This is a genomic window from Rhizobium sp. 10PS4, from assembly GCF_032464805.1.
GTDB lineage: Bacteria > Pseudomonadota > Alphaproteobacteria > Rhizobiales > Rhizobiaceae > Rhizobium > Rhizobium laguerreae.
Window position 1 is genome coordinate 171,372 of sequence record NZ_JAWDIW010000015.1, and the last position, 41,492, is coordinate 212,863.

The window sequence follows — 41,492 nt, forward strand, 5'->3', positions numbered from 1 at the left end:
AGGCCGGCGGCTGCGGTGCGAATGACAGCAGGGCAGCCGCGATGACGATGGTGAAAATGAGGCTTGCCGTGCCGTCGGTAAGGGATCGCGCTGCGCCCTCGGCCAGGAGCGGCAGGGCCGCCAGCGCCCCGACACAGAGGAGGAGGGCAACCACGCCTTGCCAGGAGAAGGTCAGATGTCTCATGCCGGCCTCCCGCCCATGGCGCGGTCGACGATCTTCGCCGCAACGCCGACAATCGCAACCAGGATGCCCGCCAGCAGCGATCCGGCGACGAGGGCGGCCCAGATATCGATAGTCTGGCTGTAATAGGAGCCGGCCAGCAGCTTCGAACCGATGCCGGCGACGGCACCCGTCGGCAGCTCGCCGACGATGGCGCCGACGAGGCTGGCGGCGATCGCGACCTTCATCGACGTGAAGAGGAAAGGGATGGAGGCTGGAACGCGCAGCTTCCAGAAAGTCTGCATCGGACTGGCATAATAGGTGCGCATCAGGTCGAGATGCATGATTTCAGGCGAACGCAACCCCTTCACCATGCCGACGGCGACCGGAAAGAAGGAGAGGTAGGTGGAGATCAGCGCCTTGGAGACGAGGCGGGAGGCGTCGGAATCGAGGTTCAACAGATGCGCAACGGCATTGTCGCCGGTCAGTACGTTGTAGGAGATGATGACGATCATCGGCGCGATGGCAAGGATCGGTATGGTCTGGCTCGCCACCAGCCAGGGCATCAGCGAGCGATCCATGGCGCGGTTATGGACGATCAGCACGGCGAGAAGGATGCCGAGCAGCATGCCGAAGCCGAAGCCGAGCAGGGTGGAGGAGAGGGTTACCCAGCTGTGATAGACGAGGCTGCGGTTGCTCGAAAGGCTGCGCAGAAAGGTGTTCTCGTAGACGTTCTGCGCCACCTGATGCGGCGCCGGCAGGATCGGCTTCGGCTGCGCCAGCGTTTTGCCGATGAATTCGAGGGTCGTAGGTGTGGCGCCGGCGCGGCCGTCCATGTCGCGCTGGAACGGCGCGTTCATCAGGATGGCGGCGACATACCAGATGACGACGAGGGCCAGCAAGATGGTGGTGACCGGGACGATCTTGTCCTTGAAGGTGTCGGGTTTCATGCCAAAGGCTCCTTCAAGAATGGAGCAGCGTGTTTCTCGACGGTGAGAAACACGTAATCGGGTCCATCAAGTACTTGGGCATTGTCGAAGCGCAGCACTTTGAAACCCTCATTGCGCAGGAATGCATCCCTGGCAAGATCGTGGCGGCGGCCGTCGGCAGTCTCGTGGCTGTCACCGTCGACCTCGACGATCAGTCGTGCTGAAAGCCAGGCGAAATCGGCGATATAGGGGCCGATCGGCGTCTCGCGCCTAAACCGGGCGCCATAGGGCCTGAGATCGCGAAGCATATCCCACATGGCAGCTTCCGCCTTTGTCAGTTCACGGCGGAGGCATTTTGCCGTTTGGCGGGTTTTGAGGGTGATGTTTGAGTGTGGCATCTAGACCCCTCCCCAACCCCTCCCCACAAGGGGGAGGGACTTAACCGTCGAACCCGTGGGTGGCGGCAGCGCTCTCCCGCGACGTTCCATGGAGCATTCAGCGAGCGCCGCGTGTTTGCCCCTCCCCCTTGTGGGGAGGGGTTGGGGAGGGGTCTTGCCAAACAACACGCTCCCGCTCCTCATGCGTGGCCCGTCCTCAGCCCTTCGCGGACGCGATGGGCGATTTCCAGGAACTCCGGGGTTTCGCGGATGTCGAGCGGGCGCTCGGCCGGCAGGGTCGAGTCGATCACGTCGGTCACGCGGCCCGGGCGCGGAGACATCACCACGATCTTGGTCGAGAGGTAGACGGCTTCGGGGATGGAATGGGTGACGAAGCAGATCGTCTTATTGGTGCGGGTCCAGAGTTTCAGCAGCTCTTCGTTCAGATGGTCGCGGACGATCTCGTCCAGGGCGCCGAAGGGCTCATCCATCAGCAGCAGGTCGGCGTCGAAGGCGAGCGCACGGGCGATCGAGGCGCGCTGCTGCATGCCGCCGGAAAGCTGCCAGGGGAATTTCTTCTCGAAGCCCGAAAGACTGACCAGATCGAGCGCTTCGGCAATGCGCCGCGTCCGCTCGGCGCCGGAATAGCCCATGATCTCCAAGGGCAGGGCGATGTTGTTTTCGATGGTGCGCCAGGGATAGAGCGCTGGCGCCTGGAAGACATAGCCGTAGGCGCGGGCCTTGCGAGCCTCTTCCGGTGTCATGCCGTTGATCGAGATCTCGCCCGACGTGCTCTTCTCGAGATCGGCGATGACACGCAGGAAAGTGGTCTTGCCGCAGCCCGAGGGGCCGATGAATGAGACGAAATCGCCCTTGCGGACATCGAGATTGACATTGCTCAGTGCACTCACCGGGCCGTCATTCGCCTGGTAGGTGAGACAGAGATCCTTGGCGGATACGACGGAGGGTGCTTGCATCAATGCGACCAGTCTTGTTTTCGCCGCGGGAGCGCGGTTTGCGTGCTATCATTACCGCCGGTTTTATCGACGACACACTCCATGGAGGATGAGGATGGACGTGACATCAAAGCCCACCTGCCACATCGTTCGCCCCAATCATGCCTATGACGGCAAGCAGGGGCTCAGCTATTTCCAAGGGGTCGCGGCCGAGACGGTCGGCGCCAAGGGCATCTGCATGCACCTCCTGACGATCCCGCCGGGCGTACGCGCTAAGGCGCATCTGCACGAGGCGCACGAGACGGCGATCTACATGCTCTCCGGCGAGGCCCATACATGGTACGGAGACCGGCTCGAGCATCACGTCATCGTCCATGCCGGCGAACTTTTCTATATCCCGGCCGGCGTGCCGCACCTGCCGGCGAACCTCAGCAGCACGCCGTGCACGGCGATCATCGCCCGCACCGATCCGAACGAGCAGGAAAGCGTTGTGCTTCTGCCGGAGTTGGACGCTTTGGTACCGGCGTGAGGTCATTGGCATAGAGGCAGCGTTCCCCGGTTGATGGCCGTATCGTCATGCGCCATCGTCATACGCCGCTTGCCGGAATGCCGCTCCGCGTCACCTTGCGCGGCGCAGTGATATCCTTCCACTGGGAAAGCGCCTTGCTGACAGCCGTGACCGGCTCGCGCCTGACGAATTCGCCGTGGCCCTCGCGGGTCTTGATCGCACCTTCCTCGATCGCGACGACGCCGCGCGTCAGCGTATAGCGCGGCAGGCCGGTCACTTCCTTGCCTTCGAAGACGTTGTAGTCGATCGCCGACTGCTGGGCCTTGGACGAAATGGTCTTGGAACGTTGCGGGTCCCAGACGACGATGTCGGCATCGGCGCCGACAAGGATCGCGCCTTTCTTCGGATAGATGTTGAGTATCTTGGCGATATTGGTCGAGGTGACGGCGACGAATTCGTTCATCGTCAGCCGCCCGGTGTTGACGCCATGGGTCCAGAGCATCGGCATGCGGTCTTCGAGGCCGCCGGTGCCGTTCGGGATCTTGGTGAAGTCGCCGAGCCCGAAGCGCTTCTGCGCCGTGGTGAAGGCGCAATGGTCGGTGGCGACCACCTGCAGCGAACCGGAGGCAAGCCCTGCCCAAAGCGAGTCCTGATGCTGCTTGTTGCGGAATGGCGGCGACATCACCCGGCGGGCCGCGTGATCCCAGTCGGGATTGGAATATTCGCTTTCGTCGAGCGTCAGGTGCTGGATCAGCGGTTCGCCATAGACGCGCATGCCTTTGGCACGGGCGCGGCGGATCGCCTCGTGCGCCTGTTCGCAGGAGGTGTGGACGATATAGACCGGGCAGCCGGCCATGTCGGCGATCATGATGGCGCGGTTGGTGGCCTCACCTTCCACTTCGGCGGGCCGGGAATAAGCATGCGCCTCGGGGCCGTTATTGCCCTCGGCGAGCAGCTTTGCCGACATCGAGGCGACGACGTCGCCGTTTTCGGCGTGCACCAGCGGCAGGGCGCCGAGTTCGGCGCAGCGCTGGAAGGAGGCGAACATCTCATCATCGTCGACCATCAGCGCGCCCTTGTAGGCCATGAAGTGCTTGAAGGTGTTGATGCCCTTGTCGCGGACGATGGTCTCCATCTCCTTGAAGACCTGCTCGCTCCACCAGGTGACCGCCATGTGGAAGGAATAATCGCAGTTGGCGCGAGTCGATTTGTTGTCCCACATGGTCAGCGCCTCGAGCAGCGACTGGCCGGGGGCGGGCAGGGCGAAATCGACCACCATCGTCGTGCCGCCGGAAAGGGCGGCGCGCGTACCGCTCTCGAAATCGTCGGAAGAATAGGTGCCCATGAAGGGCATTTCGAGGTGGGTGTGCGGATCGATGCCGCCCGGCATGACATAACAGCCGGTGGCATCCAGCGTCTCGTCGCCCGAGAGGTTCGGACCAATCTCGATGATCTTGCCGCCGTCGATTTTCACGTCAGCCTTATAGGTCAGGTCGGCGGTGACGATGGTGCCGTTCTTGATGACTGTGGTCATGATCATTCCCCGTTCTTGTCTGTAGATTTGGCTGGCGAATAGAAGCCGAGCAGGTCTGAGCTGGCCTCGATCCGGCCCTGCAAAGCCGCCAGAATCGTTTCGAGAACTGAGCGGCGTTCGCGCGAGATTTCCCGATTCCAGAAGCGCAGGATGGAATAGCCATTCACATTGCGCCATTCAGTTCGGCGCTGATCGGACGCGCTATCGGCATGCTGGAAGCCGTCGACTTCGACGATCAGTCGTTGTTCACGACAGAGGAAATCGACGATGAATGGGCCGAGGGGAACTTGCCTTACAAACTTATAGCCGTTCAAGCGGCGGGCGCGCAGGTCGCTCCAGAGGTGGTATTCCTCTTCAGTTTCGTTGCGGCGAAGCGTTCTCGCCTGGTCGGTCTTGTTGGTGCGATGCTTCCGGATATCCTGCTTGATAATTTTCGTCGCGCCCGGAGCCCCCTCATCCGCCTTTCGGGCACCTTCTCCCCGAGGGGAGAAGGGGAAGACCGCGACGTCTACCGATCCCTTCTCCCCAGCGGGGAGAAGGTGGCCCGAAGGGTCGGATGAGGGGGCTCCGGGCGCGACATTAGTCATCACACCACGATCTCCGCCGTCTCGACCACCGCATGGAACAGCACATCGGCTCCCGCCATCGCCCATTCCTTTGAGATCTCTTCCGCCTCATTGTGCGAGAGGCCGCCGACGCATGGGCACATGACCATCGTTGCCGGCGCGACCTTGGCGGCCCAGCAGGCGTCGTGGCCGGCGCCGGAGATGATGTTCATGTGGCTGTAGCCGAGCCGCTCGGCGGCGTCGCGCACCGACGTGACCAGTTTCGGATCGAAGGTGATCGGCTCGAAATGGCCGATCGCCTCGATGGAACAGCCGACACCGAGTGCGTCGGTGATCTCAGGCGCCTTCGCCTCGATCTTTGCCCGCATGCGGTCGAGCTTCTCCTTGTCGGGAGAGCGGATGTCGACGGTGAAGACGACCTTGCCGGGTAGTACGTTACGGGAATTCGGAGAGAAGAAGACTTGGCCGACACCGCCGACGGCGCCTGGCTGTTCACCCATCGCCACGTCCTGGACCATTTCCAGAATGCGGGCCATGGCGAGACCGGCATTGACGCGCAGGTTCATCGGCGTCGAGCCGGTATGGGCTTCCTTGCCGGTCAGCGTGAATTCCAGCCACCAGAGGCCCTGGCAATGGGTGACGACGCCGATCTGCTTTTCCTCGGCTTCGAGGATCGGTCCCTGCTCGATGTGATATTCGAAATAGGCGTGCATCTTGCGGGCGCCGACCTCTTCGTCGCCAACCCAGCCGATGCGCTTCAGTTCGTCGCCGAACAGATTGCCCTCGGGGTCCCTGCGATTATAGGCAAAATCCAGGCTGTGCACGCCGGCGAAGACGCCTGACGCCAGCATCGCAGGGGCAAAACGCGCGCCTTCCTCGTTGGTCCAGTTGGTGACGACGATCGGATGTTTGGTCTTGATGCCGAGATCGTTCATGGTGCGCACGACTTCGAGGGCTGCGAGCACGCCGAGCACACCGTCATATTTGCCGCCGGTCGGCTGGGTGTCGAGATGCGAGCCGACATAGACCGGCAAGGCATCGGGATCGGTACCGGGGCGGGTGGCGAACATCGTGCCCATCCGGTCGACACCCATCGTCAAACCGGCATCGTCGCACCATTTTTTGAAAAGGCTGCGGCCTTGCGCATCGGCATCCGTCAGTGTCTGGCGGTTGTTGCCGCCGGCTATGCCGGGGCCGATTTTTGCCATGTCCATGAGACTGTCCCAGAGACGGTCGCCATTGACGCGCATGTTCTCGCCTGGTGCTGCCACCATTTTGTATGCCCTCACCTGTTTGCGGCAGTCATGCAAAGGGCATGCCCGCCTGTTCCCGTGGTCCTTTCCTGCGCTCCCTTATTGGTTTTGTCGAGCGCCGGAAAATCGTCAGTTGCCTTTGCTTTGCATCTGGCGGATAATTTGACCGATTGGTAAACATTACAACTTCCACCGCCGGGCTCAAGACGAAAATCACGAAAATTACCGATAAAAATACGGGCAGTTGCTCAAGAAAGCGGCGGGGAACGTTTCCGGTCTAAACTTGAGCGAAGAAGTTGAATTTCAAGGGGAAATAACAGCCTGTGACCATACCGAGAGCAGCGAAAACCCTGAGGCGGACGCGAATCCAGGAGGAGAAGGAAGAGCAGATCCTGGAAGCGGCCCTCGACGTGTTTTCGGCAAGCGGCTTTCGCGGCTCGACCATTGACCAGATCGCCGAAGTGGCGGGCATGTCGAAACCCAACCTGCTCTATTATTTCCGCACCAAGGAAGCCATGCACCGGGCGCTGATCGACCGGGTGCTCTACACCTGGCTGGAGCCGTTGCGGGCCTTCGACGCCGAAGGCAATCCGGAGGCGGAAATCCGCAGCTACATCCGCCGCAAGCTGGAGATGGCCCGCGATTTTCCGCGCGAGAGCCGGCTTTTCGCCAACGAGGTGCTGCAGGGCGCGCCGCATATCGAGGACGAGCTGAAGGGACCGCTGAAGGAATTGGTCGACGAGAAGGCGGAGGTCATCCGCGCCTGGGCGAAATCAGGCAAGATCGTCAAATGCGATCCCTATCACCTGATCTTCTCCATCTGGTCGACAACGCAGCATTACGCGGATTTCGACGTTCAGGTGCGTGCCGTGCTGGGGCAGGAACATTCGGGCGAAGGGCGCTTCGAGGATGCGGCGCGGTTTCTGGAACAGCTCTTCATCGGCGGCCTGCGACCGGATCCCCTGGAGGCGTGAGGGTTTACCCTCTTCTTGGAAGCGGCACCCGAGCAAGAATATCCGTCATGCCTTCCATCGTATAAGGCTTCTGTAGCACGGGCGCGTCCGAGTGGCTGTTGGCCTGGGCGATGCCCTCCCCATAGCCCGTGGCAAAAACGAAGGGCACGCCTTCGGCAGCCAGCCGGTCGGCAATTCCGAAACTCGTCTCATCGCCAAGATTGACATCGAGAAGCGCCAGATCGAAGGACTGGCCTGCCAGAATTTCCATCGCCTCAGTGACACTTGGCGCCGTAGCCACGTCGGCGCCCAGGCGGCGCAGGATGTCCTCGCCATCCATGGCGATGATCAGATTGTTTTCCACCAGCAGTACGTTCAGGCCGAAAAGCGGCTGATCGTCGGGATTGGTCTTGGGTTCGGTCGTTCCGAGCGGAGCCGGATTTGATCGTTCGCTCGTGGGGCCGACGACATGTCGCGCGGGGATGGAGAAATCGGCCTCGAGCCCATCCTTGGCGTAGCGGACCTCGGCTTTGCCGCCAAGGTCATAGGGGATCGAGCGGCGGATGATCGTCGAACCGAAGCCATGGCGTTTGGGTTCGACGACGGGTGGACCATTCTTTTCGCGCCAGCTAATGCGCAGATTGCCCTCGTCGTCGCGATGCCAGCCGAGTTGGACGGTGCCGCTGCCAATTCCGGAAAGGCTGCCATATTTGGCGCTATTGGTCATCAGCTCATGGAAAACAAGGGCGGCGGTGGAAAAGGCCTGCGGTTCCAGCAGCACATCCTCGCCGCTCATCTGGATGCGTTGCGCGTTTTTCCCGAGATAGGCGGCGGTCTCTGCGAGCAGCAATTGCCGAAGCGAAGCGGGCGCCCAGTGATCGCGGGTGATCTGGTCATGGGCGCGGGCGAGTGACTGGATGCGGCCCTCGAGCTGGCGAATGTAGTCGCCAAGGCCGACCGACGTTGCCTGCGACTGCCGGATAATGCCGGTGATGAGGCTCAATATGTTGCGGACGCGGTGGTTCAGCTCGGCAATCAGCAGTTCCTGGCGCTCGTTTGCCGTCTGGCGCGCCATGCTGACCTCGTCGGTGAGGCGCAACACCACTTCGATCAGTGTGACGCGGATGGTTTCGGCGACACGGCGCTCGGCGTCCGTGAAAGGAAGGGAGCGGCCGCGCACCAGTTCCGACCAGGCTTCGAAACTCTTGCGCGGCGTCAGCCTCGGGCCGTTCGGCCCGTATTCCACCGGCTTGTGTGGGTCGCCGCCCCAGCGGACGGTGCGCACCAATTCCTGACGGAAAAGCACGACATAATCGCGCGGCGAACGCGAGATCGGGATGGCGAGCATGCCTGCCACCGCATCGTCGACCTCAAGGTCCGGATAGGTTTCTGAGAGCCTGTCCACGGCATAGATTCGGCCGGCAGCGCTACGGTTGAGGTGGCGGACGAGGGCTGCGAAACTTCTCTCATTCGGCCCGATGCCGGCGAGTGCCAGCCGGCCGTTGATCCAGACGCCGATCCCGTCAGCAGGAATGGCATCGGCGAGCGCCTCAATCAGCCAGGCCGGATCGTCGAGCAGGCTCGCATTGTCTGCCACGGAGGTGAGAAGCCGGTCGGCGATGCGGCGCGCCTTGGTCTCGTAGTCGAGAGCCAGCCGCCGTTCGCGGCTTTCAAGACGCGACGCAAACATCTGACCGAAGAGTTCGGCAGTGGAGCGGCTTTGGGCCGAAGGCAGACGCGGGCCGTAATGATGGCAGGCAAATAGGCCCCAGAGCTTACCGTCCACGACGATCGATATGGAGAGCGAAGCGCCGACGCCCATGTTTTTCAGATATTCGATGTGGATCGGCGAAACAGAACGCAATACCGACATGGAGAGGTCGAGCGGCTGGCCGTGCTCGTCGCGTTGCGGCAGGATCGGGACGGGGACGGCGTCGACATCGGCAATGATGCGGAACAGGTTGCGCAGATAAAGCGCGCGCGCCTGCACCGGAATGTCGGAAGCCGGATAGTGCAGCCCGAGAAACGAGCCGATGCCGGCCCGGGCGGCTTCCGCCACCACTTCGCCGGAACCGCCTTCGTCGAAACGATAAACCATGACCCGATCGAAGCCAGTCAAGGCGCGCGCCTGTCTTGCACCTTCGCGGAAGAAAGCCTCCAGTGTTTCCGTGTGGTCGAGGCGGGACATCATGCTGCGCATGGAGAGCGAAGCGGCGTCGCGCCGGTCATCCTGGCAGCGCTCGCCTTCGATGATGACCTCACCTCCGTTCAGGTGCAGGGCAATGTCGAACCTGTTTTGATCGGGCATCAGGGCAATGCCGAAAATGCGCTCGGCGACGTCGGGACCGCGCAGCGTGGTAAGCTTGTTGCGGACGGCGTGGAGTGCTTCGGGTGTGATCAGCGAAACAACGGGACGGCCGATCGCGTCGGCCTGCGCAACATCGAGAAACTCCACCAGATTTGCGGAGGCGCGGGTGACAATCCAGTCTGAGGATATCGCCAGGAGAAAGCCGAAAGGTTGAACCGATCCAAGCTGGTGGATCGGTTCACGGTCGCAGTTGGTGAGATCGACAGGTTCGTGCGTGCCGCTCATGGCACGGTTTCCAGCGTGAGTTGCCCCGCTTTTAGGAAGAGATCGAAGACATTGCGAGCGGCCGTGACGGCAGCGCCGGGATCGTCCACCTTGCTCGCGTCAAGACGATCCATGAAGAGCCGCATGGCGCCCTTCGGGCCTTGGGGGGTCAGGTAGCTGCTGGGCAAATGATCAGGCACGGCCTTGGCGAGCAGCGCGCCGCCGAGCTTGGAGCCTTCCAGGACATAGGCAGCACCCCAGACCGCTGCTTCGCAATGCAAGGCGGGTTGAGGAAGGGGCGCGGGCAATCGATCGCCGAGTTCCCTAATGTCGGCAGCGAGCAGGTGAGCGCGCCTTCGTTCCGACCAGTTGGGCAGCAGGCGAGCGATCCCGGCTTCCTCAAGCGCATGTTCGACTGATGGTACGACCTGGGCATGCGCGCGCAGGAATGCCTTGTAATCCTGGGTGCGTGAGAGATTGAAACTGCCGAAGAGAGCGTCGACCGCGGCGTGGCAATCTGCAGTTTGTGCGCGGAGAGCGCTGCGAAGTGACATGCTGACCGTGTTCCGAGTGATATGGCGGTCGTCCACAACGGACGGTGAACTATCGGATATACTGCTGCATCGGGTGATTTCCAGGGAAACGTATAGGAATTACATGGGTTTCTCGTCGCTCGCAGACGCGTGGCGAGCGCTTCAGCCCATCATTGCCGGCAGTCCTGCGGCGAGCGTATCGATCGCGAGCCGCACCTTCGGCAGCATGACCGGAGAGCGCAGCCAAACGGCATGGGCATCGAAGACATTGGCCGGTTCCTGCTTCAACACCTGAATGAGCCGGCCTGCCAGCACCTCCTCGCGGACCAGCCAGCAGGGGAGCCAGGCAAGTCCGCGCCCGGCGACGGCCGCATCGGAAATCGAAGCAAGGTCGTCGAGCCGCAGCCGCGCCTTTGGCGGCATCCGCCGCCCGGGATCGGCTGCAGTCGGAAAGATCCAGCCCTTGTCATCATCGCCCCGCCTATAGACGATGCCCTCATGCCGGGGAATATCGAAGACGGTCTGCGGCGAACCATGTTTTTCCAGATAGGCGGGCGATGCGCAGACGGTCATGCGCTGGCGGGCGATCGCCCGGGCCATCAGATCCGGATTGTCCTTCAGCGGCCCGTTGCGGATGACAAGATCGAAGCCGTCCTCGAGCAGGTCGACGATACGGTCGTTGAAGGAAAGGTCGAGTTCGAGGTTCGGATGTTCATCGAGCAGGCGTGCGAGGACCGGCGCGATGCAATGGCGGCCGAAAAGCACCGGCATCGAGATGCGCAGGCGGCCGCGCACATCACGCCGGCCGGATTCCAGCATCGCTTCCCCGAGGCGGATTTCCTCGACCGCCCGCAGGCAGCGCTCGTAGAAGAAGCGGCCTTCCTCGGTGAGGCTCTGCATGCGTGTCGTACGGTTGAAAAGCCGCACGCCGAGACGCTGTTCCAGACGTGCGATCGTCTTGCCGACCGCCGAACGCGTGAGGTGAAGCCGCTCGGCGGCGGCCGAAAAGCCACCTGCCTCGACGGCTTCGACAAAGATCGAGATACCCTTCAGCTGTTCCATTTGTTTCCTCTTTGGAACCATTCTGGAGAATAAATATCGCAACTGGTGCGAAATATTCAACGATATGTTTTGCGCTCCCTGCAATGGACAAGGAGCAAGACAATGCAGACAACACGGCAATGGCAGATCGACGCGGTAGGGCCGGAGCGCCAGCTGACGATCGGGGAGCGGAGGCTCGAACCGGTTTCGGGAAACAGGGTTCTGGTCCGGACGGAAGCCGTCTCGCTCAATTTCCGCGATCGGTTGCTGATGGAGAGCGGCATGGGGTTGCCGCTGCAATTTCCCTTCGTGCCAGCTTCGGACATGGCAGGGGTCGTCGAGGCAGTCGGACCCGATGTCAGCCGTTTCAAGCCGGGCGATCGGGTCATCTCGACGTTTTCGCCCGACTGGATTGACGGACGCGGCTTGGGCGATGCGCGCACGCCACCTTACAAGACGCGCGGCGGCTTCTATCCCGGCGTCCTCTCGCAATACACCGTGCTATCGGAGGAATGGTATTCACGCGCGCCTGATACGCTCGATGCGGCGCAGGCGAGCACCTTGCCCTGCGCCGGACTGACTGCCTGGTTCGCCCTGATCGAACGCGGCGGTCTGAAAGCCGGCGACAAGGTGCTAGTACAAGGCACCGGCGGGGTGGCGCTCTTCGGTCTGCAGATCGCCAAGGCGCATGGCGCGGAGGTCTTCATCACATCAGGCAGCGCCGAGAAGCTCGAGCGCGCCGTTGCTCTCGGCGCCGATCATACGATCAACCGCCATGAGGGCGACTGGGTGGAACAACTTTATCAGTTGACCGGCGGCTATGGCGCCGATCACGTGCTTGAGATCGTCGGCGGCCCACATCTCGGCCAGGCGCTGAAGGCGGTGGCGATCAATGGCCGCATTTCCGTTATCGGCGTGTTCGAGGGATTCGAGGTTTCCGGCCCGGCCGGCCCATTCCTGCTCAAGGCGCCAGTCGTGCAGGGCATTTCGGTCGGCCATCGCCGTGCGCTTGAAAATCTGGTGCGGGCAATCGACCAGACCGGGCTGAAGCCTGTGATCGACAAGCGTTATGCCTTCGACGAATTCCCTGAGGCGCTCGATCACCTCTATCGCGGGCCTTTCGGCAAGGTGGTCGTCGAGTTCTGACGGCCGCGATTTTCCCGTCTCCCCGCTGCAATAATTGCAGGGGAGACGGGAGGCCCTCATGCGGCAGCAGGGACGCCCTGTTCGAAGGCGAAGCCTTCATCGGCCCAGCCGGTCATTCCGCCGATCATCAGCTTGGTCTGAAGCCCGAGATTGGCGAGGCGGAAGGCAGCCTTGTCGGCGCCGTTGCAGTGCGGGCCGGCGCAATAGACGACGAAGAGTGTATCGCTTGCCCATGTCGACATGCGGTGCGCCGTCATCTTGCCGTGCGGCAGGTTGATGGCTCCGGGAATGTGGGACTCTGCGAAGAGCTGCGGCGAGCGCACGTCGAGGAGAACGAAATCGACTTTGCCGGCCGCAAAGGCGGCATGCACGTCGGAGCAATCGGTTTCGAAAGCGAGCTTGGCGGCAAAGTGAGCGACGGCGGCATGCGGAGCTGCAGCAGGTATTTGGGAAATGGGGCTTGGCATCGGTTTTCCTTTTTCTGAAGTTGCCGCCTGGTATTGCCGATGCTAAAGCTTTGCGAAATTGGCCATCATGACCGACAGCGTAAAGATCATGCCAAATTCATTGCCGCCGCAGACGAAAGGACCGCTGGTCGCCGCACTTGCCTATGACGGGCTCTGCACCTTCGAATTCGGCATCGCCTACGAGGTCTTCGGCCTGCCACGGCCGGAAATGGGCGAAGGCTGGTATCGCTTCTCGGTTTGCGGCATCGAACCGGGTCCGCTTCGCGCTGCGGGAGGGCTGACGGTGGCAGTCGACAAGGGACTGGAAGTGCTTGACGAAGCGGACCTGATCGTCGTGCCGGGTTGGCGGTCGATCGATGCCGCCGTTCCTGAGCCGCTGGTTTCAGCGCTCAAGGCCGCGCATGAACGCGGCGCAAGGATCATGTCACTTTGCTCAGGTGTTGCCGTTCTTGCCGGGTCGGGTCTGCTAACGAACCGCAGGGCGACGACGCATTGGCGTTATGTCGCCTCGATCGCCGCGCGTTATCCCGACATCGCACTCGACGCCGACGTTCTCTACATGGACGAAGGCAGCCTGCTGACGGCGGCGGGCAGTGCTGCCGGCATCGATCTCTGCCTGCATGTGGTGCGCGGCGATTTCGGTTCGGAGGCCGCAAACAGCGTCGCCCGCCGTCTGGTCGTGCCGCCACACCGCGAAGGCGGACAGGCGCAGTTCATTCACGCGCCGGTTCCCGAGGAACGCGAGGGTATCCGCTTGGGGCCGCTGATCGAATGGATGCGCGAAAGCCTTTCCGAGGACCAGCCAATCAGCCTGCTTGCGAAAAGAGCGGGCATGAGCATGCGCACCTTCCAGCGGCGCTTCGAAGCGACGACGGGCCTCAGCGTCGGCGAATGGCTGCTGAAGGAGCGGCTGCGTCATGCCCGCGATCTGATGGAGAAGGAACTTGCCGTTTCGCTCGATGACATCGCCGCTGCCAGCGGCTTTGGAACACTGGCAACCATGCGGCATCATTTTCGCAGGCGGCTCGGGACAAGCCCTCATGCCTATCGAAAATCATTCGGTGGCTAAGGCATCCTTTGCCTGCATTTAACCTAGCTAGAGCCTTTCCGGGTTAGATTGAAGCATTCTGTTGGCTCAAACGGAGTCGGATGGTCGACCGGCCGGCGCGCGTCGTAGCCAAGTTCTACGGCCAAGCCGGCCGATCGATCAGCCGGCCCGTTTCAGCCAACCCGAAGGGCCGGGCATCTTTCCGCCAGGGCAAAGGCGATCGGCTCGGACGTACCTAGGGGTATGCCCTTCGCCAATCGTCTCTGCCCTGACGAAAACCTGCTCCGGCAGAATGCTGCAATCTAACCCGGAAAGGCTCTAAATGGCCGCTCTCGATCGCATCTCGAGAGGGCGCGTGGTGATGAGCGACATCTCAGCACGCTCCGAGACAGCAAGAGTTGCCTGAAAAGGCGCGATGTTCGCTGGCCGGGAACTTCAATGGCGCCGGGTTGTTTGCGCAGAAAGTGGTAAATCGGAAGGACGCTTCGACTATGACAACCAATCTCAAGGATGCTGTCGTCGTCATTACCGGCGCATCGAGTGGTATCGGCCAAGCCGCAGCCGAGGCATTCGCCAGGCAGGGGAGCAGGCTGGTGCTCGCGTCGCGCAACGGTGCCGCGCTGGAAAAAGTGGCAGAGGGCTGCCGCCTCCTTGGCGGCGAGGCCACTTCAGTTGTTGCGGATGTCACCGACCCCGATGCCGTCAAGGCTCTTGCCTCGAAAGCTGCCTCGTTCGGCAAGATAGATGTCTGGGTCAGCAATGTCGGAGTCGGCGCGGTTGGTCGGTTCGAGGAGACGCCCATTGAAGCGCATGAGCAGGTCATCCGCGCGAACTTGCTGGGACATATCAACGACGCACACGCGGTTCTGCCGGTGTTTCTGCGCCAGGGGAGAGGCGTCTTCATCAATATGATTTCGCTCGGCGGTTTTGCAGCGGCGCCGTTCGCCACAGCCTACAGCGCCAGCAAGTTCGGGCTTCGCGGATTTTCCGAGGCCTTACGGGCGGAGGTGGCGGATAAGCCTCGCATTCATATCTGTGATATTTACCCCGCCTTCGTCGATACGCCCGGCCTGATGCATGGCGCCAACTATGTCGGCCGGAAGGTCTCCGCGCCGCCGCCGCTGATCGATGCTCGGCGCGTTGCCGAAGCCATAGTCCAGGTGGCAAAACATCCGCGAGCAACGACCACCGTTGGCGCCGTAACTAACGCAACACGTCTCGCTCACTTGCTGGCGCCAAACCTGGCGGCGCGTTTGCTCGGCCGCTTCATGGCGGCCTATTTCAACCGCGCATCACCTGTCGCGAAAAGTGACGGTAATCTCTATCGGCCTTCCCAGGACACGGCACATATCGATGGCGGTTTACGTTCGCGCTCGCGGTCATCGCTGCCGGCGCCTCTGATGCTGGGCCTTGCAGCCCTTGCTTCCTTCGCGATCGGCGCGGCCATAGCATCGAGGGGCAGCCGGCGCCAGCCTCTTTCTCTGCCCCGGCGCTTGCGATAGCCGAGAAGATCCCAGCCTCGAGCACAGCAAAAGCCAAGCAACTGTGCTCGGATACCAGCTTCACCTAGAGCATGATGCCGAAAACTATGAGCGGTTTTCGGGCGACATCATGCTCTAACTCTTGAATTGAGAACAGGATTCAGATTTTAGGCCGACCCGGCCTAAAGTCATCCTGTTCTAGACGCTATGGCGAAGGCCTCGTATGGGCTGAGTTCAATGGTCTCGTTGATCATGTTCACCGGTTCATAATTGCAGATGAGACATTCTCCGTTCATGCCGAGCTCCGATGGCAAACTCAGCGCAATGTGCCGTGGGGTGAAGTTGGCGACGACGATCATCCGAGTCCTGTCGAATGTACGGGTATAGACGAAGACATCAGGGTGTTGGTCGAGCCAGGATCGGTATTCCCCGTATACGATGACAGGGCACGTCTTCCGGAGAGCGATCAATTTGCGATAGTGGTTCCAGATCGAGCTCTCGTCCCTAATGGCCGCTTCAGCGTTGACCTTCGGATAATTGGGATTGACTTCGATCCAGGGCACGCCGGTCGAGAAACCGCCATAAGGGGCCGCGCTCCATTGCATCGGTGTGCGGGCGTTATCGCGGCCGTTCTCGTTTGCTCCGCGAATAAACTCTTCTGGGGAAAGGCCGGCCTCCACGTGCAGCCTGTGCATGTTGAGGGTTTCGATGTCCCGGTACTGTTCGATGGAGGTGAACGGGACGTTCGTCATGCCGATCTCCTCACCCTGATAGATGAAAGGCGTGCCTTTCAGGAGATGCAGCACGGTCGCCAGCATCTTGGCGGACTCCACGTGATAGCCGGTGACATCGCCGTAGCGCGAGACGGCGCGTGGCAGATCGTGATTGCCCCAGAAGAGCGAATTCCACCCATCTTCGGACAAGGCAAGCTGCCACTTGCTGAGGACCGTCTTGAGATTGACAAGGTCGAGCGGTTTCGGGCGCCATTTCCCATAGACCGTGTCCCATTGCTGGGTGACGTGCTCGAACTGGAAGACCATCGACAGTTCTTGGCGGTCACGCCCGGAATAGAGGAGGGCCGCGCCGGGAGTGGCGCTCCAGGCTTCACCAACCGTAAGAATGTCGCGGCTGCCAAACGTCCTGGCATTCATCTCCTGCAAATAGTCGTGCAGATGAGGTCCGTCCTTGATGAGCTCCCGGTCCACCTGCTTGCCGATGTAATCAATGACATCCATACGGAAGCCGGCAATGCCGCGCTCGAGCCACCAGTTCATCATGTCATAGATTTCCGCCCGTACCCTCTCGTTCTCCCAATTGAGGTCCGGCTGACGGCGGGAAAACATATGCAGGTAATATTCGCCTGTTGCGGGGTCCAGCGTCCACGCCGGCCCGCCGAAGGAGGATTTCAAGCCGTTCGGCGGTCCTCCGCCCGGCGCAGGCTTTCGCCAGATGTAGAAGTCGCGGAATGGGTTGTCCGAACCCTGACGGGATTGAAGAAACCACGGATGCTCATCGGAGGTGTGGTTCACGACGAGGTCGAGCATGATGCCGATTCCTCGATCTTTTGCCTCCGCCACCAACTGGTCGAAATCTGCGAGCGTGCCAAACTCGGAGGCGATGTCCCGATAGTCGGATATGTCGTAACCATTGTCGTCCATCGGCGACTTGTAGATCGGCGACAGCCAGATGATGTCGATCCCGAGCTTTTTGAGATAATCGAGCTTTGAGGTGATGCCGGGGAGATCGCCGATGCCATCGCCGTTCGAGTCGCAGAAGCTGCGCGGATAGACCTGGTAGACAGTTGCGGTATGCCACCATTTCGGTTGGAGAGGTGATCGCTCGGGACTTGCCAGCGGTGTCGTGGAGTGATCCATCGGAGGCTTTCCTATCTGTTCGGGATATTGTGAAAACACCGGTGATGTCTGCAGGTTCCACCGGCGCAGACGTTCCTTCCGCTTCCCCCGGCACCCGTGGACTTGGCGCAATCCGAGGAACCCCCTCGTTCCGGAACCGTTAGAAGGGGTGGCAACAGAGATTATCGGGAGACCGTCGCGGTGCCGAACCGAAGCAGCAGCTGGTATGAGGAGGCAGTGATCTACAGCATCGATGTCGAGAAATTCGCCGATGGAAATGGCGACGGCATTGGCGACTTCGTGGGCCTGACTGAAAAGCTGCCCTACCTTTCAGAACTCGGAATCACATGCATCTGGCTCCTGCCGTTTTATCGCAGTCCGGATCGCGATAATGGTTATGACGTCAGCGATTTCTATTCGATCAACCCAAAGGTCGGAACGCTTGACGACTTCCTGACATTTCTGCACAGCGCCGGTGAGCATGGGATTCGGGTGATCATCGATCTTGTCGTCAATCATACATCCGATCAGCATCCCTGGTTCCAGGCCGCCAGGCGGGACGACGAGACGCGCTACCGCAGTTATTATGTCTGGAGCGCCGATCCTCCGCCTGTCGCTTCCGGGGCCAAGTCGATTTTTCCGGGCGAAGTGGACAGCCTCTGGACCTATGACGAAGTGGCGAGGGCCTATTATTTCCATAGTTTCTATGAGTTTCAGCCTGAACTGAACGCTGCTAATCCGCGGGTTCGCGAAGAGATCTTGCGCATCGTCGACTACTGGATCGCGTTCGGGGTCAGCGGGTTCAGACTTGACGCCGCGCCGCTTATCATTGCCGATAAAGGACTTGAGCATGCCAATCCTCGTGATCCACATGGTATCCTAAGGGAGATCGGCAGCTATCTACAAAGCAGGCGGCCGGGTGGTGTGCTCCTTGGTGAAGTCAATCTTCCGCCGGAGGCTTCCGATGCCTATTTTGGGGAAGGAGACCAACTCCAGCTTCTGCTCAACTTCGTGCTCGCCTGCTATCTCTTCGCAGGCTTCGCTGGGGAAGACGCGGCCTCGATCAATCAGGGACTGAGCCTGCTTCCGGAGCCACCGCCCGGTTGCGCGTGGGTCAATTTCCTGCGCAATCTCGACGAGCTCGATTTTTCCCGGGTTCCTGCGGATTTGAAGAAGAACGTCTTCGACGCCTTCGCGCCGAAGGAAGAGATGCAGGCATTCGGCCGCGGCATCCGCCGTCGCGTTGCGCCCATGTTGAACGGCGACCAACGACGAACCGAACTCGCCTTCAGCATCATCTTTTCGCTGAGCGGGCCGCCGCTTATCGTCTACGGCGACGAGATCGGTATCGGCGAGGACCTTTCCCAGCCCGGACGCAATGCAGTGAGGGTACCGATGCAATGGTCGGCGGAAAGGAATGCCGGTTTCTCCGGTGCCAAAGCCGGAAAACTGTGTCAGCCGATCGTCGCGGAGGGGCCGTTTTCCTACAAAAAAGTCAATGTTGCCGACCAATCCAACGATCCAAATTCCCTGTTGAACGGGATCAGGCGCTTTATTTCTCTTCGCAGGAACCAACCGATCTTCACGAAGGGGCGGCTGGTGAGATTGAGCGCCGAGGATCCGGCTGTTTTAGTCCACGGCTTTGAAGACGCCGGGTCGCTTCTGTTGCTCGTTCACAACCTTGCTGGCCGGCGTATTAAGACGGAAATCAATTTTGGCGGAATGCAGCCTGGGAAGTTTCGAGATCTGATCGGCGAGGTGGAGTACGCTGGCGCCATCCAGCCACGCCTGGAACTCGAGCCCTATGCCTATCACTGGTTTATTTCCGTGGGTAACGGATCATGACGCTCATCGGTTATCACGCGTCCCATGAACAATTTTCGCCAAGCGAGCTTCTCGGATATGTGCAGGCTGCGGAAGCTGCGGGTTTCGGTGCCGTGATGTCGTCCGATCACCTGACGCCGTGGAGTGAGAGGCAGGGTCAGTCGGGCTTCGCTTGGGCTTGGTTAGGGGCGGCGCTCCAGGCCACGCGATCTATTCCCTTCGGTATCATAACAGTCCCTATGGGCTGGCGTTATCATCCAGCGATTACCGCACAGGCCGGCGCGACGATCGCGGAAATGTTTTCGGGACGGTTGCCGTGGATAGCGGTGGGCAGCGGGCAGGCCATGAATGAACACGTCATCGGTGAACGCTGGCCTTCCAAGGCCGAAAGAAATGAACGGCTGCAGGCGGCGGTAGAGATCATGCGGGACTTGTGGTTGGGGAAGCTTGTCAGTCGGGCAGAGCCCATCAAAGTCGATCAAGCCCGCGTCCATACTCTCCCTGATGAGGTCCCGCGCATTGTTGCCGGCGCTCTTTCGCCAGAAACGGCCGAGTGGGCGGGAGGCTGGGCGGATGCGCTTATCACCATCAATCAGCCGCCCGACAAGCTCGGCAAAGTCGTCGACGCCTTCCGGCGTGGCGGCGGGCAGCAAAAGCCGCTCTACTTACAAACGCATATTTCCTATGCCGGCTCCGAAGAGGAAGCCAGAGCAAGCGCTTTCGAGCAGTGGCGAAGCAACGCAATTTCTGCTGCGATCTCGGAAACCCTTCGTTTGCCCGAGGAGTTCGATGAGGCGTGTCTGAAGGTGCGGCCGGAAGATATGGATGAGCATGTGCGCATCTCGGCCGATCCGCAACAGCATGTCGAGTGGCTAAAAGCCGATGTCGAGATGGGATTTGAAGAAATCTACATTCACAATGTGGGGCGCAATCAGCGCGAGTTCATCGAAGCCTTCGGACGCGAGGTCCTGCCCGCCTTCAGGACTGGCACACCGGTTGCGGCATCGAGCTCCCTAGGGGAATAACTTGAAGGGCCGGCCAGGGGATTAGCTGATGAGGATCTCAACAAATGCGGCTGATTTCGCACTCGCCGCCCCAGCTGTCCAAAGGAGGTATCATGTTCAAGAAATACGCCTACGCCTGGATCACCGTCGGCTTCTTTCTATTTTCGCTCACCGGCCATTGGTTATTTGGTTGGTTTGCTTTTGTCGGCGAGCAGCAGAACCACGGTCAGGTGCCTGATGTTAATGCCTATCTCATGGAGATGGGCAGAGACACCTTTGAAAATTGGCAGTCCGAATTCCTGCAATTGCTCTGGCAGGTCGTCGGTCTTGCCTACTTTCTCTATATCGGATCTCCGTCTTCGAAGGAAAACGATGACCGTACCGAAGCGAAGCTGGACGCTCTGATCAGATTAAATGCCGGAGAGAAGGCTGATGCGATCATTGCCGAAATTGACAAGCACTTCATGAGAACCGGCGGACATGCGGGACCGTACGCCCACGACTTAGAAACGCGCAGAGGCCCACAGAGGATCGGCGACGCCACTTAGCGGTTCAGCTTTTCATGGAAGCGCAGGACCGCTCTAACCTTTTGTTTTCGCGCAATTCCGGACAGAAAACCACTTCGCACTTTTCCTGGAATTGCTCTGGGCAGGCTCAGGCGGACCACGAAGCTGCCGCATCCTTGCAGCCGGACCCGCCGAGAGAGGCGCGAACCGTGCTGCGTGGTGACGGATTGCGGAGGACAGCAGTCATGCGCGCCAAGGAAATCGAAAGCGGCCACGGCTCTTCCTGCGCAAAGTCTTTAAAGCACCCCACGGAGGTACGCTAGCGCACGGAAACAACTCTCTCCGGACCACGTTCGATCTACGGCAGTCAGGAGGATTCGTGCCACACGATGAACAGATATTGGCGATCGCTAGCGCGCTTGAACGCCGGCAGGCCATTTTGTTCGTTGGGGCAGGAATATCGATGAGCGTCGGTTTGCCGTCGTGGACCTGCCTCATCGACCACATGTTGACGGACCTCGGCCTGCCTTCCTCGTTCGCCGCCGCCCACGGCACGACCTACCAGGAAATTGCCGAATATTACCGGTTGAAGCACGGTTCATTGTCTCAATTGGTCGAATGGATGAAATGCGAGTGGCAGATTTTGCCGGAGCAACTGAGGACATCGGAGTTGCATCGGCTCATCGTCGAATTGGATTTTCCTCTCGTTTACACCACTAATTACGATGCAAATCTCGAAATGTCCTATGAGACGTTCGGGCGGCCATTCACGCGGATCACAAGCGCGAAAGACATGGCGACCGCGCCGGTCGGCAAAACTCAAATCGTCAAATACCACGGCGATTTCTCCGATCCGGACACACTGGTGCTGACAGAGTCGGATTACTTCGATCGCCTGTCCTTTGATGCTCCTTTGGACATTAAATTCAGGAGCGATGCCTTCGCCTCGACATTGCTGTTTATCGGCTACAGCATGTCCGATCTGAACATTCGCTTTTTGCTCCATCACCTGTGGTCGACATGGCGGCGAACCGGACTAGACCGACACCGGCCGCCGCTGTTTCTCTTCATGCACGAGCCGACCGAAGTTCAGGTGCATGTTCTGAAGAGGTGGGGCGTTACTGTCCTCAGCGGCGATGGCGAGAGTTCAGGCGACTCCCTCTCTCATTTTCTCGAACGTCTGCTTCAACGACGAAACGCGAAGGCCCGCAGTTAGGTGCCGGGGTCCCCGGCTCGCAAGATGCCGGCTTGCCAGTCCTCTATAGGCATTGCTGAGGCGTTTTGCCGATTCTGGAGTTTTAGTGGGGCGAGGACCAGGGCAATATCCCCGTTCAATACCCAACGCTTCCGAAAATCACACGGGCGGCGTCCGCTGCCACCGTAGGTGGCATCTTCACTCGACCAAGAGAGATGCCATTGGTGAGCTTCTGGTGGAGCGAAAAGCGGATCCGGCAGACTATCGATCACGAGGTCATTGCCGAAGTTGATCAACAATATTCTTTCGTCCGACGGTTTCCCCGCGAAGAACCTCAGGAGGAAGGCGGAGCTGGACAAAATATTACCGTCCATTTGGCCGTCACGAGCGCAGGCTTGGCGAGAAAATGCCTTGTTTGTCTGACGTAGATTCAGCAGGTCGCGATGAAGCAGCACGAGCGCCGCGTTCCTCTCCCATTCAGCCCAATCGAGCTTCACCTTCTCAAACGTCGTGCGAGCACACGGATCCGCCAACTGTCTAATGAGCTCTTCATCCCTCAGGTTCGGGAATTGGCTGATGAAACTGCGCCGCCCCTGCCGGACGATGTCGGCGATTTCCCCTTGGTGATCTGCGAAATAATAGAACGGAGAAGAGGAACCAAATTCTTGCCCCTGAAAAAGCATGGGCGTTTGCGGCCCCAGCAGTTGGAGCGCCGTCAGAGCCCGAAGGCGGGCTGGCGATGTTATCTGGCCGATCCTGGCGCCTGTGCCGGAATTGGCGACCTGGTCGTGATTCTGGAGGAAGTGTACGAAATTCCACGGCTTGAGGTCGAGCCCAGCCGTTCCACGCGATTTATCCTGCCAATCATATCGCTGCCCCTGAAACAGGCAGCCATATTTGGCGGCAGAAACGAGCTCCTGGGCCGTACCGCGGTGATCATGATAATAGGCTTCGCTGCGGCCGGTTAGCGCCACCGTCGCGGAGCGGTGGAAATCGTCATTCCATAAGGCGTCCAGCCCATGCCCTCCCACATCAGCCGGCCGCACCATGTTGGTTTGTTGCGGCTCATTTTCGCTCACGAGGTAGATCTGCCGCTGTCCCGCTGCTGCCCGAGCCTCCCTCGCAATGACGGTGATGATGTGTTCGTGGCTCGAATCGAACAAGGCCTGCGTGGCGTCGATACGCAGTCCATCAAAGTGGAATTCATCGATCCAGTAGGCCGCGTTCTTCGCGACATATTCGCGAACGCCACGGCTGTTCGGACCGTCGAAGTTGATCGACTTGCCCCATTCGTTCGAGTAACGCTCTGTGAAATAGTCTGGCGTGAATTCGCAAAAACGCTCGCCCTTACCGAAGTGATTGTAGACGACGTCGAGGATCACCCCAATGCCGATCCGGTGGGCTTCGTCGACGAAACCGCGCACATCATCCGGTGTTCCATAGAGCCGGGTCGGAGCGTAGAGCAAGGTGCCGTCGTAACCCCAGCCGAATTCGCCTTCAAACTCATTTATCGGCATTACTTCCAGGCAGTTGATGCCGATAGCGCGAAGTCTTTCCAGCTTTTCCCGGCCTGCCGCAAAGGTACCTTCCCTTGTGAAGGTGCCGATGTGCATCTCATAGAGAGCAGCTCCGAAGGCGGGCATTCCTTGCCAATCGTGATCACTCCACTGGTACCGCGCCGGGTCCACGACGACTGATGGCCCCGATGGGCCATCCGGCTGAAAACGCGAGGCAGGATCGGCAAGAAGATCATCCGCGTCTCCAAAGTGAAATTGGTATCGCGTCCCTGCATCCAGGCCGGGCAGATGGAGGCAGAAGTAGCCGCCGTCCTCCGCCGTCATCTGATGTTGGGAATTTCCCTCGATCACGAGGAAACAGCGTTCTCTGGCAGGGGCCCATAGCCTGAACGAAACGCAGCCGGCATCAACCTCCGCTCCGATCGGGAGGCGTTGGCGCGAACGGGGACGCATCGTTTCCGACTTTTCGCTGCTTGAGTGGTCGTGCATGGCTCTCTCGTGGAATCGCCTGCGCTAACTTCGGCAGCCTTATGATGTCCCCGTAATCGCCTTTCGCCACCTTTGGAGCCGCCCATCAAGCCCGAAACTTGCATTGCGGTACAGGGCAATACCGCGAACCGAGCTTGTCCGCGGCATTGCAAGTCCTCACTCCGCCGCCTGACGCGCCATCGGGTTGTTCGGGTGCGTAGTCCAGTTGGCATAGTTCGGGTCGACGACCCGGCCGGTGCGTTTGTCGAGGGTGCCGGCGGGAAGCTGTTCCATGGTGATGCAGTTCTCGACCGGGCAGACGCTGACACAGAGATTGCAGCCGACGCATTCCTCGTCCATCACCTCGAAATGGCGAGCGCCATCGACGAAGTTGGTGATCGCCTGGTGCGAGGTGTCCTCGCAGGCGATGTAGCAACGGCCGCATTTGATGCAGGCGTCCTGATCGATCTTCGCCTTGGCGATGTAGTTGAGATTTAGATACTGCCAGTCGGTGACATTTGGGACGGCGCGGCCGGTAATGTCGTCGAGGTCTCGGTGGCCCTTCTCGTCCATCCAGTCGGAGAGGCCAGTGATCATCTCCTGGACGATCTTGAAACCGTAGGTCATCGCCGCCGTGCAGACCTGGACGTTGCCGGCGCCGAGCACGAGGAATTCGGCAGCGTCCCGCCAGGTGGTGATGCCGCCGATGCCCGAGATGGGCAGGCCGTAGGTTTCCGGATCGCGGGCGATCTCGGCCACCATGTTGAGCGCGATCGGCTTTACCGCCGGGCCGCAATAACCACCATGGCTGCCCTTGCCGCCGACCGTCGGGTTGGGGGCGAAGTTATCGAGATCGACGGAGACGATCGAATTGATCGTGTTGATCAGCGACACGGCATCGGTGCCGCCGGCCTTGGCGGCGCGGGCCGGGCGGCGAATATCGCTAATGTTGGGCGTCAGCTTGGTGATGACCGGCATGCGGGTGTACTGCTTGCACCAGCGCACGACCATCTCGATATACTCAGGCACCTGGCCGACCGCCGAACCCATGCCACGTTCAGACATGCCGTGGGGACAGCCGAAATTGAGCTCGATGCCGTCGGCGCCGGTCTCTTCAACCAAGGGCAGGATTGCCTTCCAGGCCTCTTCCTCGCAGGGCACCATGATCGAGGCGATCAGCGCCCGGTCCGGCCAGTTCATCTTCACCTGCTTCATTTCCCGCAGGTTGGTATAGAGGTCGCGGTCGGTGATGAGTTCGATATTGTTCAAACCGAGCAGGCGGCGGTCGGCGCCCCAGATCGCACCGTAGCGTGGGCCGTTGACGTTGACGACGGGCGGGCCTTCCTCGCCCAGCGTTTTCCAGACCACACCGCCCCAGCCGGCCTTGAAGGCGCGCTCGACATTGTAGGCCTTATCGGTCGGCGGCGCAGACGCCAGCCAGAACGGGTTCGGGGATTTGATGCCGACGAAATTATTACGGAGATCAGCCATTGTTCATTCTCCCCTTCAAGCGACGGCGACAGCCGGAGCGGCTGCTGCAGTGAGGGCACGATGGATGGATTCAGCCGCGTCGCGACCGTGGGCGACCGCCGAAACCGTGAGATCGTCACCGCCGAAGACGCAGTCGCCACCGGCCCAGACGCCGTCGAGCGAGGTATGGCCTTCGCCATCGACGGCGATGCGGCCGGATTCCATGCGCAGCGAACCGAGAGCAGAGGCGTCAAAGCTCTGGCCGATCGCCTTGAAGATCTGATCGGCGGCAATCACGCCTGTCTCGCCGGTGCCGACGAGGCGGCCGTCGAGGATTTTGGTGTATTCCACCTCGATCGCGGCGACTTTGCCGTCTTGCGAAAGGATCGATTTCGGCGCCAGCCAGTGGCGGATGATAACGCCCTTGGAGCTTGCCAGATCCTGTTCGAATTCGGAGGCGTTCATGTGCTCCTTGCCACGGCGGTAACAGATCGTCACCTCCTCGGCGCCGAGCAGCTTTGCCTGCACGGCAGCGTCGATCGCCGTCATGCCACCGCCGAGGACGACGACGCGGCGGCCGATGGCGATGTCGCTTTTGTCTTCGGCCTGGCGGAGTGCGGCGATGAAATCGACGGCGTCATCGACGCCTGCAAGGTTTTCGCCCTCGATGCGCAGCGCGTTGACACCGGCAAGGCCGATACCGAGGAAGACGCCGTCATATTGCGCCTGCAGATCGGAAAGCGAGAAATCGCGGCCGATACGCTGCCCATGCCGAACCTCGATGCCGCCGATCGAAAGGACGTAATCGACTTCCTTCTGGGCGAAGTCGTCGACGGTCTTGTAAGTGGCGATCCCGTATTCGTTGAGACCGCCGGATTTTTCCCTGGCATCATAGATGACGACGGAATGGCCGTTCACTGCCAGGCGATGGGCGGCGGCAAGGCCGGCCGGGCCTGCGCCGACGACGGCGATCGTCTTTCCGCTCGGTTCGGCTCTGGCATAGAACTGCCGGCCCGCCTGCATGGCGGCATCGGTCGCATAACGCTGCAGGCGGCCGATCTCGACCGGCCGCTCTTCAGCCGTGTTGCGCACACAGGCCTGTTCACAGAGTTCTTCGGTGGGACAGACGCGGGCGCACATGCCGCCGAGGATGTTCTGGTCGAAGATCGTCTTTGCCGAGCCGATTGGATTACCGGTCGAAATCTGGCGGATGAACAGCGGAATGTCGATCGAGGTGGGACAGGCCGTCATGCATGGCGCGTCATAACAGAAATAACAGCGGTCAGCGGCGACCAGCGCCTCATGACTATCGAGGCGCGGATGAAGATCGGAAAAATTAGCCTCATACTCGGCGGGCGAAAGCCGGCCAGGATGAATCCCGGTTTCCAGTCGTTCCATTGAAGTTCCCTCATTATTGGTAAACGGCCTGTGAGGGAAAGCGTAACTCAGGTTTAAAAATTTATCAAACGGTAAAATTTTGACGATTTTTGCGTGTAATCCCGCAAGCAATCCACTGTTTTTGCTGGAAGAATTTAATCCGTCTGCATCGGTGAAACGGCTGAGCGCGCGACGAGGGAAGGGCATCCGAAAAAAGATTCAAAAAAGCCGAATTTTTTTTGGATGGCAGGGAACCAAAGTTTGATGTCGCCGTTATTGCGATATCCGGATGGTGATCGCATCGACCCAACATGCGCGCCCCCAACCCACTATCCGGACGTACTCACGGTCCCCTCCCGGTGAGTGAAGACAGCCGGTGCGCCGCCCTCGCACCGGCTGTTTTTCCGTTTAAGGCTGTCTCCAGGGCTTTCACACTCGCTTGAAGATCTCGAATTCGGTTTCCGGAATGGTCAGACGGTACTCGATGCGGCCGGGAACGAGGTTCAACTCCGCCTTGCCGTTGACCGACGAAGGCACGACACGCTCCAGCACTGTGCGGCCGAAGCTGTTGTCGCTGAATTCGTGGACTTCTGCCTGATTATGCAGAACTTCCGCCCAGGCGACTTCGATCGCCTTCCGGTCGTTGATCATGGCTTCGCGGCAATTCAGCGTGATGGAGGCGGCGCCGCCTGATATCGCGCCGAAGGAGGCAGAGTTGACGATGAGTTCGTGGAGGGCAAGCCCGAGATGCACGGCGGCATTCGGCGTCAGGTGAGCGTTGATGCCATAGATCGGCATGGAGCCGGCCGTCTCCGGCCAATAGGGAGCAAACTGCTTTTCGGCGAGTTCAAAGAGATAGGCGCCGCGCCAGCTCGAATCCGTAATCAGGTCCTGCGAGTTGGAAAGCGATTGCAGCCGTCCGCGGAATTTGAGGAGGAAGCTGTCGAGAGAGAGCGTGTTGCGGGCCGTCTGGGTGGCAATGCCCTGAATTATGGCGAGAAGGTTCTTCGAGCGGTGTGAGAGTTCGCGGAGCAGCGATTTCAGAACTTTTTCGCGATGCCGGCTTTCGGTGACTTCAGCCATGACGGACAGAAGTCCATGTTCGCCGCGTCCGCCGGTGCGCTGGATCTTCAGTTCATAAGTGCGCCTTTCGCCGTCGACGTCGATCTCGACCTCGGCATTGTTGGGGATGCCGGTTTCCAGCACCTTGTGCTTCAGCGCCGTCAGATATCGGCCGTGCGCATCGCCAAAGAGGACAGCGTCGCTGCTGCCGGGCGCAAAGAGTGCTGCAAAATGCGGCGGCAGATTTTCAGCGTAGAAAATCGACAGTCGGGCGTCCTGGCAGAGGATCGAAATCCCGGCGCTGCCGAGCGCGCGTTCCATCATTGCGGCTTTGCCTTCGAAGGTAAAAGGCATGCCGGACAATGGTTCAGTCGTATTCACTCGGCCGCCTTTCCTTGTGACATCTTGAACGTCGCTGAAGGGAGCGCCCTTCCAGACACCGCCTGCCAAATCTAGAACAAAGCGCTGCAAAAAACCGTTAAAGCCACCGGAGCGTCCCGGTAGCACCGGAACGCATGCTTTGGCGATTTAGTTCCGAAGGCCGGAAAATTGCGTCTCAGGCGGCTACTCTGGTCGATTCATTGAAGAAGAGAGCTTGGCTGATCAATGCCTTGACCATGTCGGGATTGAACGGCTTGGTGACAAGGAAAGTCGGTTCCGGGCGCTCGCCGGTCAGAAGCCGTTCCGGGAAGGCGGTGATGAAGATCACCGGCACGCTCGACGTCTTGAGGATGTCGTTGACTGCGTCGATACCGGAGCTGCCATCGGCAAGCTGGATGTCGGCCAACACCATGCTCGGTTTGGTCTTGTTGTAAAGCGCCACGGCCTCGGCATGCGTACGGGCAATGCCGGTGACGCGATGGCCGAGGCTCTCGACCATCTGCTCGATATCCATGGCGATCAGCGGTTCGTCTTCGATGATCATGATATCGGTTGCGACCTGACGGGAAATCTCCTGCGACGCGACGTCGAGCAGATGCATGACATCCCGTTCTTCGGTTTCCAGAATTTCGGCGATTTCGGCGACGCGGAAATTCTCCACGGAAGCCAGCAGGAATGCCTGACGGGCGCGCGGCGACACCTTGGAAAGGTTCAGCGTGGCGCGCTGCTCCCAGGCATAGGGCGAAGTCGGCTCTGGAATCTGGACTGCGGTGGAACCAAACAGTTGCGTGAACAGTTTGTAGAGTGCGACCCGGTCATTCGCCGTATCCGGGAAAATCGACAGATCGGCGATAATGGCTTCGAGAACGGCGGCGACATAAGCGTCGCCCGAAGTCTGAGTGCCGGTAAGGGCGCGGGAATAGCGGCGCAGATAAGGAAGGTGCGGCGCAATCCGAGTAGAAAGTGTCATTAATGGGCTCCTGCATACAGGCCGGCATTGGCTTCAATGAGCGGTTAACGCCGCCTTGATAAAAAAGTTCCGGAACGGCAGGAACTTTTTTCGTTGCGCCGCATTATTCCAGCCGACGAAGAAAGGGCGTAGCGTTTTGACCCATGCAACAGCAAATGCCAACGACATCGACAATGGAACGTTCGATGTCGATGGTTGAAATCGTGTTTGATCCATCCACGCCCCCTAGAACAGGATGATTTTAGGCCGGGTCGGCCTAAAATCTGAATCCTGTTCTAAATTAGCAAGTTAGAGCATGATGTCGTCCGAAAACCGCTCCCACTTTTCGGCATCATGCTCTGGACAGACAACCGGCGAGAAGACGAATTGATGACTACACGCAAGAAAGAAGCAGCCGACCAGCGAAAGCTGGAGCTGCGGGCAAGCGACATCCTGGACCCGAACAATCAGATCGGCGTCAGGCTACGGTCGCTCTATGCGGCTGCACAGGATGAGGCGATTCCCGATCGTTTTCTCGACCTTCTCGAAAAGCTTGACCATGCTGAAATGATGGCTTCTGCCAAGATGGCCGAATAGGATCGTCGCATGGAAGACAAATCGCAACCCAGCTTCAAGCGGGAACTGCTGGCGGCACTCCCAAGCCTTCGCGCCTTCGCGATCTCGCTCATCGGGCGGCACGACCGTGCCGACGATCTCGTCCAGGACACCATCATGAAAGCCTGGGCCAAGCAGGATCATTTCGAGATGGGCACCAATATGAAGGCCTGGCTCTTTACGATTCTGCGCAACGAACTCTACAGCCAGATGCGCAAGAGCGGCCGCGAAGTGCAGGACAGCGACGGGCTGTTTACCGAATCGATGGCGATGCACCCCTCGCAATATGGCGCGCTCGATCTCCAGGACTTCAAGAAGGCGCTCGACCAGCTGCCGCCAGATCAACGCGAGGCGATCATCCTCGTCGGCGCCTCGGGTTTTTCCTACGAAGAGGCGGCCGAAATCTGCGGCTGTGCCGTGGGTACCATCAAGAGCCGCGTCAACCGTGCCCGCCAGCGGTTGCAGGAATTGCTGCAGATATCAGGCGAAGCTGATTTCGGCCCCGACGCCACCTCGGCGCCGCTGACATCGAAGGCTTTTGCCTTCTGAAGAGGGTTATATTTAGGAGGAAAGCCGGTCGCCGCTCGGGGCGCCGGCTTTTTTGCGTTGTCGGGAACAATGTTACGGCGGTGGATTGTCTCGCGGGGGCACCACCTCTCCATCCTCATTCCTGTGCTCGTCACAGGAATCCAGTGCGCCCAAGTCCTTGGGCGCGAAAGACTTTCCCCGCTTGCGGTTATTGAGTTCATTCACGGCGCAGACGCGCCGTGGCTGGATTCCTGTGACAGGCACAGGAATGAGGGAGTGTGAGGTGGGCGTCCTTGCCTAATTTTCCGCTCGTATGTGAGGGGGAAAATTATTCACTCTCTCCATTTTCGTGGCGAGTATGCATAATGAGGAGAGCGAGTCCCTCTTCAATCCTCGCGCTTCGAGCCCACCAGATTGGCCGCGACGATTGCTGCCAGAACACCGGCAGTCAGGAGCGGCTGGGCGCGGATAAGACCGAGCCCGACCGTTGCCAGCGATTCGAGCGCCGCACGGCGTTCGCGGGTGCGGCGTGCTTCCCGGGCGTTGATGATCGACATCGCCACCAGGGCGATGATGGCGATCAGCAGCGCGCACGCGGCCAGAAAGAGGGCAGCGCCGACCGGGCCGTAGATGCCGGCGAGCCAGATGGCGCCGGCGGTGACGGCCAGCGCGTAGGCGGTGAGAAGGAAGAGCACGGCAAGCGCAATGAAGATGCCATTGCGTTTGGCGCGCGCAACGGTCCGGTGCACGCTTGCGCCCGTCAGCAGGCTGAGGATCGGTAAGAGCATCGCGCTTCCTCAGCGCCGGGCGAAGAAGGCGATGGCAAGGCCGAAAGCGGCCGCGGCGCCGATGGTCGCTAAGGGATGCTTGCGCACGGTCTCGCGCATTTCCGTCGTTCCACGCTCATAGCCGTGCTGCAATTCGCGCAGCAGATCCTCGCTGCGGCCAAGCAGTTCCTCATAGCCGGCACCGGCCTGGCTACGGATTTTCTCGCCCTGATGGCGTGAGCTCTTGCCGACGAGGCGCGTCAGTTCGGCGAGTTCGTTGCGCAGCGCCTCGATCTGCTCCTCGATGCCGGATTCCAAATTGTGGAAGGTGCCGTTGCGGCGGCTGCGGCCGGACTGGAAGATAGAATAGCTCATGGCTGTCTCCATTGGCTGGGGCGCGCGCAAGCCCGCCTATTTCGCACGAGGGTCACCACCGTCCGTTGCATGAATGATATCGCCCGGCATTGACCCAGATCATGCCGGAAACGTGCCGGGCGATCAAAAGTTCCGCCGGAGCAGTGCTTAGGGGCGGGAAACGGCGCTATGGGCGAGCACGAAGGGCGTGCCGTCTGATGGCACCTGGTTGATGCGCAGCGCGCAACCGAACACCGAGAGCATCGCTTCGTTCGTCAGCACTTCAGCGATGCTGCCGGCGGCGGCGAGCCGGCCGGATTTCATCAGCACGATGCGGTCGGCAAAGAGCGCCGTCAGGTTGAGATCGTGCATGACGGCGATGACGCCGCCGCCGCGTTCGCAGAAATCGCGGGCGAGCGTCATGATGGTCAACTGGTGGCTGATGTCGAGGCTCGAGACCGGCTCGTCGAGCAGCAGCCAGCAGGGTTTGCCGTCGACGACGGGCTCGGCGATCTGGCAGAGCACGCGGGCAAGCTGCACACGCTGCTGCTCGCCGCCGGAGAGTTCCTGATAGAAACGGCCTTCGAAGCCGGTCAAGTCGACGGAGGCAAGTGCTGCCGCCGCCGTCTGCTCGGCCTTGTCGGGATGCAGGTTGAGACCTGACGTCAGGCCCATGCGGACGATCTCGCGCACGGTAAAGGGAAAGGAGATGGTGCTTGCCTGTGGCAGCACGCCACGAATGGCGGCAAGCTGCCAGGGTTTCAGTCCCTTCACTTCGTCGCCGCCGATGCGCACCGAGCCGCCATAGGCAAGTTCGCCAGAGATGGCTTTCATCGTCGTCGTCTTGCCGGAGCCGTTCGGCCCGGCAATCGCCGTCAGCTCGCCGGCTCTTGCGGTGAAGGAGACGTCGTTGATGATGGTTTTGCCGGAAAGGCGCACGGAGACGCCGGAAACTTCGATCATCGCAATATCACTCACAGGGGTCACTCACAGGGCAAGGCGCGAACGCTGCCGCAGCAGGATCCACAGGAAGAACGGCCCGCCGACCGCCGCGGTGATGATGCCGATCGGCAGCTCGGCCGGGGCCACCAGGGTGCGGGCCAGGACATCCGCGAAGATCAGCAGAGAGCCGCCGAGAAGAGCTGCGGCCGGCAGCAGGAAACGATGGTCGGGGCCGATCGCCATGCGCAGGATATGCGGCACGACGATCCCGACGAAACCGATGCCGCCGCTGACCGCGACGGACGCGCCGGTCGCCGCAGCGACGCCGACGATCGCGACATTCTTCAGCCGCTGCACCGGAACGCCCATATGAAAGGCGGCCGCCTCGCCGAGCGTGATGGCATTGAGGCCGCGGGCCATGAAGGGCAGAGCGGTGAAGGACAAGAGGATGATCGGGCTGGCGGCGGCGATCTTCGTCCATGTGGCGCCGGCAAGCGAGCCCATGCTCCAGAAGGTCAGGTCGCGCAGCTGCTGGTCGTTGGCCATGTAGATCAGCAGTCCCGTGATGGCGAGGGCGAGTGCGCCAAGCGCGATGCCGGCAAGCAGCATCGTCGCCACCGAGGTCTGTCCGTGACGGGTGGCGATCCTGTAGAGCAGCAGCGTCGTGACGAGGCCGCCGCCGAAGGCCGCCGTCGGCAGAGCGTAGATACCGAGAAGCGCCTCGAGCGGAGCTGCGAGGCCGCCGCCGAGCACGATCATCGCGACCGCGCCGAGGCTTGCGCCGGAGGAGACGCCGACGAGGCCGGGATCGGCCAGCGGATTGCGGAACAGGCCCTGCATCACCGTGCCGGAAACGGCCAGTGAAGCGCCGATCAGGAAACCGAGGATCGCCCTGGGCAGGCGGATATCGAAGATGATGATCCGGTCACGCGTGCTGAGCGCCGCCTCGGAGCCGGCCATGTTGCTGATGACGTCGAGGATCGAGGCATCCGAGGCGCCTGTTGTCACCGAAAACAGCATCGAAAAGACCGAGCCGACGACGAGCAGCGCGATCGCCAGCAAGGCGAGCCGCGTCCTGTCGCCCGCCTGCCTGATTTCGCGGATGTCCGCCATCGGGAATCGTCGCCTTCGTTCCACCATGGCTTGCGGCAGGGCCATGATCAGCCCCCGTAGATCGCCGTGTTGAGCTCACGCGCGGCGGCTGCGGTGCGCGGGCCGAAGCCGAGCAGGTAGATGCCATCCATTCGGATGATCGCTTTTTTCTCGCCTGCCGGCGTCAGTGCGATCGCCGGCTGAGCCAGCAGGTCCTCGTTCTTGGTGCCGGCGCCGTCGCCGCGATTCATCATCAGGATGATGTCGGGCTTGGCTTCGATGATCGCCTCGTCCGTCAACGGCTTGTAGCCGGGGAATGCGCCGACGGCGTTGATGGCGCCGGCGAGCTTGACGATGCCATCGGCGGCCGTGCCGGTGCCCGATGCCATGATCCGGCCGTTCTGGGCGCTGAGGATGAAGAGAACGCGCTTGCGCTCGGCCTCCGGGCGCTTCTCGGCATCGGCGATCGCCGCGTCGAGGTCAGCCGCGACCTTTTCTTCAAGCGCCTTCGCCTTGTCGGGCACGCCCAGCAGCGTGCCGACACGGTCGATCTTGGCGATGATGCCGTCGCGGGTAAAGGCGCTCGGCACGGTCTCGAAGGGCACGCTGGCATTCTTCAGCACAGCCAGCGCTTCCTGCGGGCCTGAACCTTCGACGGCGATGATCGCCGTCGGGTTCATGGCGAGGATGCCTTCCGGTGAGAGCGCGCGCATGTAACCGACGTTCGGCAGCTTCAGCGCCGCCTCCGGATAGATGCTCGTCGTGTCCCGGGCGATCAGCCGGCTTTCCTCGCCGAGCGCATAGACGATCTCGGTGATGTCGCCGCCGACCGAAACCAGGCGCGACGTGTCGAGCTTCTTTTCCTCGGCGTGGGCGGCGCGGATGAAGGCGAAGCCTTCGACGGTCGGCGCCGTCGGGATCAGCGGCAGCGCCATGATGGCCGCCGTCAGGGCCAGTTCCCAAGGACGGATCCGGCGCAGATTGTTACGCATCGTCATCGTAGCGATCCTTATGCGGCCACACTTGCTGCCCGCGGCAGGTTTTCCATGATCTCGCGCCACTCGGCCCGTTCGTCGGAACCTTCTTTCCGCTTGCCGAAGAACTGGATGATCATCTCGCCTTCGGCATTGTAAGCCTCCAGCGAGGTGACGTGGCCGTCCGTGGTCGGCTTGCGTACGGCCCAGGTCTCGGCGATGTGATCCTGGCGCAGATGCAGGTGAAAGGTCGGGTCCATGATATTGATCCACGGCCCCATCGGCTGCACGTTGAAGATCGGGCCGGAATGGATCTGGACGATGCCGTTATTGGCGACGAAGCACATGATCGGCAGGCCGGATTTCACCGAGGCATGCATCATGTCTGCCGTCGCGCTGTTGTCGAGCTTCCAGGCATAGTCGTCGCCGACGGTGCGCACGGCCGCCTGGCGGCCGATCTTCAGGCGCTTCAGCATGCCGAAGAACTCATGCGTATCGGTGAGTTTGCTCCAGTTGTCGCGCAGTTCGTCGCGGTTGACGTCGGCGGTCTCATCGACGGCATTTGAGGTCTCAGCCTCGACAAATTCCTGCGACTGGTCTTCCAGCTTCAACTCGGCGACGATCGCGTGATAGGCCTCGACATTCGAGCTCGGGCGCAGGTGCACCTTGTGCACGGCGTTGCCGGCCTTGTCGAAATATTGCAGGCTGAGGCGCTCTTGATCGCCATCCTTCTTGGATACGGCGAAACCATGCTCCCAGCGGCTCGGGAAGATGCGCAGATCGATATTCTCGCCGAGAACGATCGCGGCCTGCGCGCCGCTCTTGATGTTTTCGAAGACACCGATCTTCTCGTGAACGGCACTTTCGTTGCGCGACAGCGCCATTACTTCGCCGAGGCCGGCCACGTGCTCGAGAAGCTTCAGCGCACTGCCATCGATTCGGGTCACGCTGATGCCGGTTTCGGCGGCGACGAGGGCTGCCTCGGAAATCTTCAGCTGGGCGGCGATATCACGCTCGCGCATTTTCGGATTCTCGGCGCGAAACGCACGGATTTCGGCTGGCGCCGGTCTTGTCTGTTCGGTCATGTCCTACCCTACTTATTGAGAATGAGCTTGCCCTGACGGGTGATCTTCAGGCGATAGACCAGGCCGCCATGTCTTATCATGATCTCGTTCGTGCCGCGGAAAAGATCCGCGCTTTCGACGATCCGGTGCTGCGCCGCAGGCTCGCTCTGCAGCGGCACATGCTTAAAGTTATCTGGCTTTTCAACCATCATTTCGGTTGGCAATTCCATGAGGCCGGTGATCAGGGGTCCCCGGTTGTGATGACAATTATCTTGACTTTCATACTCATAGTTTTTTAAAGACGCAATAGGAGACTATTGCAGTCAAGTTTTTGAGATTGCTGATATGAGGCCGCCTGGCGGCGGTTCGCGACAATGGCGGAGAAGATGATGACGGTTAGGTTTGCGGCTGTTGCAGCCGGCATGGTGATGGCGGTTTCAAGCATATGCCAGGCGCAGGACGAGGGAACCGCCAAACTGGATGTCGAACTCAACGCTCTGGCGCCATCGCAAAAGGGCTGCATGATGACTTTCGTTGCCGAGAACAATCTCCAGACCCCGATCAACAAGATCTCCTTCGAGCTCGCCTTTTTCAACGACAGGAATGCCGTCGACCGCATCACCGTGCTCGACTTCCGCGATCTGCCGCAGGGCAAGAAGCGCGTGCGCCAGTTCGATATGCCGAATGTGAAGTGCGAGACGGTCACCCGCATCATCATCAACGACACGCCGGTCTGCGACGGCCCGGCGGCAGGCGAATGCATGAAGGGTCTCGTCACCCGCTCGCAGATTTCGGTTCCCTTCGAGGGCTAGAGCGGTTCAGCTTTTGAGGGAAGCGCAGAACCGCTCTAACCTTTTGTTTTGACGCAATTCCGGACGGAAAACCGCTTCGCACTTTTCCTGGAATTGCTCTGAGAATACGCCGGGGATGAATCCCGGCGGGCATGTCCAGACTGTCCGAGGCATAAGATGGCAATTTCAGCGAAGACCAGATCGAGACAGGTGCTCATCGGGGAGCCGGACGCTGACGGCGGTCTGAACGACAACAACATGCATCCCGGCCACGAGCTTTCCGACCTGCGCAATGTGCAGCGGCAGCCGGCCGGCGAGGCGGTGGTCCACTACGCGCGCTTCGCGCAGATACCCTCCTTTCCCGATCATCCGGAAACCGAACCGACTGCCTCTGTCCCTGCGCCGCCGATGGATGCGGCGGTGGAAAAGCAGGGGGACGAGAAGAAGCCGGTGCGGCGACGGGTGGCGCTGACTTGCATCTGCTCGCTGATCTTTCACGCGACACTGGCGGCTGTGCTGCTGATTGCTTTCCCCAAAGCTCCGGAGGAGGCAATCGAAGAAGCCGGTCAGGCGATGAGCGTCGTCATGTATGGCGATTCCGATATCGACCAGGCTGCGGCCGGCGAGACCGAAACGACCATCCAGCAGGAAATCATTCCCGAAGAAGTGCAGCCTGACACGATCCAGCCGACGCAAACGGCGGAAGTTCAACCGGAAACCATGCAGCCGACCGAAGTTTCGCCCTTCGAAGCGCAGGATCCTATTCAGCAGGCGCCGGCACCGGAAGTGACGCGCGTTTCGCCCGAAACGGCCGCGGCCGTCGAGCCGGAGATTCTGGTGTCCGAGGTGCCGGCGGAGGAGTCCGTCGCGCAACCAATGTCGACGGTCGTTGCTGAACAGCAGCAGTTGCCGCTCGACGCAGTGCCGCCTGAAGTGCAGCCATCCGAGGTACAGCCAAGCGAGGTGCAACCTGCGGAAACCCTGCCGGAAGTCGCGGAGACTCCACAGGAGGTGAAGCCCGTAGAAACGACAGAAATTCAGCCGGAACCGGAACAGCCGCCCGAGGCTGTAACGCCGACGCCAAAGCCGAAAGTGGCAAAGGAAAAGCCCAAGCCGGTCGAGAAGAAGCGTCCGCCGCAGAAGGCCGCTGGCGACAAGGGGGAGGGGCAGCAGACGTCAACGCGTGGCGTTGCCGAAGGCAATTCATCGGCGCAATCCGACAACAGTTCGCAGGCCGCCAACGGCAATAACGGTGTGGGGACGGCCGCGACCGCAAACTATACAGGCAAGGTCCGTAGCCGTATTCGGCGTGCGATCAGGAAGCCCCGAGATGTCGAAGGCAGCGTTGTTGTCACCTTCTCAGTCAACGGCGGCGGCGGCCTGACCTCCGCTCGTGTCTCGCGTGGGTCCGGCGTTCCGGAGATCGATCAGCTTGCTCTCGATGCGGTGCGTCGTGCGGCACCTTTCAGCCCCCCGCCCGGTGGGCAGGCGATGACCATGTCAGCGCCTATCGAGGTCGCGCCACGATAATATGATAAAAATAATCAACTTTATACTTTACTCTAAAAATCAAGTTTAATAAAGTCCACCCGCACACGCAGGAATCGTGTGACGATCAACGAGCGAACGGGTGGCATATGGCTCGCAAGGGCAAGAAGGGTTTGAACCGGGAGGTCCGCGATAACGCGGGCGAGGACGCCGGTCAGGCATCCCTCGGGCGATCCAAACTGGATGGCCGCAGTTTCCTCTATGTCGGTGGCCGTGACTGCCAGGTGGCGCATCTTCGCCAGATCTGCAGCAATTTCGGCGCCGAGCTCATTCATCATGATGGCGGGTTGCGTGAAGCGGTTTCCCGCATCGATACCGTGCTTCCCTCGGTCGACTGCGTGTTCTGCCCGATCGACTGTATCAGCCACGATGCCTGCCTGCGTGTGAAGACCGGCTGCAAGAAATTCGGCAAGACCTTCATCCCGCTTCGCAACGGCAGCAAGTCCAGCCTGGAACGTGCGCTGCAGACGATGAACGAACGAGACAATTCCCGATGAACGACCAGCGCCCCGACGGCTTCGCCATGATCGGCCTGCATAAGCTCGCCGCGCAGACAGGCGAGGGCCTCGTGCCCGAACTCTACGAACTTTTCCAGCAGCATGCCGAACGCCAGCAGATCTACCAGAATGTGACGCTATTCCCGACCTGGGAAGCGCGCATGCCCGGGGAAGCGACAACAAGACCGCTTGGCCCAGCAGCGGCAAACGGCGATAATGTTCTCGCCTTTCCCTTGCGTTCTGCAAGGGCGGGCAAGAAGAAAGAGTAGGGAGATTCCATGTATATCGCAATGAACCGCTTCAAGGTTGCAACCGGGAGCGAAGGCGATTTCGAGACGGTCTGGCGCAATCGCGATTCCAGCCTGCCCGAGGTGCCCGGTTTCGTCGAATTCCGCCTGCTGCGCGGCAAGGCCAACGAAGAGGAGGGCTATACGCTCTATTCCTCGCACACGGTCTGGAAAAGCGAAGCGGATTTTCAGAACTGGACGAAGTCCGAGAGTTTTCGCGCAGCGCACCGCAATGCCGGCGATCACAAGGCGATCTACAAGGGGCCGCCGGTCTTCGAGGGCTTCAACGTCGTCGACGGCATTTAACTGCGGTCGATACGGTTTCGCCTTTCGGTTGGGTGCCAAAGGCGTGTGAGCTTGGCCTCCTCTTCTCCCCAGCGGGGAGAAGGTGGCCCGAAGGGTCGGCTGAGGGGGCCACACGGCACGCCATTCATTGCCCTTTGCTGCGCTCAGCGCATTCGCGGCTTTGCCGCTCACCCCCTCAACCGCCTGCCGGCACCTTCTCCCCGCTGGGGAGAAGAGACGTGTGGCGGCGTCTTCGCCCTCCTTCTCCGTCGAGTGAGAAGATCGGAACTGTTCGTTGAGCAACGCTCCGAACCGTCGATCTCAAGTCCTGACGCGCAGAACCGCGCCTGCCGCAACGGCCAGCCAGCCAAGCATCATCGCCCAGCCGCCGGTCGGCGCGGCATAGGGGAAGAGGCCGGAGCCGGAAAAGCGCAGGGTGACGAGATCGCCCGCAAAAAGCAGCGTTCCGACAATCATCAGCAAACCGGCCAGCCAGGCGGTTTTAAGCTTGGCGTTGCCGAGAGCCAATGCCAGCAGGGCAGGGGCGTGGGCAAGGCACATGGCAGATGCGGATGCCGCAAGATTGGCCTCGCCACCGCCATGGGCAGCAAGGGCGGCAAGCGCCACGCCGGCTACGCCAAACAAGCCGGCGAAGAGATAGAACACCGGCTCCAGACGCGCGTTCAAGCTCATGGTTGCTCCTTGTTGTCGGGGGCCCTGTTCTGCATGTGATAGGCGAGCCGTTCCACCGGCGCCCAGATGAGATCGCGCAGCGCCTGGCTTGATATCGTCTCGTCCAGGGCACGGCGGAAGCAGAGCAGCCACTCGTCGCGCTCGACAGGGCCGATCTCGGCGACGAAATGGCGGCTGCGCAGACGCGGATGGCCGCGCTTGTCGGTATAGAGCGGCGGGCCGCCGAGATAACCGGTCATATATTCGTAGAATTTCTCTTCGCTGCCCTTAAGGCTCGGCGGGTGCACGGCGCGCACGTTTCTCGCCTCCGGCAGTTCGTCCATCAGCTCATAGAAGCGGTGTGTCAGTGCCCGCACGCCAGGATCGCCGCCGATCGCCTGATATAAAGTGGTGACCTTCTCCGTCACGAAACCATCCCCATTGCCTCAACCATTCCCCGGCCTCTTCATGCACCGGGTGGAAAATGATCGCAACTGTCATCAAGGTGCCGCGGCATTTCGCGCATAATGCCGGCACGGCAGCGTGGCGGCCGATTCTCCTTGACAAAACCGTCCGGACGGTATCTTTTATCTGCATGTCGAACGCTCATCATCGCAAGAAGCAGCCCGTGCTTGTGCGCCAGCAGTTGCTGGAGGTCGCCGCGCGCCTTGCTGCCAGCGACGGCATGGCGGCAGTCACGCTCGATGCGGTTTCCGCCGCGTCCAGCGTCAGCAAGGGCGGGCTGCTGCATCACTTCCCGACGAAAAATGCGCTGCTCGATGCCCTGTTCGAGAGCCTGCTCGAAAAGTTCGACGCCGATATAGAGGAACTGATGCGCGGCGATCCGCTGCCACAGGGGCGCTTCACCCGCGCCTATCTCAGGGCGGTATCCGGTCTCAAGGAGCGTCCCGACGATTCCAGGAGTTGGACGCAGGTGACGATCGCGCTTCTTGCCGAACCCCGGCTACGTCTTCGCTGGCGCCAATGGGTGCAGGCGCGGGCCGAGGAATATATCGGCACCGATTCCTCCCTCGACGCACAAGTCGTGCGTTTCGCCGCCGATGGACTTTGGTTCGCAGATACGTTGGAAAGCCATGATATCAACGGCGTTCTGAGGCGGGATCTCATCGATCGCCTTGTCGAACTGACCGGCAGGTAATTCGAAAAGGAACCCGCCATGAGCCAGGCCGCCGTCTACGGGCTGCTGTTTGCAGCCATCGTGCTCGAGGTCATCGGCACGACCGCGCTGCAACTGTCGCAGCAGTTCACCCGCATCGGGCCGACGGCACTCGTCGTCGCCTGTTATGCGGCTGCCTTCTATTGCCTGTCGTTGACGCTGAAAACCATCCCCGTCGGTATCGCCTACGCGATTTGGAGCGCTTTGGGAATCGTGCTGATTTCCTCGGTCGGCCTGGTGTTCTTCAAGCAGCGCCTCGACCTGCCAGCAATCGTCGGCCTCGGGCTGATCATAACAGGCGTTTTGGTCGTCAATCTATTTTCTAAATCGGTTTCCCATTGATATCGCTGTGATATTGCCAGTCTGTTTTTCTGCCTTAGGCCGGTAAATTTTCCCCTTTGTCAAAATACTGACAAAGGTCTATGTGTTCCTTGGACGTGGAGGAGACGAGGCGCAGCCGGCGCCGTTTTCCAAAGCGCTTTGAATCCTGCCTTCCCGCCTATCGATACTGCCAGGTTCTACAGGAGCACATCATGGCCATTCGCACCGTCGTCTGGGGAGAGAACATCCACGAGAATAGCAATGAGATCGTCCGGGGGATCTATCCCGAAGGCATGCACACGACGATCGCCAATGCGCTGAACACCGATCCAAGTATCTCGGCGACGACGGCGACGCTGCAGGAGCCGGAACACGGCCTCAGCGAAGCCCGCCTTACCGAGACCGACGTCTTGACCTGGTGGGGCCACAAGGATCACGGCGCGGTTTA

45 protein-coding genes and 1 pseudogene (1 of these 46 only partly in view) are annotated in these 41,492 nt (G+C 60.6%); 19 read left to right on the forward strand and 27 right to left on the reverse strand.

The genetic code is table 11. The features are described from left to right. The 4 genes from RWJ89_RS27140 to RWJ89_RS27155 form a co-directional block, all read right to left on the reverse strand. Positions 1-184, reverse strand: partial view of an ABC transporter permease gene (locus RWJ89_RS27140; protein WP_131665205.1) — the start only. It extends 944 nt beyond the left edge of the window; the window shows 184 of its 1,128 coding nt (coding positions 1-184); the start codon lies at positions 182-184; the stop codon falls past the left edge of the window. Beyond that, positions 181-1,110 carry an ABC transporter permease gene (locus RWJ89_RS27145; RefSeq protein WP_130684414.1) on the reverse strand — a complete coding sequence of 310 codons (930 nt, stop codon included), beginning with the start codon at positions 1,108-1,110 and terminating at the stop codon, positions 181-183. Before RWJ89_RS27145 ends, RWJ89_RS27140 begins: the two co-directional genes overlap by 4 nt. Continuing rightward, entirely contained in the window at positions 1,107-1,487 is a 381-nt protein-coding gene (locus RWJ89_RS27150) for an endonuclease domain-containing protein (protein WP_316031712.1), read from the reverse strand. Before RWJ89_RS27150 ends, RWJ89_RS27145 begins: the two co-directional genes overlap by 4 nt. 179 nt (positions 1,488-1,666) lie before the next feature. After that, entirely contained in the window at positions 1,667-2,443 is a 777-nt protein-coding gene (locus RWJ89_RS27155) for an ABC transporter ATP-binding protein (protein WP_003542281.1), read from the reverse strand. Between the two features lie 94 nt (positions 2,444-2,537). On the opposite strand from RWJ89_RS27155, the gene RWJ89_RS27160 reads away from it, so the two are divergent. Continuing rightward, positions 2,538-2,951 (forward strand): cupin domain-containing protein, encoded by a 414-nt coding sequence (locus RWJ89_RS27160; protein ID WP_003542280.1) that lies wholly within the window; start codon positions 2,538-2,540, stop codon positions 2,949-2,951. 58 nt (positions 2,952-3,009) lie between these two features. Here RWJ89_RS27160 and hydA read toward each other — a convergent pair whose 3' ends face one another. From hydA to RWJ89_RS27175, 3 genes are read right to left on the reverse strand one after another with little or no spacing between them, the layout of a single operon-like run. Beyond that, entirely contained in the window at positions 3,010-4,464 is a 1,455-nt protein-coding gene (hydA, locus tag RWJ89_RS27165) for a dihydropyrimidinase (RefSeq protein WP_222420329.1), read from the reverse strand. 2 nt (positions 4,465-4,466) lie between these two features. Continuing rightward, a complete protein-coding gene (locus RWJ89_RS27170; protein ID WP_316031713.1) occupies positions 4,467-5,051 on the reverse strand; it encodes an endonuclease domain-containing protein in 585 nt (194 codons plus the stop codon). Further along, a complete protein-coding gene (locus RWJ89_RS27175; protein ID WP_077979085.1) occupies positions 5,051-6,304 on the reverse strand; it encodes a Zn-dependent hydrolase in 1,254 nt (417 codons plus the stop codon). Before RWJ89_RS27175 ends, RWJ89_RS27170 begins: the two co-directional genes overlap by 1 nt. 302 nt (positions 6,305-6,606) lie before the next feature. On the opposite strand from RWJ89_RS27175, the gene RWJ89_RS27180 reads away from it, so the two are divergent. Then, a complete protein-coding gene (locus tag RWJ89_RS27180; protein WP_077979084.1) occupies positions 6,607-7,257 on the forward strand; it encodes a TetR family transcriptional regulator C-terminal domain-containing protein in 651 nt (216 codons plus the stop codon). 4 nt (positions 7,258-7,261) lie between these two features. Here the strand turns inward: RWJ89_RS27180 and RWJ89_RS27185 are convergent, their stop codons facing one another. The 3 genes from RWJ89_RS27185 to RWJ89_RS27195 all read right to left on the reverse strand — a co-directional run bounded on the left by RWJ89_RS27185 (position 7,262) and on the right by RWJ89_RS27195 (position 11,403). Further along, entirely contained in the window at positions 7,262-9,829 is a 2,568-nt protein-coding gene (locus tag RWJ89_RS27185; protein ID WP_077979083.1) for an HWE histidine kinase domain-containing protein, read from the reverse strand. Further along, positions 9,826-10,362, reverse strand: a complete 537-nt coding sequence (locus tag RWJ89_RS27190) for a biliverdin-producing heme oxygenase (protein ID WP_077979082.1) — start codon at positions 10,360-10,362, stop codon at positions 9,826-9,828. The genes RWJ89_RS27185 and RWJ89_RS27190 overlap by 4 nt, the downstream gene beginning before the upstream one ends. Before the next feature lie 141 nt (positions 10,363-10,503). Then, a complete protein-coding gene (locus RWJ89_RS27195) occupies positions 10,504-11,403 on the reverse strand; it encodes a LysR family transcriptional regulator (protein ID WP_131639725.1) in 900 nt (299 codons plus the stop codon). 102 nt (positions 11,404-11,505) lie between these two features. Between RWJ89_RS27195 and RWJ89_RS27200 the strand changes: the two genes are divergently transcribed. Next, the gene (locus RWJ89_RS27200) at positions 11,506-12,528 is read left to right on the forward strand and encodes a zinc-dependent alcohol dehydrogenase family protein (protein WP_025395667.1); all 1,023 of its coding nucleotides are present in this window, start codon (positions 11,506-11,508) and stop codon (positions 12,526-12,528) included. A gap of 56 nt (positions 12,529-12,584) precedes the next feature. Here RWJ89_RS27200 and RWJ89_RS27205 read toward each other — a convergent pair whose 3' ends face one another. Then, a complete protein-coding gene (locus tag RWJ89_RS27205; RefSeq protein WP_025395666.1) occupies positions 12,585-12,995 on the reverse strand; it encodes a rhodanese-like domain-containing protein in 411 nt (136 codons plus the stop codon). 67 nt (positions 12,996-13,062) lie between these two features. On the opposite strand from RWJ89_RS27205, the gene ftrA reads away from it, so the two are divergent. Together ftrA and RWJ89_RS27215 are read left to right on the forward strand one after the other, a co-directional pair. Continuing rightward, complete coding sequence (gene ftrA / locus RWJ89_RS27210) at positions 13,063-14,064, forward strand: transcriptional regulator FtrA (protein WP_077979080.1); 1,002 nt, start codon at positions 13,063-13,065, stop codon at positions 14,062-14,064. A gap of 470 nt (positions 14,065-14,534) precedes the next feature. Then, the gene (locus RWJ89_RS27215) at positions 14,535-15,545 is read left to right on the forward strand and encodes an SDR family oxidoreductase (RefSeq protein WP_077979079.1); all 1,011 of its coding nucleotides are present in this window, start codon (positions 14,535-14,537) and stop codon (positions 15,543-15,545) included. A 167-nt stretch (positions 15,546-15,712) separates the two neighbouring features. On the opposite strand, the gene RWJ89_RS27220 is transcribed toward RWJ89_RS27215, so the two are convergent. Further along, positions 15,713-17,398 carry a glycoside hydrolase family 13 protein gene (locus tag RWJ89_RS27220; RefSeq protein ID WP_131665198.1) on the reverse strand — a complete coding sequence of 562 codons (1,686 nt, stop codon included), beginning with the start codon at positions 17,396-17,398 and terminating at the stop codon, positions 15,713-15,715. Between the two features lie 180 nt (positions 17,399-17,578). On the opposite strand from RWJ89_RS27220, the gene RWJ89_RS27225 reads away from it, so the two are divergent. From RWJ89_RS27225 to RWJ89_RS27240, 4 genes are all read left to right on the forward strand, one after another. Beyond that, entirely contained in the window at positions 17,579-19,222 is a 1,644-nt protein-coding gene (locus RWJ89_RS27225) for an alpha-amylase family protein (RefSeq protein WP_410056117.1), read from the forward strand. Next, on the forward strand, positions 19,219-20,226 hold the full coding sequence (locus RWJ89_RS27230) for a TIGR03885 family FMN-dependent LLM class oxidoreductase (protein ID WP_131639720.1): 1,008 nt from the start codon (positions 19,219-19,221) through the stop codon (positions 20,224-20,226). The genes RWJ89_RS27225 and RWJ89_RS27230 overlap by 4 nt, the downstream gene beginning before the upstream one ends. Before the next feature lie 92 nt (positions 20,227-20,318). After that, positions 20,319-20,753 (forward strand): DUF6766 family protein, encoded by a 435-nt coding sequence (locus RWJ89_RS27235; protein WP_077979075.1) that lies wholly within the window; start codon positions 20,319-20,321, stop codon positions 20,751-20,753. Between the two features lie 337 nt (positions 20,754-21,090). Continuing rightward, entirely contained in the window at positions 21,091-21,927 is an 837-nt protein-coding gene (locus RWJ89_RS27240; RefSeq protein ID WP_025395659.1) for an SIR2 family protein, read from the forward strand. On the opposite strand, the gene treZ is transcribed toward RWJ89_RS27240, so the two are convergent. From treZ to RWJ89_RS27270, 6 genes are all read right to left on the reverse strand, one after another. Continuing rightward, positions 21,924-23,912: a malto-oligosyltrehalose trehalohydrolase gene (treZ, locus tag RWJ89_RS27245; protein ID WP_316031715.1), complete on the reverse strand. Its 1,989-nt coding sequence runs from the start codon at positions 23,910-23,912 to the stop codon at positions 21,924-21,926. The two genes, RWJ89_RS27240 and treZ, sit on opposite strands and share 4 nt — an antisense overlap. A 156-nt stretch (positions 23,913-24,068) precedes the next feature. Continuing rightward, positions 24,069-25,382, reverse strand: a complete 1,314-nt coding sequence (gene preA / locus RWJ89_RS27250; protein ID WP_025395657.1) for an NAD-dependent dihydropyrimidine dehydrogenase subunit PreA — start codon at positions 25,380-25,382, stop codon at positions 24,069-24,071. 15 nt (positions 25,383-25,397) lie between these two features. Further along, on the reverse strand, positions 25,398-26,759 hold the full coding sequence (locus RWJ89_RS27255) for an NAD(P)-dependent oxidoreductase (RefSeq protein ID WP_222011521.1): 1,362 nt from the start codon (positions 26,757-26,759) through the stop codon (positions 25,398-25,400). A 408-nt stretch (positions 26,760-27,167) separates the two neighbouring features. Continuing rightward, positions 27,168-28,163: a sensor histidine kinase gene (locus tag RWJ89_RS27260; RefSeq protein ID WP_206116930.1), complete on the reverse strand. Its 996-nt coding sequence runs from the start codon at positions 28,161-28,163 to the stop codon at positions 27,168-27,170. A gap of 193 nt (positions 28,164-28,356) precedes the next feature. After that, on the reverse strand, positions 28,357-29,151 hold the full coding sequence (locus tag RWJ89_RS27265; protein WP_020051313.1) for a response regulator: 795 nt from the start codon (positions 29,149-29,151) through the stop codon (positions 28,357-28,359). Positions 29,152-29,184: 33 nt separating this feature from the next. Next, complete coding sequence (locus RWJ89_RS27270) at positions 29,185-29,367, reverse strand: hypothetical protein (RefSeq protein ID WP_155247516.1); 183 nt, start codon at positions 29,365-29,367, stop codon at positions 29,185-29,187. Between the two features lie 153 nt (positions 29,368-29,520). On the opposite strand from RWJ89_RS27270, the gene RWJ89_RS27275 reads away from it, so the two are divergent. After that, positions 29,521-29,727 (forward strand): NepR family anti-sigma factor, encoded by a 207-nt coding sequence (locus RWJ89_RS27275; protein WP_024319398.1) that lies wholly within the window; start codon positions 29,521-29,523, stop codon positions 29,725-29,727. Positions 29,728-29,736: 9 nt separating this feature from the next. Next, complete coding sequence (locus RWJ89_RS27280) at positions 29,737-30,294, forward strand: RNA polymerase sigma factor (protein ID WP_003542247.1); 558 nt, start codon at positions 29,737-29,739, stop codon at positions 30,292-30,294. Between the two features lie 365 nt (positions 30,295-30,659). Here the strand turns inward: RWJ89_RS27280 and RWJ89_RS27285 are convergent, their stop codons facing one another. From RWJ89_RS27285 to hemP, 7 genes are all read right to left on the reverse strand, one after another. After that, entirely contained in the window at positions 30,660-31,061 is a 402-nt protein-coding gene (locus RWJ89_RS27285; protein ID WP_027663891.1) for a hypothetical protein, read from the reverse strand. A 9-nt stretch (positions 31,062-31,070) separates the two neighbouring features. Then, positions 31,071-31,415, reverse strand: a complete 345-nt coding sequence (locus RWJ89_RS27290; protein WP_316028707.1) for a hypothetical protein — start codon at positions 31,413-31,415, stop codon at positions 31,071-31,073. A gap of 147 nt (positions 31,416-31,562) precedes the next feature. Then, positions 31,563-32,357: a heme ABC transporter ATP-binding protein gene (locus tag RWJ89_RS27295; RefSeq protein ID WP_316028706.1), complete on the reverse strand. Its 795-nt coding sequence runs from the start codon at positions 32,355-32,357 to the stop codon at positions 31,563-31,565. A 24-nt stretch (positions 32,358-32,381) separates the two neighbouring features. Next, positions 32,382-33,494: a FecCD family ABC transporter permease gene (locus tag RWJ89_RS27300; protein WP_025395652.1), complete on the reverse strand. Its 1,113-nt coding sequence runs from the start codon at positions 33,492-33,494 to the stop codon at positions 32,382-32,384. 2 nt (positions 33,495-33,496) lie between these two features. After that, complete coding sequence (locus RWJ89_RS27305; protein WP_077979069.1) at positions 33,497-34,426, reverse strand: heme/hemin ABC transporter substrate-binding protein; 930 nt, start codon at positions 34,424-34,426, stop codon at positions 33,497-33,499. Positions 34,427-34,437: 11 nt separating this feature from the next. Continuing rightward, a complete protein-coding gene (locus tag RWJ89_RS27310; protein ID WP_077979068.1) occupies positions 34,438-35,487 on the reverse strand; it encodes a hemin-degrading factor in 1,050 nt (349 codons plus the stop codon). A gap of 8 nt (positions 35,488-35,495) precedes the next feature. Continuing rightward, entirely contained in the window at positions 35,496-35,678 is a 183-nt protein-coding gene (hemP, locus tag RWJ89_RS27315; RefSeq protein WP_029872401.1) for a hemin uptake protein HemP, read from the reverse strand. A 177-nt stretch (positions 35,679-35,855) separates the two neighbouring features. On the opposite strand from hemP, the gene RWJ89_RS27320 reads away from it, so the two are divergent. The 5 genes from RWJ89_RS27320 (at position 35,856) to RWJ89_RS27340 (ending at position 38,895) form a co-directional block, all read left to right on the forward strand. Further along, complete coding sequence (locus tag RWJ89_RS27320; RefSeq protein WP_131665237.1) at positions 35,856-36,278, forward strand: hypothetical protein; 423 nt, start codon at positions 35,856-35,858, stop codon at positions 36,276-36,278. A 156-nt stretch (positions 36,279-36,434) separates the two neighbouring features. Further along, on the forward strand, positions 36,435-37,787 hold the full coding sequence (locus tag RWJ89_RS27325; RefSeq protein ID WP_222011519.1) for an energy transducer TonB family protein: 1,353 nt from the start codon (positions 36,435-36,437) through the stop codon (positions 37,785-37,787). A 107-nt stretch (positions 37,788-37,894) separates the two neighbouring features. Further along, entirely contained in the window at positions 37,895-38,302 is a 408-nt protein-coding gene (locus tag RWJ89_RS27330) for a DUF2325 domain-containing protein (RefSeq protein ID WP_131665189.1), read from the forward strand. Further along, positions 38,299-38,571, forward strand: a complete 273-nt coding sequence (locus tag RWJ89_RS27335; RefSeq protein WP_131665188.1) for a hypothetical protein — start codon at positions 38,299-38,301, stop codon at positions 38,569-38,571. The genes RWJ89_RS27330 and RWJ89_RS27335 overlap by 4 nt, the downstream gene beginning before the upstream one ends. Before the next feature lie 9 nt (positions 38,572-38,580). Continuing rightward, positions 38,581-38,895, forward strand: a complete 315-nt coding sequence (locus RWJ89_RS27340; RefSeq protein ID WP_027663899.1) for an antibiotic biosynthesis monooxygenase family protein — start codon at positions 38,581-38,583, stop codon at positions 38,893-38,895. A gap of 300 nt (positions 38,896-39,195) precedes the next feature. Here the strand turns inward: RWJ89_RS27340 and RWJ89_RS27345 are convergent, their stop codons facing one another. Continuing rightward, positions 39,196-39,567 (reverse strand): DUF423 domain-containing protein, encoded by a 372-nt coding sequence (locus tag RWJ89_RS27345; protein WP_131665187.1) that lies wholly within the window; start codon positions 39,565-39,567, stop codon positions 39,196-39,198. Continuing rightward, positions 39,564-39,974 carry a group II truncated hemoglobin gene (locus RWJ89_RS27350; RefSeq protein ID WP_168284593.1) on the reverse strand — a complete coding sequence of 137 codons (411 nt, stop codon included), beginning with the start codon at positions 39,972-39,974 and terminating at the stop codon, positions 39,564-39,566. Before RWJ89_RS27350 ends, RWJ89_RS27345 begins: the two co-directional genes overlap by 4 nt. 167 nt (positions 39,975-40,141) lie before the next feature. Here RWJ89_RS27350 and RWJ89_RS27355 point away from each other — a divergent pair, with 167 nt between their 5' ends. The 3 genes and pseudogenes from RWJ89_RS27355 to RWJ89_RS27365 form a co-directional block, all read left to right on the forward strand. Next, entirely contained in the window at positions 40,142-40,705 is a 564-nt protein-coding gene (locus RWJ89_RS27355) for a TetR/AcrR family transcriptional regulator (RefSeq protein WP_003542198.1), read from the forward strand. An 18-nt stretch (positions 40,706-40,723) separates the two neighbouring features. After that, complete coding sequence (locus tag RWJ89_RS27360; RefSeq protein WP_131665184.1) at positions 40,724-41,065, forward strand: SMR family transporter; 342 nt, start codon at positions 40,724-40,726, stop codon at positions 41,063-41,065. 191 nt (positions 41,066-41,256) lie between these two features. Next, positions 41,257-41,492, forward strand: a pseudogene (locus RWJ89_RS27365) (ThuA domain-containing protein); the annotation flags it as partial.

Bases quoted from the DNA above. Each gene is read 5' to 3' on its own strand.
- RWJ89_RS27145 (WP_130684414.1), bottom strand. From the start codon at position 1,110: ATGAAACCCGACACCTTCAAGGACAAGATCGTCCCGGTCACCACCATC.
- RWJ89_RS27150 (WP_316031712.1), bottom strand. From the start codon at position 1,487: ATGCCACACTCAAACATCACCCTCAAAACCCGCCAAACGGCAAAATGC.
- RWJ89_RS27155 (WP_003542281.1), bottom strand. From the start codon at position 2,443: ATGCAAGCACCCTCCGTCGTATCCGCCAAGGATCTCTGTCTCACCTAC.
- RWJ89_RS27160 (WP_003542280.1), top strand. From the start codon at position 2,538: ATGGACGTGACATCAAAGCCCACCTGCCACATCGTTCGCCCCAATCAT.
- hydA (WP_222420329.1), bottom strand. From the start codon at position 4,464: ATGACCACAGTCATCAAGAACGGCACCATCGTCACCGCCGACCTGACC.
- RWJ89_RS27170 (WP_316031713.1), bottom strand. From the start codon at position 5,051: ATGACTAATGTCGCGCCCGGAGCCCCCTCATCCGACCCTTCGGGCCAC.
- RWJ89_RS27175 (WP_077979085.1), bottom strand. From the start codon at position 6,304: ATGGTGGCAGCACCAGGCGAGAACATGCGCGTCAATGGCGACCGTCTC.
- RWJ89_RS27185 (WP_077979083.1), bottom strand. From the start codon at position 9,829: ATGAGCGGCACGCACGAACCTGTCGATCTCACCAACTGCGACCGTGAA.
- RWJ89_RS27190 (WP_077979082.1), bottom strand. From the start codon at position 10,362: ATGTCACTTCGCAGCGCTCTCCGCGCACAAACTGCAGATTGCCACGCC.
- RWJ89_RS27195 (WP_131639725.1), bottom strand. From the start codon at position 11,403: ATGGAACAGCTGAAGGGTATCTCGATCTTTGTCGAAGCCGTCGAGGCA.
- RWJ89_RS27200 (WP_025395667.1), top strand. From the start codon at position 11,506: ATGCAGACAACACGGCAATGGCAGATCGACGCGGTAGGGCCGGAGCGC.
- RWJ89_RS27205 (WP_025395666.1), bottom strand. From the start codon at position 12,995: ATGCCAAGCCCCATTTCCCAAATACCTGCTGCAGCTCCGCATGCCGCC.
- ftrA (WP_077979080.1), top strand. From the start codon at position 13,063: ATGACCGACAGCGTAAAGATCATGCCAAATTCATTGCCGCCGCAGACG.
- RWJ89_RS27215 (WP_077979079.1), top strand. From the start codon at position 14,535: ATGACAACCAATCTCAAGGATGCTGTCGTCGTCATTACCGGCGCATCG.
- RWJ89_RS27220 (WP_131665198.1), bottom strand. From the start codon at position 17,398: ATGGATCACTCCACGACACCGCTGGCAAGTCCCGAGCGATCACCTCTC.
- RWJ89_RS27230 (WP_131639720.1), top strand. From the start codon at position 19,219: ATGACGCTCATCGGTTATCACGCGTCCCATGAACAATTTTCGCCAAGC.
- RWJ89_RS27235 (WP_077979075.1), top strand. From the start codon at position 20,319: ATGTTCAAGAAATACGCCTACGCCTGGATCACCGTCGGCTTCTTTCTA.
- treZ (WP_316031715.1), bottom strand. From the start codon at position 23,912: ATGCACGACCACTCAAGCAGCGAAAAGTCGGAAACGATGCGTCCCCGT.
- preA (WP_025395657.1), bottom strand. From the start codon at position 25,382: ATGGCTGATCTCCGTAATAATTTCGTCGGCATCAAATCCCCGAACCCG.
- RWJ89_RS27255 (WP_222011521.1), bottom strand. From the start codon at position 26,759: ATGGAACGACTGGAAACCGGGATTCATCCTGGCCGGCTTTCGCCCGCC.
- RWJ89_RS27265 (WP_020051313.1), bottom strand. From the start codon at position 29,151: ATGACACTTTCTACTCGGATTGCGCCGCACCTTCCTTATCTGCGCCGC.
- RWJ89_RS27270 (WP_155247516.1), bottom strand. From the start codon at position 29,367: ATGGATCAAACACGATTTCAACCATCGACATCGAACGTTCCATTGTCG.
- RWJ89_RS27275 (WP_024319398.1), top strand. From the start codon at position 29,521: ATGACTACACGCAAGAAAGAAGCAGCCGACCAGCGAAAGCTGGAGCTG.
- RWJ89_RS27280 (WP_003542247.1), top strand. From the start codon at position 29,737: ATGGAAGACAAATCGCAACCCAGCTTCAAGCGGGAACTGCTGGCGGCA.
- RWJ89_RS27285 (WP_027663891.1), bottom strand. From the start codon at position 31,061: ATGCTCTTACCGATCCTCAGCCTGCTGACGGGCGCAAGCGTGCACCGG.
- RWJ89_RS27290 (WP_316028707.1), bottom strand. From the start codon at position 31,415: ATGAGCTATTCTATCTTCCAGTCCGGCCGCAGCCGCCGCAACGGCACC.
- RWJ89_RS27295 (WP_316028706.1), bottom strand. From the start codon at position 32,357: ATGATCGAAGTTTCCGGCGTCTCCGTGCGCCTTTCCGGCAAAACCATC.
- RWJ89_RS27300 (WP_025395652.1), bottom strand. From the start codon at position 33,494: ATGGCCCTGCCGCAAGCCATGGTGGAACGAAGGCGACGATTCCCGATG.
- RWJ89_RS27305 (WP_077979069.1), bottom strand. From the start codon at position 34,426: ATGACGATGCGTAACAATCTGCGCCGGATCCGTCCTTGGGAACTGGCC.
- RWJ89_RS27310 (WP_077979068.1), bottom strand. From the start codon at position 35,487: ATGACCGAACAGACAAGACCGGCGCCAGCCGAAATCCGTGCGTTTCGC.
- hemP (WP_029872401.1), bottom strand. From the start codon at position 35,678: ATGATGGTTGAAAAGCCAGATAACTTTAAGCATGTGCCGCTGCAGAGC.
- RWJ89_RS27320 (WP_131665237.1), top strand. From the start codon at position 35,856: ATGACGGTTAGGTTTGCGGCTGTTGCAGCCGGCATGGTGATGGCGGTT.
- RWJ89_RS27325 (WP_222011519.1), top strand. From the start codon at position 36,435: ATGGCAATTTCAGCGAAGACCAGATCGAGACAGGTGCTCATCGGGGAG.
- RWJ89_RS27330 (WP_131665189.1), top strand. From the start codon at position 37,895: ATGGCTCGCAAGGGCAAGAAGGGTTTGAACCGGGAGGTCCGCGATAAC.
- RWJ89_RS27335 (WP_131665188.1), top strand. From the start codon at position 38,299: ATGAACGACCAGCGCCCCGACGGCTTCGCCATGATCGGCCTGCATAAG.
- RWJ89_RS27340 (WP_027663899.1), top strand. From the start codon at position 38,581: ATGTATATCGCAATGAACCGCTTCAAGGTTGCAACCGGGAGCGAAGGC.
- RWJ89_RS27345 (WP_131665187.1), bottom strand. From the start codon at position 39,567: ATGAGCTTGAACGCGCGTCTGGAGCCGGTGTTCTATCTCTTCGCCGGC.
- RWJ89_RS27355 (WP_003542198.1), top strand. From the start codon at position 40,142: ATGTCGAACGCTCATCATCGCAAGAAGCAGCCCGTGCTTGTGCGCCAG.
- RWJ89_RS27360 (WP_131665184.1), top strand. From the start codon at position 40,724: ATGAGCCAGGCCGCCGTCTACGGGCTGCTGTTTGCAGCCATCGTGCTC.